The organism is Bacillus sp. BB51/4, assembly GCF_008368845.1.
GTDB classification, from domain to species: Bacteria; Bacillota; Bacilli; order Bacillales; family Bacillaceae_G; genus Bacillus_A; species Bacillus_A wiedmannii.
Genome location: NZ_QOSC01000024.1, coordinates 1 through 57,671, shown reverse-complemented (window position 1 = coordinate 57,671; position 57,671 = coordinate 1). Strand labels below are relative to the sequence as shown.

Sequence of the window (57,671 nt, the reverse complement as noted above, 5' to 3'; positions counted from 1 at the left end):
CGACTACGGAAAGTATGGGGAAAAAGGAAACACTTTATTAGTTTACTCGTTGGGGTACCAAGCTATGAAACATATGTAGAGCATATGAAAAAGCATCATCCAGAAGAAGAGGTTGTATGTCAAAAGCAATTTTTTGCTGAGGCGCAAGAAGCTAGGTTTAATGCAAAAGGCGGAAAGATATCACGTTGCTGTTAACAAAAAAGGACGAACTTTCGTCCTTTTTTGTTTTTTGCTGTTTCACGTGGAACAGCAAAAAATAAATAAAAGCTTTGGGAATTATAGGGATTTCGTATACAATAAAATAAGGAAAGGGATAGATGGAAAAGTAGGGAGATTATTTTATGTTAAGGGATCTATTTATAAACACAACAATTATTCTTTCCTTTATTTTTATTGGAGGTCAGCTTTTAAGAGACAAGCCATTAAAAGAAGGGTTCTCTTTTTGGCAGAAATGTGTAGTAGGTGTTTTTACTGGAATATTAGGTATATTACTAATGTATTTCGGTGTTCATGTTGGTACTATCCTATTGGATTTACGCTACTTAGCCGTCATTCTAGCCGTTATAATTGGAGGACCAATAGCGAGTACTATAGCTGTTAGTATGATTTTAGTAACTAGATTATTATTTATGGATTATTCATTAGCTTCTCAAGTAGCTTTTTATACAATCATTGCGATAGGGATAGGTAGTATCTTTATTTCGCGTATGAAGCTTTCTTTAGCAGAAAAGTGGGCATGGTTACATACATATATTTTATCTATTCTAATCCCAGCGCTATATATATGGTTAATTAAAGACATCCACATAGTGGGATTATATTTATTTTCTAGTATTGTTACAGGATATATCACGTTTTTTAGTGCAAATTACGTATTGCAATCTAATGAGTTATTTCAAACGATGAAGCAATACGCAACGGTAGATGCATTAACAGGTCTAGGAAACGTAAGGCAATTTGATTTAGAGATGAATCGTCATATTAGTAATAAACGTATGAAAAATGATTCACTTTGTTTACTACTTATCGATATTGATCACTTTAAGCATGTAAATGATACGTATGGACATCCTGCAGGAGACGAAGTATTAAAACAAGTAGGGCGTATTTTAAGAGAAATTTCAACATTTCCGGATTTGACTTTTCGAAAGGGTGGAGAGGAATTTGCACTTTTGATACCGAAGAGGGAAATAGCTTATGGGATTTGTATGGGGGAGCAAATTCGTACAGCTGTTGAAAAACATTCATTTCAATTGTTAGATGGAACAAAAATAAAAATTACGGTTTCAGTAGGGATTTCAGAGTTTGAGTCATCACCAAATCAATTTATTCAAGCAGCTGATGATGCATTATATTACTCTAAAAGAAATGGAAGAAATCAGGTCAGTTCTGCATCTTAAAGGTAAGATGACCAGAAGATGTAAAGCCCCATAAAAATACCCACAGAGGCAATGTAAGAACTCTGTGGGTATTTTTATTCATATGTTAGACAAGTTCTTTTGATACAACGAATTTACGATATGCACCGTGATGTGTTGGGCCCACGTATTCGTTAATTTTGAATGAATAGCGGATAGCCGCTGTGATAAATTCTTTAGCAGTTTTTACTGCTTCTTTTACGGATTTTCCTTTTGCAAGTTCTGCTGTGATAGCAGCAGAATATGTACAACCTGCGCCGTGTGTATTTGTCGTATCAATTTTTTCTGATTCTAGAAGATCGAATGTTTCTCCATCATATAGGACGTCGATTGCAGTTTCTGTACCAAGCTTGCTTCCGCCTTTAATTAGGACATATTTCGCACCTAAAGCATGGATTTTCTCCGCTGCTTCTTTCATGTCCTCAAGAGAATTAATCTTTACGCCACTTAATTGGTAAGCTTCAAATAAGTTTGGCGTTACAACTAATGCTTTTGGCACAAGAACGTCACGTAAGCAGTCATTTGTTTCAGGATGTAATGCTTCATCGGCACCTTTACATACCATAACAGGATCAACTACTACATTTTTGAAATTATGCTTTTCGATTGTTTCTGCAACCATTTCAATAATTTCTACTGATCCAAGCATACCTGTTTTTAAAGCATCTACTCCAACACCGTCAATTGTTGTTTCTAATTGTGGTTTTAATGTAGAAGCTGGGATTGGGAATACGTTATGTGCCCAACCGTTATGTGGATCCATCGTTACGATTGTCGTAAGAGATGTCATTCCGTATACACCAAGTTCTTGGAATGTCTTTAAATCTGCTTGTATACCAGCACCGCCACTTGTATCAGAACCAGCGATAGTAAGTGCTTTATTTAATGTCATTATGAAAGCCCCCTCAAGTGATATAATGAAAACTATGTTTTCACCATTATATCAATGTTACGAATAAGTACAAAGTGAAAAGTAGATGATTTATTTTAGGAGCTATTTAAAATTTTGCGTGTAGGAGACTGATTATGTTTCGAGATAATCGCACAAATGAATTAGTTATATTAAAAGAAATTGCAGAAACACTAAATACATCAAATGATACATACCATGTATTGCAAGCGGTGCTAGAAAAATTGCTTAGTGTAACAGGTTTAACGACAGGATGGATTTTTCTTGCGGATGAAAATGGGAAGTATACGAAGTTGATTGATTACCAGTTGCCAGAGGCACTTACATATGAAAATAAACGTCCGATGTGTGAAGGGGAATGTTGGTGTTTACGTGGCTTTGTGGATGGGAAATTGGAGAGAGCCGTTAATATTATTGAATGTAAAAGAATTAATAATGCAATTGAATATAGTTGGGGAGATACAGAAGGCATTCTTCATCATGCTACGGTTCCTTTAAAGGCTGGGGGAGAAAAGTTTGGTGTGTTAAATGTAGCAAGTCCTGGTAAAACGCATTTTTCGGAAGAAGAATTAGTATTACTTCAATCGGTTGCTTTCCAAATTGGGACGGCCTTAAAGCGAACAAAATTATATGAAAATGAAAAGCGAAGAGCACATTATTATGTGAAATTGGAACGTTTTATTCAAGATTTAAAAACGATTCATAAATTTAATGTATTACCTGAAAAAGTGGTAAATCATATAGGTGAAGTATTTCAATGGAATCAAGTGGCTTTTTTTATTAGGGAAGAAAAGGAATTATCTTTGCGAGCGTCCTATAGTCAGGAAGAGTTACAAGAGGATGTAAAAGAAGCGGCAAAGAAGGCGTTAGAACAAGATGAGCCGGTGCTACTAAAACATCAAATTGGGCATAGTGTACATCTAAATAGAGCTGTTATTGCTACACCAATACATATTCAAAATCATATATTTGGTGTTTTATGTGTTAGTTTGAATAATGGAGAATTTGATGTTAACACAATAGATGTAATCCAAGCGCTATCGAATCATGTCTCGTTAATAATCGAGAATTTAAGATTAAATGAGCAGCGCCGTGAACTTGTACGAATGGAAGAAAGGAATCGGTTGGCAAGAGATTTACATGACTCAGTCTCACAAAAGCTATTTTCGTTAACCTTTATGACAAAAGGCGCTGAGGCAGTTTTAAAAGGTCAAAATGAAAAGGTGGATCAATCTTTGCATGAGATGCGTGAATTAGCACAAGGAGCTTTAAAAGAAATGAGGACATTAATTTGGCAGCTTCGTCCGGCAGGATTAGAGAAAGGGTTATTACCTGCTCTAAAGCAGTACGGTGAAAACTTAGGATTGAAGATTAGGGAGCAAGTTACTGGTGTTCGTGACTTACCTCGTGTAGTAGAAGAAGCACTGTGGCGCATTGGACAAGAGGCGCTAAACAATGTGAGTAAGCATGCAGGTGTAAAGGAAGCGACGATTTATTTTAAAGTAACTGAGAACAATGTATCATTAGAAATAGTGGATCAAGGTAATGGGTTTATAGAAAAGGACATAAAAGAGAAGAAGTCACTTGGCATGACAACGATGCGCGAAAGAGTAGAACTAATTGGTGGAACAATTAAAATTGTAAGTGAAAAAAAACGAACAAGTATAAAAATAAATGTACCATTATGATGTGAAAATGAGGGAAGTTTGTGAAAATAAAAGTATTATTAGTTGATGATCATACAGTCGTTTTAAAAGGATTAGCATTTTTCTTAAGTACACAGGAAGATTTAGAGTTAGTTGGAGAAGCAAATAACGGGAAAGAAGCATTAGTGAAAGTAGGAGAAACAAATCCTGATGTTGTACTAATGGATTTATATATGCCCGAAATGGATGGCGTTGAGGCGACAGCGTGTATCAAAAAAGAATATTCTGATGTGAAAGTAATTGTATTAACAAGCTTTTCTGATCAGGCGCATGTTTTACCAGCGTTAAGGGCGGGAGCAAGCGGGTATATTTTAAAAGATGTAGAACCAGATCAACTTGTTGAGGCAATTCGTAGTGCGTATAAAGGGAATATACAGTTACATCCAGATATAGCAAATACTCTTCTCTCTCAAACATTACCTGTGGAAGAAAAGGAAGAAGAACCTTCTATTCAAGTGGATGTGCTAACGGCGAGAGAAAATGAAGTGTTGCAGCTATTAGCGAAAGGGATGAGTAATAAAGAGATCGCTTCTGTTTTAGTTATTACAGAAAAAACGGTAAAAGCGCATGTAAGTAGTATTTTGAGTAAGTTGAATTTATCTGATCGCACGCAAGCAGCATTATATGCAGTGAAAAATGGAATTGTATAAGACAAAAGTCGTAAGACCTAGTTCGCCTTTAGAAGGTGGACTTTTTTTATGGAAAAATACGTCTATGTGAGGACGAAATTGTCTTGATATAAAGATAAAATATGTTTGTAAGCAACAAAACAACAATTACAAGGGATACCTTTTTTGAAAGCATATAACAACAGAAGAGTGAGTACTAGGAGGAAAAACAATGGCAACAGTTTTATTTGTAAAAGCAAACAACCGCCCAGCGGAACAAGCAGTTAGTGTGAAATTATACGAGGCATTTTTAGCAAACTATAAAGAAGCACATCCAAATGATACAGTAGTAGAACTTGATTTATATAAAGAAGAATTACCATATGTAGGCGTAGATATGATTAATGGTACGTTTAAAGCAGGTAAAGGATTTGATTTAACTGAAGAGGAAGCAAAAGCAGTAGCAGTTGCTGATAAGTATTTAAATCAATTTTTAGAAGCTGATAAAGTCGTTTTCGGTTTCCCATTATGGAACTTAACGATTCCAGCAGTACTACACACATATATTGATTATTTAAACCGAGCTGGCAAAACGTTTAAATATACGCCAGAAGGTCCAGTTGGTCTAATTGGAGATAAGAAGATTGCATTATTAAATGCGCGCGGCGGCGTATATTCTGAAGGTCCAGCAGCTGAAGTAGAAATGGCTGTTAAATATGTAGCAAGCATGATGGGCTTCTTCGGTGCAACAAATATGGAAACAGTAGTTATTGAAGGACATAACCAATTCCCAGATAAAGCAGAAGAGATCATTACAGCTGGTCTTGAAGAAGCAGCTAAAGTAGCAAGCAAATTTTAATTGAAAATAGAATCGTCACTCGAAAAAAGTAGCATTAACAGGTAAACGTTAATGCTACTTTTTTTATATTTTAAGTTCATCAGCCAGTTTTTCTAATTGAATTCGATCTTGTATGTAATAGGTTCTTCCGTCTTTTTTTAAGTAATTTTGCTGACAAAACTGGTTTAATACGTATAAAAGATGGCGGTAGCTGACATTCAAGTATTCCGAAGCCTCGGTATGTTTTTCTGTATAACGGTTATTTTGTTCTGTTAATAGAATAAACGCCGCTAATCGATTTTCGAACGGATAACTATTGTTTTTGGCGTAACTTTCTGTTCGGCTAATTGTTTTTTCACCGATAAATTTACATAGTTTCTGTAGAAAGGTAGCATCTTGCAATAAAAGATGCTGACAATCTTTAAGAGGAAGCGCTAAGCACATACAACCTTCAATCACTTCCACCGTTTTCGTAACGGATTCTACGCCAATTAACCCTAATTCTCCAATGAACGAAGGTGCTTGAATAAAGTTAATTAAGGAGACCTTCCCGTTTTTGTGACTCATATATATTTTCGCTTTTCCGGAAATTAAGTAATAAAGATAGGGAACATCAACACCTTCATTACATATCCTTTCTCTCTTTTGAAAGGAATGTAGTTCAGCATACGGTAAGACATCAAAAGAAAAAAGAGTATGGAAGTTGTAAGTTTGCATGTAATGAGAGATTTCTTCGCTATTTTTGCTGACTTTCATATTTTCACCTCATGTTTAGTATGAGATATCTCCTATTATTTTTACAAGAAGGAATGATACGATTTACGTAAATTTGTTTTTGTAGAAAAGAGAGTGTGAAGGGCTTATGAAAAAATATAAAACATTGCTATTTGATGTAGATGATACATTGTTAGATTTTCAGAAGGCGGAGAAAATGGCGTTACGTATGCTTTTTGAAGAGAAAGGGATCCATCTAACTAGCGAGGTTGAAAGGCGGTATAAAAAAATTAATAAAAGCCTTTGGGATGCTTTTGAAGAAGGTGAAATAAACCGTGATGAAGTCGTAAGTACACGGTTTTCGATTTTGTTTAAAGAATACGGGGAAGAAGTAGACGGGATATTATTCGAAAATAATTATCGTAGCTACTTAGAAGAAGGAGACCAACTTATGCAAGGTGCGTTTGAATTTATAAATCAAATTCAAAGTGAGTACGATTTATATATAGTGACAAACGGTATTTCTAAGACGCAAGATAAACGTTTACGTAATGCAGGATTACATGCCTTGTTTAAAGATATTTTCGTTTCTGAAGATACGGGATTCCAAAAGCCGATGAAAGAGTATTTTGATTATGTTTTTGAACGAATTCCTAATTTTTCTTTTGAAGAAGGACTCATTATTGGGGATTCGTTAAGTGCTGATATTAAAGGTGGATATGTAGCGGGAATTGATACTTGTTGGTTTAATCCAGAAAAGAAATCAAATAATAGCGAGATTGTGCCAACATATGAAGTGCAAAATTTTGAAGAGTTATATGCGTTATTGAAGCAACGTGTGTAATAAAAATAGGCAGTGGAACTTTTGTCCCTACTGCCTATTTTTATTCGTTTGTAGCTTCGTTGTTTTTAGGAAGTGGAAATGCATTACCAATCGCTGCCGCTCCAAGCATCGGTAATAGTAAATTGAGCGGGAAAAACATGAGTAATAGTAATGTTATAGCAATTGGTTTTCTTAATGCATAGCTTGAAATTGCTGTCGTGACGATGGCTACCGAAGCGATTGGATCTATCGGGATAATGGAAGCTATAGCATATCCGATACTAGATCCAGCAAATATAATTGGGAAAATATGTCCACCGCGCCAACCTGTATTTAAACAAACGGCAGTAATACATAATTTTAAAACACCTGAAAGAAGTAGTACCCAGAAGGATAAATGACTCCATTCAACGACTAAATCTTTTAATTGGTGTTCTCCTGAGAATAACGTGTACGGGAGAACAGTTCCTGTAATTCCTAATAAAATACCACCGATAATACCAAGTGATAGTTTGTATTCCCTGAAGGGATGGATTAATTTCTCTAATGTGAATTCAAATTTGAAATAAAAGAAACCAACTATAGTACCAATACTAGCAAGTGGTAGAAAGGCAATCCATTCATTAAGAGAAAGGGAACCTTCCCCAAAATCAACGATAAAGGATCCGCGATTATCGAATTTACTAAGTAATAAATAAACAGAAAAGCCAGCGAAAGTGGTAGCTAAATATACAATTGCTTTTTTTCCTTTAGAAAATTCGTTAATTTGCTCACCCTCATTTTCATTTGGAGCTAAATAACCGAATAATGGCGCGTTAAAAATTACACTTAAAGTAGCGCCAATTCCAACCTCTGTTAGTTCATTCATTCCTTTTAAGGCAAATGTAAAGCGATCCCCTACCCATGTACAAAGTCCACCGATAATTCCAACAAGTGCTGCTTCGGGACCTAAGCTAGCTCCAAATATTAAAACGATAATCGCAGTTAAAGTAGCTTTATGTACAAAACGGTATTCAATTCTACCTGTTTTTTTATATTCACCCATCACTTCCGGCATAAGACGTGGATATGTGCCGAAGTATTTTTGGGTGAAACCAACGAGAATACCACCGATAGTTGTTACACAAATAGTGTAATACGGGGGAGAAGAGAAAATAGTAGGTAAGTATCCCCAAATAAAGTGAATGCCGATATTTATTGTAACTAAAAATAGCCAGACTGTAGCTCCTACTATAGAGCCTAAAAGAATGCCGTATAGGATGAGTATATAGTGTATGTCCTTTGTGTTTGTCATGTTATACCTCCGTTATGTAAGTTTTAATGTCGAAAGGATTAAATATGCTACTGTGAAATGAATATGTATAGTATCTTTTTGAGAGGTTGGCTTATTCAATATATTGAGGTCTCGTGAGAGTTTGAAATGTATACAGTTAAACTACTTACTTAATTTTATATAGTAATCGTGGGTTTTAAAAGGTCTTTTTTAAATGAATATGGAATATATTTCTTTTGTTATGCATGTCAAATTCTTTACGTTTAATTTAGAACATTCAGAAAAACCGATTGACATTAGGAAATTATTGCTATAAAATCAACGGTAATTGCATAGTCTTATCAAGAAAAGGTGGAGGGACAGGCCCGATGAAACCTTGGCAACAGCCGTATAACGGAATTGTGCCAAATCCTGCAGGTAATAATCCTGAAAGATAAGAAAGAGCCTTTAGAGCGTGTTTTCAAACTGCTCCTTTCTTGTTTTCAGGAAAGGAGCAGTTTTTTTATTTTGTATAAAAGAAAGGAGAATGAGAGATGGGAGAATCATGGGGAAAAGGAACAATTTGTGTGCAAGGTGGCTATACACCAAAGAATGGTGAACCGCGTGTTTTACCACTTTATCAAAGTACAACGTATAAATACGATACTTCAGATGATTTAGCAGCGCTATTTAATTTAGAGGCAGAAGGATATATATATACGCGTATTGGAAACCCTACTTTAGCTGCATTTGAGCAAAAGTTAGCGGATTTAGAGGGTGGTGTAGGAGCTGTTGCAACGGCTTCTGGGCAGGCTGCTATTATGCTTGCTGTTTTAAATATTTGTAGTAGCGGAGACCACTTGCTTTGTTCTTCCACAGTTTATGGCGGAACGTTTAATTTATTTGGAGTGAGTTTGCGTAAGCTTGGTATTGATGTTACGTTCTTTAATCCGAATTTAACTGCTGATGAAATTGTGGCCCTTGCTAATGATAAGACGAAACTTGTTTATGCAGAATCGTTAGGAAATCCAGCGATGAACGTTCTAAATTTCAAAGAATTTTCAGATGCAGCGAAAGAGTTAGAAGTACCTTTTATCGTGGATAATACATTAGCAACTCCTTATTTATGCCAAGCATTTGAGCACGGAGCAAATATTATCGTTCATTCTACGACGAAATATATTGATGGTCATGCAAGCTCTTTAGGCGGTATTGTCATTGACGGAGGGAACTTCGATTGGACAAATGGGAAATATCCTGAACTTGTTGAACCGGATCCAAGTTATCACGGCGTAAGTTACGTTCAAAATTTTGGTGCAGCAGCTTATATTGTGAAGGCGCGTGTTCAATTATTAAGAGACTACGGAAACTGTATGAGCCCATTCAATGCGTATATTAGCAATATCGGCTTAGAAACGCTGCATTTAAGAATGGAGCGTCATAGTGAAAATGCTCTCGCAGTTGCTAAGTGGCTTGCTAACCATGAACGTATTGAGTGGGTGAATTATCCGGGATTAGATAGTAATGAAAATTACTCGTTAGCACAAACGTATTTGAAAAAAGGTGCTAGTGGTGTTTTAACATTCGGCATTAAGGGCGGATTAGAAGCAGCGAAAGAATTTATCGCAAATGTAAAACTAGCAACTCTCGTAACGCATGTAGCGGATGCACGAACTTGTGTTATACATCCTGCTAGCACAACGCATAGACAATTAAGTGCTGAAGATCAGCGTCTAGCTGGCGTTACATCAGATTTAATTCGTTTATCGGTTGGTATAGAAGATGTTTCTGATATTATTGCAGATTTAGAAGCAGCGCTAGTCGGAGGCAAAGAACATGCCGATCATAATTGATAGAGATTTACCAGCTCGCAAAGTGTTGCAGAAGGAAAATATTTTTGTAATGACGAAGGAGCGAGCAGAAACACAAGATATCCGGGCATTGAAAATTGCTATCTTAAATTTAATGCCTACAAAGCAAGAAACAGAAGCGCAATTACTTCGTTTAATTGGCAACACACCGCTACAATTAGATGTTCATTTGCTTCATATGGAATCGCATTTGTCCCGTAATGTAGCACAGGAACATTTAACGAGTTTCTATAAAACATTTCGTGATATTGAGAATGAGAAATTTGATGGACTTATTATTACAGGAGCACCAGTTGAAACTCTTTCTTTTGAAGAGGTAGATTATTGGGAAGAGCTTAAACGTATTATGGAGTATTCAAAAAAGAATGTAACATCTACGCTTCATATTTGCTGGGGGGCACAGGCTGGCTTGTATCATCATTATGGTGTTCCAAAGTATCCTCTTAAGGAAAAAATGTTCGGTGTATTTGAACATGAAGTTCGTGAGCAACATGTGAAATTGTTACAAGGGTTTGATGAATTGTTTTTTGCCCCGCATTCTCGTCATACAGAAGTACGAGAGCGTGATATTAGAGAGGTGACAGACTTAACATTATTAGCAAATTCTGAGGAAGCGGGTGTTCACCTTGTTATTGGGCAAGAAGGAAGACAAGTGTTTGCGCTCGGGCATAGTGAATATAGTTGTGATACGCTAAAGCAAGAATATGAACGGGACCGCCAAAAAGGGTTAAATATTGATGTGCCGAAAAATTATTTTAAGCATAATAATCCAAATGAGAAACCGCTTGTAAGGTGGAGGAGCCATGGGAATCTATTATTCTCTAATTGGCTGAATTATTACGTGTATCAAGAAACCCCTTATGTACTATAAAAAGATTGTGTAACACGTGGTAACGTTTTCTTTGTAAAGATTAGCTTGTATTTTTCCGAATGTTCAAAAAACATTGTTTTTCAGATTTTTTACTCATATAATTTCATCTAAACACAATTTTTGAGGGGTGGACAGTATTATGAAAGAAATTCAAGTTGGTTTATTAGGTCTTGGGACAGTTGGTAGTGGTGTAGTTCGTATCATTACAGATCATCAAGAGCGACTTATACACCAAGTAGGTTGTCCTGTAAAAGTAACGAAAGTACTAGTACAAAATATTGAAAAAGAGAGAGAGGTAGAGGTACCTTCTACTCTATTAACACAAGATGCAAATGAAATTTTAGATAATCCAAATATTGACGTTGTCATTGAAGTGATGGGTGGCATTGATGATGCAAAAGTATATATTTTGCAAGCTTTACAAAGTGGGAAGCATGTTGTGACTGCCAATAAAGATTTAATGGCGTTACATGGTGCGGAACTCTTAGCGGTAGCAAAAGATAATAAAGCTGATTTGTTTTATGAAGCAAGTGTAGCTGGAGGGATTCCGATTTTACGAAGTATCGTAGAAGGACTTTCTTCAGATCTTATTACGAAAGTAATGGGAATTGTAAATGGAACGACAAATTTTATTTTGACGAAAATGTCAGATGAAGGGAGAGCATATAACGACGTGTTAAAAGAAGCTCAGCAACTTGGATTTGCAGAAGCAGATCCAACATCAGATGTGGAAGGTTTAGATGCGGCAAGAAAAATGACAATTTTGGCTACCCTTGGTTTCTCTACAAATGTAGAGCTTGGAGATGTGAAGGTAAAAGGGATTACTTCTATTACAGAGGAAGATATTGAATACAGTAAGAGTTTAGGATACACGATTAAATTAATCGGTCTTGCGAAGCGGGATGGTGAAAAATTAGAGGTTACAGTTGAACCGACGCTACTTCCAAATACACATCCTCTTGCGGCCGTGCAAAATGAATATAACGCTGTATATGTGTACGGTGAAGCGGTCGGGGAAACGATGTTTTATGGACCAGGTGCAGGAAGTTTACCGACAGCAACAGCTGTTGTTTCAGATTTAGTAGCTGTAATGCAAAATATTCGATTAGGTGTAAACGGAAATAGTGCGGTATCCCCGCAGTATAAAAAGGTATTAAAAGAGCCAGACGAAATTGTTGTGAAGAAGTTTTTAAGACTTCATGTAAAAGATGAAATTGGTGTATTTGCAAAAATTACTTCATTATTCTCTGAGCGTGGCGTTAGCTTTGAAAAGATTATTCAAATGCCGCTTGAAGAGAAAGGGAAGGCTGAAATTGTAATTGTGACGCATCGTGCGTCTCTTGCTGATTATGATTATATTCTACATACGTTGCAAGGGTATGAAGAAATAGATTGTTTGAAAGCAAACTATCGAATTGAAGGGGATGCTAAGTAGTATCTCCTCTAATAAAAAACCTATTAAGCGGCTTGCTTAATAGGTTTTTTTCTATTCAAAATCTGCGTGCCAATTTGAATAAATGCTTGGATAATCCAGCCTGTTGTAAAGGATAAGATGATTGTTCCAAAATAGATAGGTCCATCTAATAAAAAGCTTAATGTTAAAAATAAAAACGCTAATGAAATTTCTGTTCTTCTAAACGTCCACTTCTTTTTCTCAGCAACCGTCAAAACGAAAGCTTCTTGAGGCGCCGCGCAAAGGTTTGTAGAGACGTAAAGACCGATTCCAGCTCCAACAAATAGATTTCCACAAATAAGTGTTATATATTTTGGAAGAGAGCGGATAGCGTCCATAATAGTGGTAATGGAACCAATCCAATCAACAAAAAGCGAAATAAGAACCATCGTTACAATTGTACCAATTGTTATTTGTTTTTTATTCCAAAAGAGTACGATAAGTGTAAATGCAAAATTAATCATGAAAATCCAAAAACCGATACTTATCCCAAAATTTTGATATAGTGCAATAAAGAAGGAATCATAAGGGCTAAGTCCAAAGGAAGTAATTGTCGTCATCATATTAATACCGATGGCGAGAGTGAGTAGACCGCCAATGAAAAATATATATTCTAATTTGAATCGAAGCATAGTTGTATATCCTTTCAACATGTATTTGCTAGGAAAGGATATATTGTGGAAAGCTTACCAGGTCAAGGGAGAATTTTTGCAGAGAAGGGGAAAATGAGATGACGAATATAAGGAAGATTGCTGAACTTGCTGGAGTATCTGTTTCAACTGTTTCACGTGTACTGAATAATCATCCATATGTGAATGAACAGAAACGAAAAGAAATTTTAGCAATTATAGAAGAATTAAATTATACGCAAAATGTGAATGCAATTCATTTAGTGAAAGGAAAAACGAATGTCATTGGTGTTTTATTACCGCACGTAAATGATCAATATTATAGCGCTATTATCGAGGGAATATCAAAGGAAACAGCAAAGAATAACTATAATATGATGCTTTGTCAGACGAATTATAGTGAGGAAAGAGAATTAGAAATTTTGAATATGTTAAAAATGAAAAAGCTTGATGGGGTTATTATATGTTCTCGAGCAAATAGTAAGGAAAAGCTTGAAGAATATACGAAATTTGGTCCAATTGTTATGTGTGAAGAAATAGACTCGAATTTCATTTCGAGTGTGCATATTGATTACTATAAAGTCTTTTCGCGCGGTATGAAGAGCTTAATAGGTGCCGGCCATACAAGTATTGGGTATTGCATTGGAAGAAGTAATAGCATTAATAGTCAGAGAAGAAAACAAGCATATGAGGATTCGCTTCAACAGATTGCTGTAACACCGATAGAAGCCTGGAAGTTTAAGGGCTGTTTTACGGTGGAAGATGGACGTAATGTAATCAGGGAATGGGCCCATATGTCGGTAAAGCCAACTGCATTTCTTGTATCTTGCAATCATATTGCGGCGGGGATGGTAACGGAAGCAAAAAAACAAGGAATTCGTATTCCAGAAGATATTACGATTATCGGTTGTGATGATCAAGATGTCGCAGATATTTTAGGCATTACGACGATTTCGTATTGTAGTAAAAATGTTGGCGTGAAGGCATTTGAATTATTATATGAAAAGATTAATGATGAGAAAATAGATGTAAAGCACGTAGAGTTATCACCAGAATTAGTACACAGGGAAACAACATAATAGAGAAGTTGTGAAAATCGCTTTTCAAAATTGCGTTTGGTATAATTATGGACAATCTATGAGGGCTAAAAGGGGTTTTGATATGAGATCAAAAGTAGTAAAAGTAATTCTACTCATTACAATTGCATCTTTCTGTTTATTTGCATATGGTTTTGTTTCAGGGGTAAATGATGTATTAAATCCGAAAGCTTCAAATTTAATTAAAAAGACCGATGTAGTGGCAAAAGAGAAAAGGAAAACAGGAACATTACAAATCGTTAGTTTAGGTGATTCATTAACACGCGGTGTTGGTGATAAAGAAGGAATTGGCTATATTGGACGGACGAAAGAAGATTTACAAAAAGATTATAAGCAAAAGATTGCCTTAACTAACTTAGCGGTTAGTGGTGCGAAAATGCCTGACTTATTAAAACAAATTGAGAGTAGTGGCGCTCAATATTCAATTAAGCAAGCAGATGTAATCGTTTTAACGATTGGAGGAAATGATTTATTTCCAGGTTGGGAATCGCTTGAAAAGATAGATTTAGAAACATACCGTCCTGATACAGAAACATTCCAGAATGAAGCGAAGAAAATTATAGAAGAAATTCGTAAGTTAAATACAGATAGCCCTATTTTTTGGCTAGGTTTATATAATCCTTTTGAAGATGTAGAAGATTTAAAAGGGTCTTCAAACATTGTTGTAGATTGGAATGCATCTTTAGAAAAATTGGCGATAAATAATAAAAATGTGTATATTACACCGACATTTGATTTATTCCAAAACCGAGGGAAAGATTTATTATACTCCGATCATTTCCATCCGAATGAAGTAGGGTATACATATATGGCGGACCGATTAGTTCAAAATGTTACGAGTAAATTAAAACTAGAACAAGGAGGGGTAAAATGACGACGATACTTTCCGTACGAGACGTGAAGAAGGTAATTGGAAAGAAGACAATTGTAGAGAATATTTCCTTCGATGTAAAACAAGGAGAAGTGTTTGGCTTCCTAGGACCGAATGGCGCAGGGAAAACGACTACCATTCGAATGTTAGTTGGATTGATTAAAGAAACAGAAGGTACGATTTCTATCGGTGGTTATTCTATTAAGGAAAATTTCAGAGAAGCGATGCGTCAAATTGGGAGTATCGTTGAAAACCCAGAACTGTATACATATTTAACGGGATGGGAAAATTTAAAACAATTTGCCCGTATGCTGGGTGATATATCAGATGAACGTATTATTGAAATTGCTCAAATGGTTCATTTGGATGAAAGAATTCACGATAAGGTAAAAACATACTCACTTGGTATGAAACAGCGCCTTGGCATTGCGCAAGCGCTTCTTGGAAACCCAAAATTGCTCATATTAGATGAGCCAACAAATGGTTTAGACCCAGCTGGAATTAGAGAACTTAGGGAATTTATACATAAGCTTGTGAAAGAAGAAAATATGAGTGTGTTTATTTCAAGTCACTTGCTAAGCGAAGTACAAATGATATGCGATCGGGTTGCGATTATTCATAAAGGAAAAATGATAACAGTTGCCAAGGTTGAAGAGTTAATTAAAACAGCAAGTGATCGTGTAGAATGGATTGTTACACCGATTTCTAAGGCAAAAGATATGCTAGAAGATGCTGAAGAAGTAAGAGAAGTGAGTATAGAAGGTGACCGATTACTATGCCGCATGGATATCTCATCTATAAGTAGTTGGAATAGACACTTTGTAGAAAATGGGATAGATGTGCATAGTGTTAAGGAGCTTGTATTTACGCTAGAAGATTTATTTATTGAACTCACAAGGGGTGAGCAGCATGCGTGAATTTGCGAATCTAGTCTTAAATGAATCGGAAAAAATTTATCGTAAGAAACGTATTTTTGTTGTCATGCTTATTTTAGCAATCTTGATTCCACTTTTCGTGTATGCGCAGTATCGTGAAGTAGAAACGACACAGAAAAGACTAGGTACAACGGATTGGAAAGTTTCATTACAACAACAAATTGTTGATTCTCAAAACCGCTTGAATAACTCTAGATTACCAGAAGAATGGCGTGATTGGCTAAAGGTAAGAGTGGAGCAGCAACAATATTATTTAGATCATGATATTAACCCGATGGCACCGGGCGCACCAACTTTTGTAAGGGCGTTTATTGAGCAAGGAATTACATTGTTTATTCCGCTTCTTGTCATGATTGTCGCTATTGACATTGTTTCAGGAGAAAGAAGTGATGGAACGATGAAAATGTTGCTCACGCGGCCGATTCGGCGCTGGAAAATACTCCTGAGTAAGTACGTGACGATGTTATTTTTCATTTCATTCATACTGTTTCTTGTTGGTCTGTTTGCTTACGTATTATCAGGGCTTGTATTTGGATACTCAGGATGGAATTTACCTGTGTTAACAGGATTCGTCATTGATAAGGAAACGTTAAATACAAACTTTGTGCATCTTATTCCGCAGTGGCAATACATCTTAATGGCGTACGGATTAGCTTGGTTCGTTGCTATCGTTGTCGGAACTATATCATTTATGGTTTCTGTTTTAATTCGAAATACACCAGCTGGTATGGGCATTATGCTAGCCGCATTAATCGCAGGTGGTATTTTAAGCTCATTCGCAACATCTTGGGAAGGTGCGAAATATATTTTTAGTGTGAATTTATCATTAACGGATTATTTATCAGGAAAACTACCTGCATTACAAGGTTTATCCATGGGATTTTCTTTAATGAATTTAACTGTTTGGGGAGTTGTATCTCTTATTATTTCATTTGTAGTATTTACAAAGCAGGATATGGTGAATTAATTGAACAGGAAGTGAAAGTATGGAAAATGTTTTAAAAAATGATTGGGGACCATTATTGGCACCAGAATTTGAGAAAGAATATTATCGCAAGTTGGCTGATTTTTTGAAAGAAGAGTATAGTACACATGTTGTTTATCCGAAGGTAGAAGCTATTTTTAACGCTCTTCAGTATACAAGTTATGAAAATACAAAGGTTGTTATTTTAGGACAAGATCCATATCATGGACCGAATCAAGCGCATGGTTTAAGTTTTTCTGTACAACCTGGTGTTAAAACACCACCATCATTGTTAAATATGTATAAAGAACTTCGAGATGAATATGGTTATGAAATTCCGAATAACGGTTATTTAGTAAAGTGGGCAGAGCAAGGAGTATTACTACTAAATACAGTATTAACAGTTCGTCAAAGTGAAGCAAATTCTCATAAGGGAAAAGGATGGGAACACTTCACAGATCGTGTGATTGAACTGTTGAATGAACGTGAAAAGCCAGTTATTTTCATATTGTGGGGACGTCATGCACAGGCGAAGAAAAAGTTAATTACAAATTCAAATCATCATATTATCGAATCTGTACATCCAAGCCCATTGTCAGCAAGACGCGGTTTCTTTGGTAGTAAGCCATACTCTAAAGTAAATACGATTTTAGCAAATATGGGCGAGAGAGAAATTGATTGGGAAATTCCAAATTTGTAAAGTGAAACTTTAATCAGTGGGAGTTTTACTGCCCGTTAATGCGGGGTAAATAAAAAAGGTAGTTAACAGTCGTTAACTACCTTTTTACTATTGTTGTTCGTTCTTTAATTTTGCATCTAGTACAAATGTACCGAATGGGATAATTGACGAAACAAATGCCCCAAGTGCCCATAAAATTGATTTACGGTGTACGATTGTTACTTGAATTACCGCAAAGATAAATAGAATAAATAAAACACCATGAGCCATACCTGTAATTTTAACGGCTGTTGCAAATCCTGCAAAATATTTTAATGGCATTGCTACAAATAATAGTAATAGGAAAGAAATCCCCTCAATTAAGCCGATTGCTCTTAATCGTCCGATTGGTGTAGATAACATAAAATAGCCTCCTTTAACGTATGCTTGTTTATAGTAAATTTGTATTCTTTTTCAAAATAAAATAGTCTAGTTTGTTTCATTATATACAAAAAGAAACTTTACACTACGAGAATAGTGCAAAGTTCAAAATATAGTCACAAAAGCAGGACAATTTAAATAAAAACCTATTTGAAGTGTTTGACTTCAAATAGGTTTTATGAGTGAAAATATTAAACGAGCGCTTCTCTTTTTAATACGAACTTCTCTACAACCTTTGCAACACCATCGTTCATATTTGTATCTGTTACGTAGTTTGCAATTTCTTTAATATCATCTGGTGCATTGCCCATTGCAACACCAAGACCAGCGAATTCAATCATTGCCTGGTCGTTATAGCTATCGCCCATTGCGATAACTTCTTCACGCTTAATGCCTAGCTTTTGAATTAATTGGTTTAAGCTCGTTCCTTTTGTAACACCAGCTTCAGTAAATTCTAAGAAGAATGGTTTTGAACGCATCACGCTTAATTGGCCTTCTAGTTGTTTTTGTAGTTTTGATTCTACCATTTGTAAATGTTCTGGATTTTCTACCATTAATACTTTTACAACTGGTTGTTGTACAGCTTCTTTCAGGTTATTTACTTCTATGATTGGCATACCCGTAATTTGACCTTCAATTTCTGTATAAGAGTTGTTTTTCTCAGTGATAATATCTTCACCAATGTATGTGTGAATCCATACATTTTCTTCTTTACTAATATCGTATAGACTGTGAACGATTTCAGGGGATAACGTACTACTGAATAACTCTTCATCTGTTTTACAGTTAATAATTTTTGCACCGTTAAATGAAAGAATAAAGCTACCGTACTCCTCTAAATGTAATTCTTTTGCGATTGCACGCATTGCGAATGTTGGACGTCCAGAAGCAAGTACAACTTTTACACCTTGCTCTTGTGCAGTCATTAGAGCCTCTTTCGTACGAGGTGAAATGGTATGGTCGTCACGTAATAAAGTATCATCTAAGTCTAAAACAATCATTTTATAAGTCATATTGAAAATTCCTCTCTTTGTTGAAATAGAAATAAAGTTTTATGAAGATATTGGGGAATATATAGTAAGACATCGAACTTCTTTATGTGAAGCTAGGAGAAGTTCTGTGTTTTTAGTATAAATTATCACGAGCACGTTGCCCATGATAATTTATACTGCTAATGCCCGATCGGTGAGAGCTAATCATTAGTAAAGATGAATAGCTCTCATTGATTAAAGTTTAACTTTATCATTATCGTAACAACTCTAAAGATAGAGTGCAATAATGGAAGTTTTCCAATTTACGATGGTTGTTTTTCTGTAGAACGAGAAAATAGTATTTCGAGCAAAATTGCCATTACAGATCCGAGAACAAGACCATTACTTAAAAACGATGCTAGAAACGGCGGGAGTGTAGAAAATGCTCCTGCTGGAACAAACATAACTCCGACTCCTGTAAAGATTGAAAGACCTGCTACTTTAAATAACCGTTCTTTATCTTGTACTGTTTCGTATTCGCGAAAGGCAAGACCAATCATGCTTGCAAATACAGGGTAAATGGCAGCATATCCGACTGCGACAGGTATCGCCGCAAAGAATGAAGTAATCTTTGGGAATATACTAACAGAAATAATAAAGCTTGACCCTAACATAAATGGGAGTCGTTTATAAATATTAGTCGTTGCAATAAATCCTGCTGATCCAGAAATCGCAACAGGTCCAATAGCTGAAAAAAGGCCTCCTAGTAATTGATTTATTCCTGTTATAATACCGGCTTGTTTGAAACGATCTGGTGCTGCATTCTTTTCATACTTAGAGACAATCCTTTGCACAACGCGAATACTTGCTAACATATTTGTTAGAAGTAATAGTGTAACGAAAACTACCGTAATTGCCATGTTCCATTCAATACGAGGCATTCCGAAAACAAATAGAGACGGAAAACGGATTATATCTGTCACAGGCGTTACTGGATTTGATAATCCGAAGCATGCGAATAATATCCAGCCGCAGACGATACTGAAAAGAACGGAATATTGTCCAATAATAGGTAGCTTCATGATGAAAAAGGATAGTAAAATAACAATGAGTGAAAGAATAAATACGTCAGCTTGTACCTCTGTATGTTGTCCGTCAAGACCGAACATTCCCTTTAAGAAGGACCCGCTAAGTTGCGCGACAAGAAGAAATAAATATGTTCCAATGACTGTCGGTGTAAAATAGCGGACTAGTTTATCGATTAGTCCAAAAACACTAAGAATAATACAAATGATACCACTTAATAGGAAAGCGTACTGAAGGACTTTAAGCGTTTCATTGCTGGATCCAAATAATACGACACCTAAACTTGCATAAAGGGAGAAAATACCCCACCAAAGTCCAGCAGGACCTTCTTGAATAGGAAGTTTATGCCCAAATATAGCTTGCAGTAGGCCAGCAAAGCCAAGAACAAATAATGTTCTTTGTACGAATGCAATAGCTTCAGCGCCATCGAGACCATAATTAGTTGCGACGCTAATTGGTACAATAAGGCTTCCAGCTAAAATAAATAGTGCCCATTGTAAGGCGGAAAGAAATGTTTTCATTATATCAACCTCTTTCATAGATTCCGTATCTAGTATATATGTATTTCATTTCCACTGGCAAAGATTGTAGATAGAGAAAAGAGTTGAAGCGCAATATGAATGCACGGAAGCAATTATGGATAGCAGTTATATGTATGACTTTTGTTGTAATTCTAGGAACGCTAGGATTTATGATGATTGAAGAGATTAGTTTGTTTCAAGCATTTTGGATGACGATGATTACTGTATTGACTGTTGGATACGGAGATGCCGTTCCTGTAACGCAAGCGGGGAAAGTATTTGCACTCCTTATTATACCTGTTGGTGTCGGTATTGTTACGTATGCAATTGGTGTAGTGGCAGCTATGATTATTGAAGGGAATTTATTTCATGCAGTACGGAGGAAGAAGATGGATAAACAAATAGCACAGTTACAAAATCATATTATCGTATGTGGTTGCGGTAGAGTGGGGCTTCAAGTTGTACATGAATTGCAAGAAAAGAAAATCCCATTTGTCGTTGTTGATAAAGATGAGAGTATATTGGAACAGGAAAAGCTTTTATTTGTACACGGAGATGCAACGGAAGACCAAGTATTACATCATGCTGGAATTTCAAAGGCAGCTGGTTTAGTTGCTATCGTAGCAAATGATGCTGAAAATGTATTTATTACATTAACGGCAAGAGGGCTAAACGATGCAATTAAAATTGTGGCAAGAGCGGAAAAACCAGAAACCGAAGACAAATTAAAGCGTGCTGGGGCAAATAAGGTGATTAATCCATCTAGCATGGCAGGAATTCATATTGCAAAAGGTATTGCGAATCCGCTAACAGTTCATTATATTGATACAGTACTATATGGCATGGAACAGTCATTTGTAATTGAAGAAATTGCAGTCGGCAAGGGTTCTATTTTAGCTAGTAAATCGTTACTAGAGAGTGATGTGAGAAATCAATTTGATGTAACAATTTTAGCGATTTTGAGAAATGGGGATGTTATACATAATCCAACGGGGCAGGAAAAACTACAAGAACATGATATGATAATAGTGTTTGGTTCAGTAGAGAAGCTAGGACAATTTGAGAAAGAACTACAAAGTAAGAGGTGACAAGGAATGCAAATATCGAGCGATAAGATTTTAAATAAAATGGCGAATGAAATTGCAAAGGCAAAAAGCAGTGAAGGGCAACAATCAAAAGCGCATTTATTAGTTGTGCGAGCGTTATGTGATTTATTATTAGATGAACAAGCTGAGCCTTCTATGTATAGAGAACCTGAGATTCCATCACAAGTAATTGGATCTCAGCCTATGACGACAGTTCAACCAGTTATGCCGGTTTCGGGAGAACCTGTGTATATAAAAGAAGAAGGCGCAAACGGTAATTCTTTATTTGATTTTTAGAAGATAAATCGTTTGGCTTATATGAAAAAATTGCTTATGATAAAGGTAAAAAAAGGGGAATTAAGATGAAAATTTTCTTTTTACTAGGTTGTATTGCGGCAGGGCTATCTGTTGCGCTAGGGGCTTTTGGAGCACACGGTTTAGAAAATAAAGTTTCTGCAAAAATGTTAGAAGTTTGGAAAACAGGCGTTACATATCAAATGTTTCATGCAGGTGGACTATTCGTAGTTGCTTTATTAATGGATAAAATTCAATCATCACTTTTAACTACTGCTGGCTGGCTTATGGTAGCTGGGATTATTATGTTTTCAGGTAGTTTGTATGCATTAAGTACGACAGGTATTAAGTTCTTTGGCCCAATTACACCTCTTGGTGGTGTAGCGTTTATCGTGGCATGGATCTTAGTCGGAACTGCAGTTGTAAAAGGCTTATAAAAAAACAAAAGCTGGCATATGCCAGCTTTTTTTATGGTCTTGGAGCATAAGTTGCTTGTTGACTAGGTAAATACATAATTTCTTCTGGGAATTCTACATAATCTAAGTAAATCATTAGTAGTAAAAAACGTTTCCCCGATTGCGGTTCACTAATAACGATGTGATCACGTCCAGCTGCCTCAATAATACCTGTATAAGATTGTGTACCGAGTGAACTACCACGCTCATAAGTCATTACTACGGTGGCTTGCTTGCCTTTGTTCAAGCGAAGAATATTTTCAATATACGACTGTTCTAATGGTAACATGCCTTGAGAAACGGCATATTGAGCTTGCGCAGCTTGTTGTTGCATCGCTTGCTGTTGTTGCTGTTGCTGTGGGGTCATTTGTTGCTGTTGTGCATAAGTTCCAGATGGTTGATAAAAACCTGTTCCATAATAAGGGTTTTGTTGCTGTGCCATTCAAAAATCCCTCCTCGTTTTCATTCCTTAATATACGCTAGGGCAATCCCCGGCAGATGGTTGGAAGAAGCAGTGCTTTTTAAAACGTCCAGAGTTTTGTTGGTCATACCAAGTTGGTGGGCAAGGACCTTCAGGTCTAAAAAACCATAAGGCGAAATTTGCAGGCCAAAAACGTTGTCCTTGAATCGTTCGCCTTGCTAATGCGATATCTTGTTCTCTTGCACGCTGATAAAAATACCCTTTTTGCGTTGCCTCAAAACCGCCAGGATTTTGATAAACCATTTGACGTAAATTACGTATTTTTTTAAAATCTAAACAATTTCCGCGGACACGATTTACCCCTACGTTTCCGACCATTAACATTCCTTGTTGTCCTTCTCCTTCAGCTTCAGCACGCATCAGTCTAGCTAATAACTTTACATCTTCTTCGTTATAAGCAATAACACCCATTATGTGTCACCTCTCTTTTTGGAATACCTTGTGGAAAGAGGTTTATTTCTAGATGAAGTGTGTAACGATTACTAGTTCATACGTATGAGAAAAAGGACTCAGATATGACAACCAAACGAAGTTTTACATGGAGAGAGGAAAATAAAAAAAGCTAGCGTGAGCTAGCTTTCCATCATTAAAATACTTTAGACCATAAGTTTGAGAAGAAATCTCCGATAGAGCGCATTGTTAATACGAACCAATTTGCCTTTTCAACTTCTTCTGTCGTTTTTGCAGTAACTTTCATCCTTTTACTACCGTCTAAGAAACCATATTTATCAGTTGATTCTAAAGTAATTGAGCCTACTTTGGCATCTTTCTTAATAGGAGCAACTAAATGTCCATCTTCAGCAAGAGATTTATCTACTTCAGTCTCAATTTTATAAGGATCTTTGCTACCTTTTTTCGCGATTACTGTTATTTCTTTTTCCGGTACAACAGTTACTTGATCTTCTTTACCTTTTACTACAGAGATTGTATTATTTTTATCAACTTTTAGCTTTTGTTTTTCGAAGTTATTAAACCCGTATTCGATTAATTCACGAGATTCTGTGAAGCGCTCGTCCATTGATTTTGTTTTAATAATAACTGAAATAAGACGTACATCACCACGTTTAGCAGTAATAGTGAATCCATATCCAGCGGTATCAGAACTACCAGTTTTTAAACCATCTGTTCCTTCATAAGAGAAAGCAGCACCTGGTAACATCCAGTTCCAGTTTTCCATACGAATTGGTTTCGGATGATTATCTGGGAAATTTCTAAATCTTTGTTTTGTATCCTCTAGCATTTCTGGATACTTTGTAATCATTGTTTTTGAAAGCATACCCATATCGCGAGCTGACATGGAATTTTCTCCATTCGGATCCGTTCCCTCAGGGTGTTTTCCTTTTAAGTCAGCGTTATTTAACCCAGTAGCGTTTACAAATTTATATTTCTTTAACCCTAGTTTTTTTGCATGTTCATTTGCAAGATTCAAGAAGTTCTTCTCACTTCCTGCAAGAAGTTCTGCTAAGGCAATACTAGATCCGTTTGCAGAGAAGATAACGATAGAATGATATAATTCTCTTACAGTATATTGACGTCCCTTTTCAAACGGAACGTTAGAGAATTCATTATTACGTGAAACTTCATAAGCATAATCAGAAATGTTTACCTTTGTATCCCAAGTAATTTTTCCTTCTTTAATTGCTTCTAATACGGCATAAACAACAATTAATTTTGACATACTAGCAATAGCTAGTAATTCATCTGGATTTTGTTCATGCAGTATTTTTCCTGTATCTGCATCAAATAAAAGTGCAGCTGCCGCCTCAATGTGTATTTTTTCTTCCGCATGGGATGTTGTTACTCCTAAGGAAGAAATTGACAATAAAAGCGCTAGTAAAATAGACAAGATTTTCTTCATATAGATTATCACCTTCGCATCGTTATTAGCATGTAGCTCGTACCATTTTAGCATAAATTTGGATATAGAAAGGTTACAATTTTGTAAGGAAATTGAAAAGAATTTGTCCATTTTTGTTCAAATTTGCAGAGAAAAGAAGTATTTTGAGGAGAAATATAGAGGATAATAAAAAAAGGAACGAAATTCGTTCCTTTTTCACGATTTATATGTGTAAAAATTTCTCTACCTTTTCGTCTGGTAAAATGTTTCCAACGAAAAATGTTCCGAATTCACCATAACGAGCACTTACTTCATCGAAGCGCATTTCATATATAAGTTTTTTAAATTGAAGAACATCGTCAGCGAATAATGTTACGCCCCACTCAAAATCGTCGAATCCAACTGACCCTGAAATAACTTGGCGTACCTTACCTGCGTACTGGCGACCAATTTTACTATGACTGTACATCATTTTCTTACGTTCTTCCATAGGAAGCATGTACCAGTTGTCATCACCTTGGCGACGCTTGTCCATTGGGTAGAAGCAAATGTGATTTGCTTTTGGTAGTTCTGGATATAAGCGAGCTAAGATTTGTGGGTTTTGATATGGATCTTCATCAGCTGGAAGGTAGTTGCTTAGTTCAACAACAGATACGTAAGAGTATGCAGGAACCATATATTCAGCTAATGTTGTTTTATTCAATTCTGTCTCAATTTCATTTAACTCTTCCATTGTTGGACGTAAAATCATAAGCATAATATCAGCTTTTTGGCCAACAACTGTATACATTGCATGACTGCCTTTTTTCGCACTAGCTACTTCGTTCCATTTTTCAACGACATTTAAAAATTCAGACACAGCTTGTCCGCGTTCGTCGCTAGATAATGTTTTCCATGCAGCCCAATCAATAGAACGTAAATCATGTAAACAATACCAGCCATCTAACGTTGTTGTTGCTTCACTCATTCTATTCACCTCAGTTAATGATAGTTTTACACGTTAACTATAGCATATATAGTTTTAAAATCATCTATATAAAGCTTTGGCGCATAAAATTGTCACATTTAAGTTTATTTGAAAATAGGAGAGGATAAGGCTTAAAGGGGCGTTATTTCTAGGCTGAATTTTATGAAAATATAATCATTTTCATTTTATCTATTTTTTGGGAGCTATAAGTTTAAAATATAGAGGAAAAGCAGTATTCTTAAAGATAGAGTTTTTTTAACATAAGTAGGAGGGTTTATTCGTGAGCAACTTATTTACAACAGTAAAAGAAAAAGTTCAAGGAAAAGGCATTTCTATCGTACTTCCTGAAGGAACTGATGAAAGAATTTTAGGCGCTGCAGAGCGTTTAGCAAAAGAAGAGTTAGTACAACCAATCTTAGTTGGTAATAAAGAAGAAATTAGCGCAAAAGCTGCTAGCATGAATTTAACATTAGCAGGCGTTGATATTTATGACCCAGCTACATACGAAGAAATGGATGCAATGGTAGCATCTTTCGTTGAACGCCGTAAAGGTAAAGCAACTGAAGAAGACGCTCGCAAAATCCTTAAAGACGAAAACTACTTCGGTACAATGCTTGTATACATGGGCAAAGCACACGGTTTAGTAAGTGGTGCAGCTCACTCTACAGCTGATACAGTTCGTCCAGCACTTCAAATCATTAAAACAAAACCAGGCGTTACAAAAACTTCTGGCGTATTCATCATGGTACGTGAAGAAGAGAAATATGTATTCGCTGATTGTGCAATTAACATTGCACCAAACAGCCAAGATTTAGCTGAAATTGGTATCGAGAGTGCGAAAACTGCTGAACTATTCGGTATTGATCCACGCGTTGCTATGTTAAGCTTCTCTACAAAAGGTTCTGCGAAATCTCCAGAAACAGAAAAAGTTGTAGAAGCAACTCGTATTGCAAAAGAAATGGCTCCGGAATTAACTTTAGATGGAGAATTCCAATTCGATGCTGCATTCGTACCATCTGTAGCCGAGAAAAAAGCTCCAGGTTCTACAATTAAAGGTGATGCTAACGTATTCGTATTCCCAAGCTTAGAAGCTGGTAATATTGGCTACAAAATCGCTCAACGTTTAGGTAACTTCGAAGCAGTAGGACCAATCTTACAAGGTTTAAATATGCCTGTAAATGATTTATCTCGCGGATGTAACGAAGAAGAAGTGTACAAGTTAGCTTTAATTACAGCAGCTCAAGCACTTTAATTCTATAATGAATCGAAATAAAGACCGTCGCTATTATAGCGACGGTCTTTATTTTTCTAAGCCAAGTGCTTTATTGTTACGATCAATAATACGTTGTAAATTCGTCTCATATAAAGGTATTTCATCTATTGTTAATTGAGATGGTGTTAACTTTGGAGCGAATTGCTGCAGTGTTTTTAAAAGGCGCATCATTAAATCTTGTACTGTAATGGTTTCGCCAAGTAATTCTGAAAGTGAAGCCATCGTACTCGGTACAATTTCAGGATACGTAAAGCGTGTTTCTTCTCCTTGAATGGCTAAGTTGTAGAAATCACGAACGAGTGCGGCACGCTCAGAGCCACTTCCTGTAGCACAAAGATAAATTTGGACAGCGACACCGCCGCGAATACGTCGCTGTGAAATGCCAGCAAATTTTTGATTGCGAATACTTAAGTCATAGCTACCAGGACAGTAAGAGCCAACAATTTCTTTTGCCTCGATTGTAACATCGTAATCGTTTAACATTTCCTTAATTAAATGCCACATTGTATCGTATCCAAGATCAATATCGATACCTTTTTCTGTCTCTTGGAATAAAAGTGATATGTTTAAAACACCTTCATCAAGTACGACTGCAAGTCCACCGGAATTACGAACGATAACATTGAAGTTGTTTTCTTGTAAAAAGGAAATACCTTCTTCCAAGTGTGGTAGGCGTGAATCTTGAATGCCAAGAACAATTGTATTGTGATGAACCCAAGAACGCATTGTTGCAGCTGATTGACCATTTCCAATGCTTGTGCACAGTGTGTCATCCATTGCGAATGACTGCAATGCATGGAATGTTGGTCCCAAACTAGACTGATCTACAATACGCCACTCTGGCTGAGATAAAATGGAACGGGAATTGCTCATATAACTAACCCCTTATCTTTAAAATGACAATCTCTATTATAGCAAAAAATGTAGAAACGGGTTTTTTCATATATAAAGGGAAAGTTTAAAGGTGAAATGATAAAAAGGATGCATACAATGCATCCTTTTTATTCTGCAATTTTTTCTAAATTACCGTTTCGATCCATTCGGAAAGATGTTTGAGAACGTTCTTCGTCATCCATGACTGCCAGCTTACGAGCACGGTTCATAATATTCATAAGTGTTTCGTAATCTTCTTGTACAGTATGAGATTGTTTTTCTAATTTTTCTAGTTTCTTTTCTAGTTCTTCATTTCGAAGGATTTGTGATTTAATTTCTTGCTTCAATCTCGTATTCTCGTTTTCAAGAGCTGTCACTTTTATATTTGAAGATCCGACCGTTTGTAAAAAATAAATAACATCTTGCATTGTCATAGAGCCTTTTGCAGCAGGAACAGTAGGTTCTTGATATGGAATAGCTTCTTTATATTGCACAATTGATTCCTCTTGTACGAATTCTTCATAGTCAGTTATCGAATCTGAAGCTGGTGGTGTATAAAGTAAACGTTTTTTCGCTTGTTCACCGCTTGCAGCACGCATTTTATCTTTACGATGTTTTTTTGCTAGTTGAAGAGCTTGTTCATAGCTATAGCGAACAACAGCATTCCAACGGAAACCACAGGCAGCCGATGTACGATTTAATTGATCACCCACTTCTTCAAATGCATTTAATTGAGTACTTCCTTCTCGAACGTGACGAAGTACAGTTTCAGCAAGTAATAAATCATCCTCATCCGTCCAAGCATCTTGTCTTACTTTCATAGATTCAACTCCCTTTCTTTTTATGAACTTCCTATTTTTATAATGGGCAAAAAAATGAGCTTTTATACAAAGCTTTTAAAAATATGGTAGATTTCGATGAAAGGTATAAATTTTGCTATGAATGATGAGAGCTTATGAAGGAGAGCATATAAATATGTAACATTATATGAAGAAAGAGCGTTGTAAGGACACTTGCAACGAGCTTCAAAGAGCGGTAAAATACCATTTAGTGTTTATTTTTAAATGTACTTGTGAAAAGTTTAAAATAGAGGAAGTGTTATATATAATGGGAAACGAATTTCGTGTGTGCGATGATTGTCAGGCAACGAACGTTAAAACGTTGATTCCAAAGTTAAAAAAAGTAGATTCATGTGCAACGATTGAAGTTGCATGTCAGTCTTACTGTGGTCCTGGTCGTAAAAAATCATTCGCATTTGTAAATAATCGTCCAGTCGCGGCTCCAACAGAAGATGAATTAATTGTAAAAATTGAAGCAAAGTTAAATAAGTAAGAAAAAGAAGAGTGAACAGATTACTCTTCTTTTTTTATGCCCATACGAGGAATGAGTTATTCTACGAAAATACAATTGAGTAGATTAACATTCAATGAAGGAGGGGCATCATCTATCCATTCAAATATAAATTTATATTTCAAAATAATGGTTGACAGTCTTTTGAAGCGATAGGTAGAATAGAAAGTGTCTGATTCTGAGAATCATTATCAAGAAAAGGTCAATTAACCTAATTTTTTTATTACTATTTGAGAATAAATTTCATTTCATTAAATATATGTTGTTGGTTAGGATGGTTGAGGTATGGAAGCGAGCGCAAGGAGTATAGAACAGCAAGATGTGAATGTTAAAGAGATTAAGAGCAGACCGCTCGTTGCTTCTATTATTTTAGTAGCAGGTACAGTTTTGTTAGCTTTAAGCATGGCAGTTTCTATTTCGTTTGGTGCTGCAGATATTAGTTTAAAGACTGTATGGCAAGCTGTGTTTCAGTTTGACGGTTCTATTACGCATCATAACGTAATTCAAGAACTTCGCATGCCTAGAGCAATAGGGGGCGTAGTTGCAGGTGCCTTTTTAGCGGTATCAGGGGCAATTATGCAAGGTATGACGCGAAATCCACTTGCTTCACCATCGTTAATGGGAATTACAGATGGAGCTGTATTTGGAATTGCAATTATGTATGCATTCTTCCCTAATTCACCTTATTTAATGTTCGTTATCGCATCTTTTATTGGGGCTGCGTTTGGAGCGAGCATTGTATATGGAATTGGGTCTTCTTCACCAGGTGGATTAACACCTGTGAAGTTAGCTTTAGCGGGTGCAGCAATTAGTGCTTTATTAGGGGCCATTTCATCTGGAATTGCGCTATATTTCAACCTTGCCCAAGAGGTGAGTATGTGGAATGCAGGCGGAGTTGCGGGAGTGAAATGGGAAAGTATTAATATGTTAGTACCAATTGGCCTTGTTTGTCTCTTTATTGCAATTATGATGTCGAGGTATATTACAATTTTAAGCTTCGGTGAAGAAATTGCGATTGGACTTGGTCAAAATACGACATTAATTAAATTTATCGGAACAGTACTTGTTCTTGTGTTAACAGGTTCTGCGGTTTCTATGGCAGGATCGGTTGGATTTGTTGGTCTTGTAATCCCGCATATGACTCGTTTCCTTGTAGGCTCAGACTATAGATGGGTTATTCCATGTTCTGCGGTCTTAGGTGGGCTGTTAATTGAATGTGCAGATATGTTATCTCGCGTTATTAATCCGCCGTTTGAAACGCCAATTGGAGCAATTACAGCGCTAATTGGGGTTCCATTCTTCCTCTACTTAGCACGTAACGAAGGGAGAGGGAAAATGTGAGGACAAGTGTCTTAACAAAAAAGAACGTTTCTGTTTTAACAATCTTAGTAGGATTAATCGTTACTGTATTTTTAGTAAGTTTAAATACAGGGACATTTAAAATACCGCCAATGGACGTATTAAAGTCATTGGTTGGACTTGGGGCTGAAGATCAGTCTGTTATTTTATTTGAATTCCGTATGCCGCGTATGGTTATTGCTATATTAGTCGGATCCGCTTTAGCGATGTCAGGTGCGATTTTGCAAGGATTATCACGAAATCCACTTGCTGATCCAGGTATTATCGGTATTAACGCTGGAGCGGGATTAACAGTTGTTATATTCGTCTACTTTTTCTTCGGAAAAGTTGGGACTGGTACATTTTTATCTGTATTTATCCTTCCATTCTTCGCGTTAGTTGGTGCAATATTAGCGGCGGTTATTATTTATTTACTAGCATGGAAAGACGGCGTTTCATCAACGAGATTAATACTAGTTGGTATCGCTGTTGCAGCCGGGTTTGGTGCTGTTAGTTTAATTTTTTCTATGAAGATGACATCTAACGATTTCCGCTTTGCTACGATTTGGTTAGCAGGAAGTCTATGGGGCACAGATTGGAAGTTCGTGCTAAGTGTACTTCCATGGATGGTTATTTTCTTGCCACTTGCTATTAGTAAGGCACACATATTAAATGTAATGAATCTAGGTGACTCCACAGCTGTTGGCCTTGGTCTAAATGTAGAAAAAGAAAGACGTAAATTATTATTTATTGCAGTTTGCTTAGCTGGTGCATCTGTCGCTGTTGCCGGAGGAATTGGTTTTATCGGTTTAATGGCTCCGCATTTAGCGAGGCGCCTTGTTGGTGGTAAACATCAAATTATGCTGCCTACCGCTGCACTAATAGGGACGTTTTTACTCTTATTCGCAGACGTAATTTCAAGAAGTGTGTTAACAACTTCAGAAATACCGGTCGGTCTTGTTATTTCTGTAATTGGTGCACCATATTTCATATATTTACTTATGAGGACAAAATAAAGGGAGGCTTTTTGTATGGCAACTTTAGCAGTTGATGCGGTATCTGTTGGCTATAATGAAGGGTTAATTATTGATGGATTAACAGTTGAAATTCCAGAAGGGAAAATTACAACGATTATTGGACCAAATGGTTGTGGGAAGTCCACATTATTAAAAACGGCTTCTCGTATTTTGAAGGCGAAAAAAGGTACTGTTTATCTTGACGGAAAAGCAATCGAGAAACAACCAACGAAAGAAATCGCAAAGAAAATGGCGATTTTACCACAGACTGCAGAAGTGCCAACTGGCCTTACTGTGTTTGAACTTGTTTCATATGGACGTTTTCCTCATCAAAAAGGATTTGGAACGTTGAAAGAAGAGGATTATCGTTACATTCATTGGGCACTTGAAGTGACGGGAATGACAGAATTTGCAAATCGTTCAGCAGAGGCGTTATCAGGCGGGCAACGTCAACGTGTATGGATTGCGATGGCCCTTGCACAAGGAACAGAATTACTCGTATTAGATGAACCGACAACGTACTTAGATATGGCGCATCAATTAGAAGTATTAAATTTATTGAAAAAGTTAAATGAAGAAGAAGGTAGAACGATTGTTATGGTTATCCATGACTTAAACCATGCTTCTCGTTTCTCAGATCATATGATTGCATTAAAAGCAGGTAAGTTAATGAAACAAGGAACGCCAGATGAAGTGATGACAAGTGAAACACTTCGCAGTGTATTTGAGATTGAAGCTCAAATCGTTCCGTGTCCAGTAAACTGTAAACCAATTTGTTTAACATATGATTTAGCGATGATTAGTAATCAATTGCGTAAAAAAGCATAAGTAGAATCCCCCTCGTAAAGAGGGGGGCTTCTAATGGACGTTGAGCTTCTTATTAGTAAATAGGAAGTTGAACACCCGTTAGAACGGGGCATAAGTAACAATTAATCAATATATATTTATTAATTGTTAATCTTGTTTCTTATAGTTCATTGTAACTTATAAGAGAAATACAGCTAGAAGGAGTGGGAACATGAAGAATTTTAAAATGGCGTTATTAGCAATGGTACTAGTTGTTACTTCTGTACTATTTGCAGCTTGTTCTAACAAAGAAGAGAAGAAAGCAGATGCGAAGGATGCGAAGACTGAAGAGCGCACTGTACAACATGCAAAAGGGGAAATTAAAATCCCTGCAAATCCAAAGAAAATTGCTGACCTTAGTGGTTCAACAGAAGAATTATTAATTTTTGGTATGAAACCAATTATTACTGCTAATACATCGCAAGAAAAAATTGATACACATATTGAAAAGAAATTAAAAGACGTAAAACCAGTTGGTTCTGCTTGGGGCGATAAAATTAACATCGAAGCAGTAGCTGCTGCAAAACCAGACTTAATTCTTGTAAACAATCGTCAAGAAAAGATTTATGATCAATTATCTAAAATTGCACCAACAGTTATGTTAAAAACTCCATTAGATCAATGGCGTCCAAAATTCGAAGAAGTAGGTCAAATCTTCGGTAAAGAGAAAGAAACAAAAGAATGGTTCAAACAGTATGATGAAAAAGCAAGCAAATTACATGATAAAATCGTTGCGAAAACTGGCGATGCTAAATTTATGAAAATGGCTGCATATCCAAATGCTTTCCGCGTATACGGTGACTACGGTTACGGTAGCGTAATCTTTAATGATTTAAAATTACCAGCAGTTAAAGGTACACCAACGGATAAACCACTAGTACAAGTACAAAAAGAAGCTTTAATCGATTACAACCCGGATTACTTATTCGTATTTACAACTGGTGACGGTTCTCAACGTCTAAAAGAATTCCAAGAAGAATCAATTTGGAAAAACATGAACGCTGTTAAAAACAACCACGTATTTACAATTAAAAACGAAGACGTAAACAAAGGTTACTTCCCTCTAGGTAAAGAAATGATCTTAGATGAAGTTGCTGAATTCGTTTTAGGGAAATAATGTATAAACAGAAATCACTTTTACTTCGGTAAAAGTGATTTTTTCTTTATATAAGGGCAATTAATATAGTCTTTCATTTCTTTCTGTTTCCTATTTCGTTTATAATATATAGTAAGAATGCAGTAAAGAAAGGGGGATGTCGGAAGGTGGTATATTTAAACGACAAACTCAGCGAAACAAAAGTGTTTAAAGACCCGGTACATAAATATGTGCACGTACGCGATCGTGTTATTTGGGATTTAATCGGAACGAAAGAATTTCAACGCTTGCGCCGTATTAAGCAGCTTGGAACGACATTTTTTACATTTCACGGTGCAGAGCATAGTCGCTTTACTCATTCGTTAGGTGTATATGAAATTATTCGTCGTATGATTGATGATGTGTTTGATGGCAGACCGAACTGGAATGCTGAAGATAGATTGTTATGTTTATGTGCGTCATTACTTCATGATGTCGGTCACGGCCCATTTTCTCACTCGTTTGAAAAAGTATTTTCATTAGATCATGAGAAATTTACGCAAAAGATTATCGTTGGAGATACGGAAATTAATCGCATATTAAGTCGTGTGGATAAAGACTTTCCGCAAAAGGTAGCCGATGTAATCGCCAAAACATCTACGAATAAATTAGCGATTAGCATGATTTCCAGTCAAATTGATGCAGATCGTATGGACTATTTATTAAGAGATGCGTATTTCACTGGCGTAAAGTATGGAAACTTTGATATGGAACGTATACTACGTGTCATGCGTCCATATGGGAATCAAGTAGTCATTAAAAATAGTGGTATGCATGCTGTTGAGCATTATATTATGAGTCGTTATCAAATGTATTGGCAAGTATATTTCCATCCGGTAACGCGCAGTGCCGAAGTTATTTTAACGAAGATTTTACACCGTGCAAAATCATTGCACGAGAAGTATTATACATTTAAAAATCATCCGGTTCATTTCTATTCTTTATTTGAAGAAGAAGTAACAGTAGAGGATTATTTAAAGTTAGACGAGAACGTTATGTATTATTACTTCCAAGTATGGCAAGACGAAGAAGATCCAATTTTAAGTGACTTATGCCGCCGTTTTATGAATCGAAACCTATTTAAATACGTAGAGTTTACAGATAAGCACGGTTTAGATAATTGGATGGAATTAAGTAGCTTATTCAAAAAGATTGGACTGGATCCAGAATACTATTTAGTAGTTGATTCAACATCAGACTTACCGTATGACTTTTACCGTGCTGGTGAAGAAGAAGAGCGTCTGCCAATCTTACTTCTTATGCCAAATGGAGAGCTTAGAGAGCTTTCACGTGAATCGGATATCGTTGAGGCGATTACTGGTAAGAAGAGAAGGGATCAAAAATTATTCTATCCGCATGATTTAATCTATGAAGATGGAAGAAAAGGAAAATATAAAGAGAGAATCATCGAGTTACTAGAAGGAAAAAAATAAGAAGCAGCTAAGGGCTGCTTCTTATGAAAGAACTTGAAATTATTTGTCGCTTAAGCGTTTTCCGCCAACTGCATAATGGTTTTTAGACATTTCTTCGATGAAAACAACGATGTTTTCTTCAGGAGCACCAGTTGTTTCGCTTACTGCTGCTGTTACTTTCTCAGCAAGAGCTTTCTTTTGTTCCTCTGTGCGTCCTTCTAGCATTTTCACTGTTACGTATGGCATATATAATCGCTCCTTTTATGTAAGTTACACTCTTATTATAGCGGATTATGGGGAAGAACAATCGAAAAAACAAATAATTTCTTTTTTTGACAGATTGAAGAGGAGATGAATCATGGATCAGTTATTTAGATATCCGTTGCACCAAATTCCGTTGGTAGCAATGGCCATTATTATTGCGTTATCAGTGCATGAATTTGCGCATGCATATGTTGCATATAAATTTGGAGACGATACAGCAAAGAAGCAAGGCCGTTTAACATTATCACCGATGGCGCACTTAGATCCTATTGGGATGATCGCTGTATTAATTCTTGGTTTTGGTTGGGCAAGACCTGTTCCTGTTAACCCATATAACTTTAAAAGGCCGCGTCTTGCAGGTATATTAGTTTCAATTGCAGGCCCAATTAGTAACTTAATTTTAAGTGCAATTGGTTTAATCATTTGGTATAGCCTATTAACATTTGGTGTATTAGACTCAATTCCATTTGCAGTAGCGGATACATTGGCTCAATTCTTCCGAATTTTTATTATGCTTAATATCGTATTACTTGTATTTAACTTATTGCCAATTCCGCCACTTGATGGGTATCGAGTTGTGGAAGATCTAGCACCAACAAATATTCGTGCGAAAATGACACAGTATGAAAAGTATGGAGCAATAGCGTTATTAATTCTTGTTATTACACCGCTTAGCAATTATACAATTCAACCCATTTTTAATGTTGTCATTCCATATGTATTTGTATTTTTAGACAGTATCATTTCGCCTATTTTTGGCCTTTTATAATCATTAAGTGAGGAGGAATTTACATATGACAGAGAAAAAGAAAAAAATCGGTTTTAATATCGTGAAAAATGATTCAACAGATGGACATGGTGGTTTTGGTGTTGGAGCATTAAGTCTAGAAAACATTTCACCTGTATTTGTCGATGTACTAGAGAAAACAGCATTTGTTGATATCGGTGCAATGCATGCGCGTAGTACAGTCGAAAAAGGTATTAAGTTTTTAACAAATAAAGATGAAGTTCCAAACGGAAAACCATTTTGGCTTGTGTGGGTAACGATTGAAAGAACGGCGACAGGTGCTTATTATGCAGGTGTAACAGCTTGTGAAATGACAGTTGACCGTGAAATTCGCCGCGGATATAAATCACTTCCAGAGCATGTAAACAAAATGGATAAATCAATGAAGCGTCACATTATGGTTGACCATATGGATGAATCATCTAAAAAAGTACTTGGTACGTTCTTGAAAGAACATAATGAAGCGATTTGGAACGAATCTAGTGAAGAATTGCGCCGTGCATTATTAAGTGAATAAAAAATAGCTGACGGATACCCGTCAGCTATTTTTTTACCAAGGAAGATATTTTTTCCACCAACTTGTTTTCTTCTTTTCTTCAGTTGTCTTTTCAAATTCCTCTTTGTCATCGACATGATCCATACAATATTCAGTTGGTTCTGTACCTTTTGCGAAATACATTTTAACTGAAATGGGACAATTTTTTGTAGCGATTTTTCCGTTTTCAGGGTTAATATCGACTGCAACGACGTCATTTGGTTGTTTAAACTCTTTTTTAGGTTGTCCATCTAAGCCTTTTTCCATCGTATCGGTCCATATTCTTTTTGCATATCCCTGTTCGGCTACATTTGAAATTGATTTAGGTTGATCGTATCCAACCCATACACCAGTTACAATTTGCGGAGTAAATCCAATCATCCAACTATCCGTTTCAGTAGAACCAGACTTTCCAGCATATGTTCTTGATAGCTTTGATAACATCGATTGACCAGTTACAGCAGCATAACTGCTTAGTTTTTTATTAAACATACCCGTCATCATTTCTTCCATCACAAATGCTTTGCTTTTATCAAGAACTTGCTTACTCTCCAAATGAGCATCGTATAACATATTTCCTTCATGGTCCATAATGCGGCGAATAAACATTGGTTTTACTTCTTTTCCACCGTTTGCGAACATGCTATAAGCGTTAACCATTTCAATTGGTTTTACAGGAGATGTACCGAGAGCGAGAGACGGAACATCTTTTAATGCGGTAGTAATACCGAATTGCTTCGCTGTTTTTGTAAGAATGTCTTCGCCTAAAAATAAATTGGTCTTCACGGCATATACGTTATCAGAGACCGCAAGAGCTTGCGCCATTGTTACAAAATCGTCTGCATAATAGTCTTTATAGTTTTTCGGTTTATACTTTGAAACACCGTCACCTAAAGTGAACACAGTGTATTCGCTTTTTAAGCGCGTAGCAGGGGTGAATCCTCGTTCTAATGCCGCGTAATACAGGAATGGCTTAAACGTAGATCCAGGCTGTCGAGCGGCCTGTGTAGCCCTGTTAAATTGACTCGTATTATAATCAGTTCCACCAACAAGGGCAGCTACTTCACCTGTTTTTGGATTCATAGAGACGAGCGCAGTTTGTATGTTTGTTGTGTCAGGTATGTGATCTTTTACAGCTTGCTCTGCAACAGATTGTAATTTAGGGTCTAGTGTTGTATAAATACGCAGGCCACCCTTTTGTAAGGCTTGTTCATCTAATCCGATATCACGAAGAAGAGAAGCTTGTACAGCATCTTGGAAATAAGGTGCAATCTCTGCCACTTTTTTTGTATCTAATGAGGCAAAAGTTAGTGGCTCTTTTTTTGCTGACGTTGCTTGTTTCTTCGTAATGTAACCTTGTTCTACCATTTCGTCTAATATGAGAGATTGTCGTCCTTTCGCACGATCCTCTTTTAAAAAGGGAGAGTAGACACTAGGTCCTTTCGGGATACCTGCGAGCATACTAGCTTCCGCTAATGTTAATTCTTTTGCTGTTTTATCGAAATATAGACGAGATGCAGCTTCGATTCCGTAAGCACCATGCCCGTAATAAATTGTATTTAAATATCCTTCTAAAATATGATTTTTATTATAGTTCACTTCAAGGCGGATTGTGTACATTGCTTCTAATAGTTTACGTTTCCACGTTTTATCATGATCTAAGTATAGGTTACGAGCATACTGTTGTGTAATCGTACTAGCACCTTGGACTTTTGCCATCGCTTTTAAATCGGCAACAATAGCACCAGCAATACGTTTCATATCAAAGCCATGATGTTTGTAGAATCGTTGATCTTCGATAGATAGTGTCGCCTCTTTTACATAAGGAGAGATTTCATTGAGAGATACATTGTAACGTTTTTGCATTTCATTACTTTGTCCGATAACAGTGTCATCATTAGCGTAAAAGACACTTGTTTGCGGGACAGCAACAGGGGGAGGTCCCATAATTTTTGCAACTATAATAATAACAAAAAAGGAAAAAACGAAAAAAAGAACAGAAGAAAACATTACGGTGAAGAAAAGACGTTTATATTTTTTAAGTTTCGGATTCATAGTTTGATCCATCTTTTTCAGCCCCTCAATACTAATACAAACATTATTGTATTAGTATTGAGGGTTTTCGGTTATTTTAAACAATGAAATTTCGAAAACAAAAAGCTCCTTTAATTAAGAAAGGAGCTCAAAGGCACGCGCTGGCCAATCGGTAATAATGACATCTACGCCGTAGTCAATCATAGTTTGTAAATCTTTGTATTCGTTAATTGTATAAGGGCGGAAAGCGTACCCTTGATTTTGTGCAAATTGGACAAATTCTTTTGTTAATAATTGAAAGTTTGGGTGTAAACCAGTTGCGTTTCTATTTTTTGCTTCAGCAATAGGATCAGCAAGTGGTGTGTCATATAAAATTGCTCTCGGGATTTCAGGAGCTATTTCTGCTAATAATGAAACAGAGTCGTGGTTAAATGACGAGAATACAATTTGATTAGATAGATGATATTCACGAACGAGAGCGATAGCTTTTTCTTCAATAGTTGGATAGTGGATAACATCTGTCTTCAACTCAATGTTGAGCTGTAAATTTGTCGTAGATAACCAAATGAATACTTCGCGTAACGTTGGAATTTTTGCTTCATGGAAAGAAGGGTCTTTATGGCTACCGGCATCTAAAGCTTGTAATTCCGCTACCGTTTTTTCAGAAACAAGACCTATGCCATTTGTTGTGCGATCTACTGTTTCATCGTGAATCACGACAAGTTCACCATCTTTTGATAGGTGGACATCAAGCTCAATTCCGTGGGCACCAATGCGTTCTGCTTCTTGGAAAGCAATCATCGTATTTTCTGGATGTGTTCCTTTTACCCCGCGGTGGGCGAAAATAAGTGGTTTATTCATACGGAAATCTCCTTATCGTTTCTTTTCTTTCATTATGAAACTGCTTTTGGAAAAATACAATTGAATGGGATAAACATTTACAAAAGTCTAACAGTTGCACAAAAGTTAACGTTAACGTAAAATGTAATAATCAAGTGAAGGGAGGAATAAACATGTATAAAATTGATGAAGTCACAAAGCAAGTTGGTTTAACAAAACGTACACTTCGTTATTATGAGGAAATTGGCTTAATTCATCCCCCTGAACGTAGTGAGGGGAACATTCGCCTGTATACAGACGAGGACATCGCCAGAATTAAAAGGATTGTAGAAGCGAAAGAAGTGTTAGGAATTACGCTTCAAGAAATGCAACATTTCTTATCGTTAAAAGAAAGAATGGAGCAAAGAAGAAATAGTGAGAATCCTCGTGACCGCGAAGTGATTCAAGAAATTAAAGAGATGCTTGAAAAACAAGTGCAAACGCTAGACGAGAAAATGGAGCAAATGCAGCGTGTAAAGGCGGAACTCGAAGATAGCCTACATCGTGCAGCGACATTTTTAGAGAGTACAAAAGGAGAATGATCAAAATGGAGAGCAAACAAAAATTAGGGAGATTGATTACAGTGGTGGCTACCTTCCTTGCCTTTTCGGGTATAGGGGTAGTCGACCCAATCTTACCAAGTATTGCTGAGCAAATTGGTGCATCGCATTGGCAAGTAGAGATGTTATTTACAGCATATATTTTAACGATGGCAATTATGATGTTACCAGCTGGAATATTCGCATCAAGATTTGGTGATAAACGAATGATGACGATCGGTCTTGCGATTGTAACTGTATTTGCGTTTATATGCGGTATATCGCAAACGATTGCCCAATTATCTATTTTCCGCGCGGGGTGGGGATTAGGAAATGCGATGTTCTTCGCAACGGCGATGACATTATTGATTGCATTAAGTAAAGAAGTTCATGAAGCAGTAGGACTATATGAAGCAGCTATCGGTTTAGGGATGGCAGGCGGACCGTTATTAGGCGGGATATTAGGTGGACATTCTTGGCGTTACCCATTTTTTGCGACGAGTATTTTAATTTTCTTAGCATTTATTTTAGTTTTCTTTTTTGTAAAAGAACCGGAGCGAAAAGTGAAACGTAAAGCGGCAGGCGTAGGGGAATTACTTAACCTGGTGAAATATAAACCGTTTATGCAAGGTGCGATTTCAGGAATGTTATACTACTACGGATTTTTCGTTGTGCTAGCATATTCACCACTTATTATGCATTTATCTGCTATTCAATTAGGGTTTGTATTTTGCGGATGGGGATTAGCGTTAGCTTACGGTTCTGCAATTTTGGCCCATAAGCTAGAAGGGAAATATGAACCGAAAGCATTGTTGAAAGGTAGTTTACTCGTATTTGCGCTTTTCTTAATCGCACTATTCTTCGTGAAAGTTATGTGGTTACAAATTGTATTAATTGTTCTATCGGGATTAGCATCTGGATTAAATAATGCATTATTTACAAGTTATGTAATGGATATTTCACCTTATGAAAGATCTGTTACATCAGGTGTTTATAACTTCGTTCGTTGGTTAGGTGGCGCAATTGCTCCAATCTTATCAGGAATCATTGGCCACACTGTTTCACCGCAAAGTCCGTTTTTAGTCGGTGGAATTGTTGTGTTAGTCGGTTTTGTAATGATTTTAATTCCGGTTCGAAAACCGGTAGAAGTAGAGACAAAAGCCCTTTCTTAAGAAAGGGTTTTCTTTCCTATTACAGGGCAATCCCTTTTCGTACATATGTTAGAACCCTCTGACTAAAATATATTTTCGGTATTTTTGTACTTTTAACTATACTTTTTGGATGTTTTGTTTTATTTTTGTTAGGGGACATTAATGATGTCCCTATTATAAATTTGCATTGAAAGGCGTGATTGTACGATGGAACTATGGTTCACTGAAAAACAAACAAAACATTTTGGGATTACGGCGCGTATTAACCGCACATTACATACGGAGCAAACAGAATTCCAAAAACTTGATATGGTTGAAACGGAAGAGTTCGGAAACATGCTTATTTTAGATGGCATGGTTATGACAACAGAAAAAGATGAGTTCGTTTATCATGAAATGGTAGCGCACGTACCTTTATTTACACATCCAAACCCTGAAAACGTATTAGTTGTAGGTGGTGGCGATGGCGGTGTTATTCGTGAAGTGTTAAAACACCCAAGCGTAAAGAAAGCAACTCTTGTTGAAATCGATGGAAAAGTAATTGAGTACTCTAAACAATACTTACCATCAATTGCAGGCGCACTAGATAATGAGCGTGTAGAAGTAAAAGTAGGAGATGGTTTCCTACACATTGCAGAAAGCGAAAATGAATATGACGTAATTATGGTAGATTCTACTGAGCCAGTAGGACCAGCAGTAAATCTATTTACAAAAGGCTTCTACGCTGGAATCTCTAAAGCGTTAAAAGAAGATGGTATTTTCGTTGCACAAACGGACAACCCTTGGTTCACACCAGAACTAATTACAACTGTGTTTAAAGACGTAAAGGAGATCTTCCCAATTACTCGTTTATACACAGCGAACATTCCAACTTACCCAAGTGGTCTTTGGACGTTCACAATTGGATCTAAAAAACATGATCCATTAGAAGTGAGTGAAGAGCGTTTCCACGAAATCGAAACGAAATACTACACAAAAGAATTACACAATGCAGCATTCGCATTACCGAAATTTGTTGGCGATTTAATTAAGTAAGAGCGTTAAATTGAAATAAATAAAGTGTAAGTTACTCATTTAAGGTGTTTGTCTAGAGGGCTTGAACATGCTAGTTACTTACACTGCTACAAATGAAGTAGTCTTCTTGTAAGAAAAAGAAGGCACAGGTAAATCGAGAAAGAGGAGCAGCTCGCTCCAAATTTGAGAAATAATGAAAGGTTGGGATACCTTAAGTTCCACACAAGGAGGAAAAGAGTATGCGTTTTGATGAAGCTTATTCAGGTAAAGTATTTATTAAAAGTCATCCAAGTTTTGAAGAGTCAGAGGCAGTTATTTACGGGATGCCAATGGATTGGACAGTAAGCTACCGTCCAGGTTCTCGTTTTGGCCCTGCACGTATTCGTGAAGTGTCAATCGGTCTTGAAGAATATAGCCCATATTTAGATCGTGAACTAGAAGAGGTAAAATATTTTGATGCGGGTGATATTCCATTACCATTTGGAAATCCACAGCGTAGCATAGACATGATTGAAGAGTATGTATCAAAACTTTTAGATGCCGATAAGTTTCCACTAGGTCTCGGCGGTGAGCACTTAGTGTCTTGGCCAATTTTTAAGGCAATGGCAAAAAAATATCCGGATTTAGCAATCATCCATATGGATGCTCATACTGATTTACGTGAATCGTATGAAGGGGAGCCTTTATCCCACTCTACACCTATTCGTAAAGTGTGCGATTTAATTGGTCCGGAAAACGTATATTCTTTCGGTATTCGTTCTGGAATGAAGGAAGAATTCGAATGGGCAAAAGAAGTAGGTATGAACTTATATAAATTTGACGTATTAGAACCGTTAAAAGAAGTATTACCGAAACTTGCAGGACGCCCAGTTTATGTCACAATCGACATTGACGTATTAGACCCAGCTCACGCTCCAGGAACAGGAACGTTAGAAGCTGGAGGTATCACATCTAAAGAATTATTAGATTCCATCGTGGCAATTGCAAATTCAAATATAAATGTAGTTGGAGCAGACTTAGTAGAAGTAGCTCCTGTCTACGACCATAGTGATCAAACACCAGTCGCAGCAAGCAAATTCGTGCGGGAAATGCTGCTCGGTTGGGTAAAGTAAAAGCGGAATCGGCTCGCTCAGAATGTGAGGGGGATGGAGCTTCAGACATAGAGGCGTTTTTTGCCTCGAAGGAAGAAGCGAAGCCACCGATCATTCTAGCCGATGCAGCTAGATAAAATAAAAGTGAAGCCGACTGCTTAGACGCAAGGGTCTAGAAGGCGTAACTGGATAGAATAAAAGCGGAGGCAGCTCGCTCAGAATCGCAGGTCATTGGAACGCCCGACCGAGAAGCACCTTTGGCTTCGACCGAGAGTGTGAAATGGCCGGAGATTCTAGCCGCTGTAGCTGGATAAAAAAGAGCTATTCTCAAACGATGAGAATAGCTCTTTTTCTTATGCAACCTTCTCTTCCGAAGTAATGCCGCGAATTTCATCAGCAGAACGAATTGGATATTTACGGAACACGATTGATCCGATGTATCCAACAATCGTGGTAACGATTCCACATAATACAGCAGCAATTGTTACTTTTACAACGTCATTAAATCCGAATAAGACAAGAAGTCCTGGGATTGGTGATGCTGTTCCTGGCGCATTATTAACGAGCTGGAACAGAGATGTAATAATACCAGCAAGGGCACCGCCAACGAAGTTTGTCGCATAAATTGGAATTGGATTTGCTGAAACAACATCGGCTTGTGTTAAAGGCTCGATTGCTACAGCGATTGTGTCTTTTTTTGAACAAATTTTTAGTCGTTTAAAGAAAATAAAGTTCATTGGGGCTGAGGCTGCTACGGCAAGACTACCAATTGCCATTGGTAAACCTGTTAATCCTAGCATTGCAGTTAGTGCCATAGAACTTAATGGAGAGGTAGAAATAACTGTTATTAATCCACCAAGCATAATACCCATAATGATAGGACTTTCTGTAGTTGCAACTGAAATCATAGAACCGATTTTACCGAGCGTTGCGTTCACGAGCGGATCCATAAGCATGGCCATTCCGCGTGAGATTGGTGCGGCAATAAATAAAATTGCTAAAAACTCTACACCAGCCGGTAATTTCTTTTCGAGAAATTTCACGACGAAAGCGCAAACGTATCCAGCGAAAAATCCTGGTAAAATACCGAATCCGCTAGTAGCGATACCGATTAAAACAGCATATACGGGTGAAACACCGATTGCTAGTGCGACTAAAATTGCCGCTGCGACACCGCTCATACTACCAGAAGCTTCTCCTACTGATTGTAAAAAGTCATTATGAAACATCTCTCCACCGATATAACGGTGAAATGCTTCAATAAGAAAACTTGCGATTGCTGCATTAGCTAAAGCACCCATTGCTTTCATTCCATAAGGAGCACGGTAACTAAAAAGTGTAAATAGACAAAGTACAACAAGTAATAGTGCTAAACCTTGCAAGATAGCCATTTGAAAACTGTCTCCTTTGATTTTTGTAATAAAAATTTGTATCATTCAATAATAATATAAAAGTTCATGAAACGGAAAAATTTTTTATTGGGAAATTGCTATAAGTTGAAAAACCCTTACAATAATGTAAGGAAAGTGTAAGACTTTTCAATAGAGTATAGTATGCCTTTTTCCGTATAATACAGGTATAGAAATAAGATTAGTGAGAAAGAAGTGCAAACAGGAGGCGCATGTATGAAATTGGTAATTAAAGTTTTAGCTGTATTCGCCATTATTTTAGGTGGAACAGCGTACTATTTAAACACGAAAACAGAAGGTGTGCATGCTTTTGTAGACAACTTCTTTTCAAATAAAGAAATACAAGATTATTATGCGGTTATAAATAAAGGTGAGAAAAAAGACGGTGAATACTTGTATACATTTAAAGGGTATACAGAAGACGGAAAGTTACAAGTTGTGAAAAGAATGATGAACCGTGAATTGCATACGGGGGCGTTTATAAAAATTTATGCAAAAGGTATGCAAGGAAAAGGATGGGCTGAAATCCCAAAAGAATCAATTCCGCAAAAAGCGTTGGAAAAAATAGAAAAACCGTAAAAGGAGCGAATCGTTCGCTCCTTTTTTAGTGCGTTAAAATGGTGATAGCTGAATTCTCTTTATTAGAAATGATTTTTGCACGTCCACCAATTGGGAAAGTGAAAATCGGGGTTGTATGCCCGAAACTTGCGTTTGCAATGATAGGGATATGTGTAAGTTCAGGCTTTGAAGCAATCATTTCTTGAATGTCTTCTATCGTACATTCTGCACCTTTTTGCATCTTTCCTATAACGATGCCTTTTACATGTTCAAAGTCAGGTTGCTGCATAAGAGAATGTAAATAACGATCAAAAGTGTTAAGGGTAGCTTTTCCAGTTAAACTATCCTCCTCAAGAAATAATATTTTCCCCTGTAAGTTTGGCATATATGGTGTACCTTGTAGTAAATTCAATGTACTCATATTACCACCGATAATCTCTCCAGTTGCTTCGCCTTCATGAATCGAAATATAACCTTCATTTGTAATGAATTCTCGATTTTCCTGATCTATATACCAAGAATCATCGCTCCACGTTTCAGATGACAGGACTTCAATAGGCTTATTAGAAGTTAAGCATTGTAAAAAGTAATCAGTCGTATATTCGAGACCTTTCTCCATTCCAAATGAAGAGAAATGGGGTCCTGAATATGTAATAAGTCCTGTTTTTGTGTGAATTGCATTATTTAAAGCGGTAATATCAGAATAGCCACAGAAAAATTTCGAGTTTTCTCGAATTAAATTATAATCGAGATGTTTCAATAAACCATTAGAGTTGTATCCGCCAAGTGTTGTCAAAATGGCTTTTACATTAGGGTCTCTAAATGCTTCATGAAGATCTTGAACACGTGAAGAAATAGAAGAGGAAGCAAAGCGATCTATCTCATCAGCATATGTTGAGAATGTAACTTGAAAGCCCATATCGGTTAATCTTTTCGTAGCAAGCTCTTGGTTCGTATTTGAGACAATACTTAAACTACAAGAGGGTGAAATAACTCTAATTTCATCACCTTTTTTCAATTTTGTTGGTAGCACATAACTCACCTCTTTAAATGAAAGAATATTTAGATTTAAAAAATATTTTATCATATGAAATAAGGTGAAGGTGAATTATCTTTTGAAAAGGAGTTTTCCTGATTTTTCAGCAGACAGACAGAGGTTTTTTTTGATATGATAGGAAAAGTGATTTATTATATACATTATTTAATATCTATAACATGTGAAGGGTGTGCAAGACGTGGAGAAACAACTTGCAGGCTTGCCGGTACACGTTCATTTCGTAACAGAAATCCGTGAAGGGGCGAGGAAGGAAACCGTTGCTTTTGAAGCAAATGGTCAATACTATGTAAAAGGTCAAGGTACATATGTAACATTCCAAGAGCCGAACGAACAGGGCGAAGTGAAAACAATTATTAAAATTCAAGATGAACAAGTTCTCATTATGCGTTCAGGTGCTGTTTCAATGCGTCAAACGCATGTGAAAGGTGAATGGACAACTGGTACGTATACGAGTGAACTTGGTACGTTTGCATTGCAAACGAAAACTGATAATGTTCTTTTTAAATGGTCGGATGAAAAGAAAAAAGGACAACTTTTCTTAACGTACGCATTGCTTCTAAGTGAACAAGAAGCTGGCAGATATACAATTACACTTAATTTGAAGGAGGCAAAATAATGAATTCTTTAGAACAAGTAAAAGGATTAATTAAAGAAGAAATTCAAGCTGCTGTATTAAAGGCAGAATTAGCGACAGAAGAACAGATTCCAAACGTTGTATTAGAATCTCCAAAAGATAAAACAAATGGTGACTTCTCTACAAATATGGCAATGCAACTTGCACGCGTTGCGAAAAAAGCACCTCGTATGATTGCAGAAGAATTAGTTGCAAACTTCGATAAAGCAAAAGCTTCTATTGAAAAAATTGAAATCGCAGGACCTGGTTTCATTAACTTCTACATGGATAATAGCTACTTAACAGACTTAATCCCAACAATCGTTAACGCTGGCGAAGCTTACGGTGAAACGAATACTGGTAAAGGTGAAAAAGTACAAATTGAGTTCGTATCTGCGAACCCAACAGGTGACCTTCACTTAGGACATGCACGTGGTGCGGCAGTGGGTGACACTTTATGTAACGTATTAGCAAAAGCAGGATACGATGTATCTCGTGAGTACTACATTAATGACGCTGGTAACCAAATTCATAACTTAGCTCTTTCTGTTGAAGCTCGTTACATGCAAGCTTTAGGTCTAGAGAAAGAAATGCCAGAAGACGGATACCATGGTGCGGACATCATTGGAATCGGTAAGCGTTTAGCTGAAGAGTTTGGCGATCGTTATGCAAAAGCTGATGCTGAAGAAAGCTATGAGTTCTATCGTTCATACGGTTTAAAATATGAGTTAGCAAAACTTCAAAAAGACTTAGAAAGCTTCCGTGTTAAGTTTGATGTATGGTTCTCAGAAACATCATTATACAAAAACGGAAAAATCGATGCTGCACTTGCAGTATTAAAAGAGCGTGACGAGATCTTTGAAGAAGGCGGTGCAACTTGGTTCCGTTCTATGACTTACGGTGACGACAAAAACCGTGTATTAATTAAAAACGACGGTTCTTACACATACTTAACGCCAGATATCGCTTACCATCGTGATAAATTAGAGCGTGGTTTCGATAAGTTAATCAACATTTGGGGTGCTGATCACCACGGTTACATTCCTCGTATGAAAGCTGCTATTCAAGCGCTAGGTTACGATAAAGAAACACTTGAAGTAGAAATCATCCAAATGGTACAACTGTACCAAAATGGTGAAAAAATGAAGATGAGTAAGCGTACAGGTAAAGCAGTTACACTTCGTGAGCTTATGGAAGAAGTAGGCGTGGACGCAATGCGTTACTTCTTCGCAATGCGTAGCGGTGATTCTCATTTAGACTTCGATATGGACTTAGCTGTATCAAAATCTAATGAAAACCCAGTATACTATGCACAGTATGCTCATGCTCGCGTATGCAGTATCCTTCGTCAAGGTGAAGAGTTAGGACTAGCTGCAGGCGGAGACGTGAATTACAAGCTTGTTACTTCGGAGAAAGAAGTAGAGTTACTGAAAAAACTTGGTGAATTCCCAGCTGTAGTTGCGGATGCAGCACAAAAACGTCTGCCACACCGCATTACAAGCTATGCATTTGAATTAGCAGCAGCATTACACAGCTTCTATAATGCAGAAAAAGTATTAAACCAAGATAACTTAGAATTAAGTAAAGCTCGCTATGAGTTAATGAAAGCAGTACGCACTACACTTCAAAATGCATTAGCAATCGTAGGAGTATCTGCACCAGAAAAAATGTAATTAAGAAAAGCGAAGCCGATTTTTCGCTTTCAGTAAAAGGCAATCACACGATGTTGTGATTGCCTTTTTGTATGGAGATAATAAAAAAATAAAATTTTATCAAACAAAAGGAGAATTTGCGTCGTCTTATATAAATGACAGGAGGTTTCCGATGGAAGAAAAGGTAGAAGAATTAATTGATATATATAAGCAGCAAATATATTCCTTATGCTATAAATTAGCGAAAACGAAAGAAGATGCAGAAGATATTTTTCAAGAGACTTGGATAAAAGTTTTTTCCTCTCGGCACCAGCTTTCTTGCGTGGAAAATTATAAAAAATGGATTACTACAATTTGTGTTCGTGCGTTTTATGACTTTTATCGTAAGAAGAAAAGGTGGAAAGATCGCGTATTGGATTTGTTTCATAAAGAGGATGGTGGAGAAATCGATTTCGCAGATGAAGTGAATATATCAGAAGAATTTATTCAAAAAGTGGAAGCGGAAATGATACGGGAAGTTATACAGCTATTGAATGAAAAATATAAAACCGTGCTCGTACTCTACTATTATGAACAATACTCTTATAAAGAAATGAGCGAAATATTAAATATACCGATTGGTACGGTGAAATACCGCCTTAATTATGCGAAGAAGCAAATGCGGGAACATTTGGAGGGGTTCGTTTATGACGGAAGATAAGTTTGATCAGAAGATAAGGAGCAGCTTAGCTGAAGACATGATTCCAAGCGAAGAGCTGATAAATAATACGAAACAGAGCGTACGAAATGCTCGAAAATTAGAGAAAAGATGGGTTATTTGTATTCATGCGATTTGGATTATTTTATTAACAATTGTTATGGAGCAGTTTGTCACTCATTTGAATCATAAAGTCCCTATGTTGATAGCAAGTGTGATTATGATGCATCTATACGTTCCTATATATGTTGTCATACAGTCATTTTTAAAGAAGGAGTATAAATTACATGATAGAGTTCGCTAAGCCATTTGTAGTATTTGAGATAGCTGGGATTACAATGCTTTTAACTTTTATAGCACTTTTAGTATGTGTAGCATCATGGGTGTATACAGATGCGAAAACGCGTGGGATAAGTAAGTGGTGGAGTGTTATAGCGATTGTATTACCATTTTTTATTGGAGTTTTGTTATATATGATACGAAGAAGTAACAAGAAAATAGAAGGAGAACATACGATGAAGGCTATGAAAAAACAAAAGATAACATTAGTTGTCATATTTGCAAGTACGATGTTTGTATTACTGAGCGGCTTTGCTTTCGTTCAAACGTTAGATGATATGTGGAGAGCTGGTGATATATATTTAGAAAATGAGAAGAAAGGGGAGACCAGCTACGAGGCAAAATTCTTATCATGGGATATTGCTGGGAAAGATATTGAACTAGAGTATGCGAAAGATACAGAAGTAACATTTTCTTATGAGACAGATGCAAAACGTGGGAATTTATGCTTTAGCTTGTATGAAAGACAAGGAGAAGGTATAAGAGAGTTAAAAGAGATCTGTGAATCGAAAAAAGGTACTTTCAAAGCTACATTAAAGGCAAATGAAAAGTATGTATTTAATATAAGTGGTGTATTGGTGAAAGATGGTTTTGTAAAAGTGAATTGGGAAATAAAATAAAGGGCCTTGAGAAAGGCCCTTTATTTTATTGGATTGTATACGTAACGGAAAAGCTAACAGGACTATAGTAAACGAAAGGTGCATGAAATTGAACATACATATTTCCATCTGTTTTTGCAGTGAAAATTCGGCCGTAACCATCAGAATAACGTCCAATAAGTTTATGATTTGAGTCATAAACACTGTAACTAGGAGTTTTGCTGTTAGGTTGAATTGTTAGTTCCTGTCCTTTTTGAAGGAAAACAGGTTCTTGTTCAGAACTACTTCCAGTTTGCAAAGAATAAAATTTTGTAAAGCTTTGTTCTTGAGTAGCGGCAGCCGCCTTTGTTTCAGGAATAAACGCGGTAGCACCAGTAATTCCTGCTAAAGTTAACGCACCGGCTAAAATCATTTTTTTCATAGTAAAGAAGCCTCCTTATTAGTTGTAATCACTTTTGTTACAGTTAATATTTTATACGATAAGGAGTAGGAGAAAATATGCTTTTATGCATATATGTATTTTCTCAATAAAAAATCACCACTTTAAAGTAGGTGATTTTTGTTATAACTAATTGTTTTTTTCTTTTGGACTGACAAAAGAAGACGGATAAAGGCTTTATATCTGTTTTTTTAAAAAAATTAATTTGTATTGAGAAATAGAAAAGTGCAACCTGAATTATTTGTATATTTTTAATGAGGATATAGATGTTATCACTTTTAAAAGAAAGGTGGCTTTTTCTGAAAAACCTAAACATATAATGTTGTGTAAATTAAGGAGAATTATATGAGGGTGGTCAACCTTAGCCAGAATATGATATGTAAAATAGGATAATTGGTTAACCTAAAGATGCCTTATAATAATGAAGTAAAAATGGGGAGCAACAATTAACTATTGATTTTTGGTAACAATTCTAGAATAATAGACTATGGAAAAAATTTGTTGTTTTTTGGGGGAATTACGAAAAAAGGCATGTCTGTATTATTTATTGATGAAATGCTAATAGGGAATGTTGTAATTGCTTTAAATCATGTTATTACAATCAAGGTAAGTGTACTTAAAATTATAATCTATCTAACAACTGAGTAGGTAATCCTCAAAACTTCTTATTTAAGGAGTCAAGGATTTGGTGCTAATCAACTTGATTTTTTAGATTCGATAAAAATAATGAGGAGATATACAACTCTTATTTTTGATTTAACATCATTTATATATATATATATTAATACATAAACGTATATAAGTATATATAAATATTTTATTATTCGTAAAGAAATTAAAAATTTTTAGCGGATAGATGATATGTAGGTTTATTTTAATTTTTTGACATAGCTCTAGAATCAGATCCATCAGGAGAAACCCTTTTTCTCGACACCCATTTATATACTCCAAAAATGAAAAGACTGATTCCCGTATTTCTGCAAAATTCACATGAAATCAGTTGAAAATCACAATAGTTTTTAGTTACCCCCAAACTTGTTTCACTTTATTCAGATTTGGAGAATATTTCTTTTATCTTCATAGACAAATAATACTTCGTCCGTAATATTTTAATCATATAGCGCTGATGTTAAAATGTTTTTTGCATCAATTTATTTCGGTATTTAACTAAATATCAAATGTTTTAATACATGGACATTGTCAGCCGTACTTATGATGACAGAAAGCTTATCTTCTAATGATATCCTGTAAAATATGAGTATTTTAACTCGTTCCACATTTATAAGCTTTTTTGCTGGTATGCTGAGTGCGACTATAATCCGTAATTTTCGTTATTTTTCAGAATGATAAGTATGGAAGTTGATAGGATGCATATTTGCTGTGAAGTAGTTAGTCTATATTTGCCCGCACTAAAATCTTTTACACATAGAATAATCATTTTATAATCCCTAAGGCACAAAAAGAAGAATGGTTGTCATGAGTTTCGTCTGGAATGCATTTTAAATCATTTTTTCCTGATTTTAAATGTATTCCAGTATCTGTCGCCTATATGTATTTATTATTTAAACTTTTTTGTCAAAGTTTATCTATGTTCCTATTAAAAAATATAGGTCAAAAGTACATAATTGTAGGCGTGTCGAAAATGTTAGATACACTTATAAAAAATCAAGTTTCAAGTTGTTAAGTAGTAGTGAAGGGGGGAAGAGAAATCATAATAGCTATTAAAAATACGTAGGTGAAATAGTTGGATAATAGAATTTTCATCATAACATGTTTGTACCAGAAACTATTTATATTTTAAATTATGAGGAGGCTAACATAAAGTATGTATTTAAAGAGAATAACTTCTATTTTTTCGATTATAATGATTTTCATGTTTACTATAGGTCAGAGTCTTTTACCTATAGTAGCAAACGCACAAGAATTAAATACATTAGGACTTGTGGATAGTTTTAAGATTGATAAAACAGATCTTTCTATCGGACAACGGACTAAAGTAACTATAAACTTCAGTGAAAAAGATAGTCTTAAGCTGAAGTCTGGAGACACACTAACATTAACACTGCCTCCAGAATTAAAAGGATTAAATACAGAGTTTCTATTAGATGATTATGGTACTTGTAAAGTCACTGCAGGTACTGTGGTATGTACATTTAATGATAAAGTGAGTACACATCAAAATATTAAAGGGTATTTAAACTTTTTTGTGGAAGCTGCTAATGTAGGAACGGATGAAAAGAAAGAGATTGAAACCAATTTCGGTACAAATGTAGATAAGCAATCTGTAACAATTACCGGCCCAAGCAGTGGTGGGGGTACAGATCCTGGAAAGCCACCATTTTTTTATAAAACTGGTGATATGAACTCAGGTAAGAGCGATGAAGTACGTTGGTTCTTGAATATAAACTTGGCTAAAGAAGAGTTAAGTCGTGATATTGTTGTGACTGATAATTTACAGGAAGGTCAAACACTTAATAAGGATAGTTTCTATATAATTGTAGATGATTATATAGGTCGTCGATCTTTAACGCTACAAGAGCTTGAAAAGCAAGGTTACGGAACGATTACCTTTACTGGAGACAAATCATTTAAAGTTGTGCTTAATAAGGATAAAGCGCGTCTTGCCTCCTTTTCGATTGGTTATACATCTACTATAACGGAAGCTGGGAAGAAGCAAGAGTTTTTTAAGAATGATTATACGATTGATTACCAAGTTCTAAACAAGGAACCAGTTAATGAATCGGGTACTCATCCAGTCGAAAATATGACAGCTGGCGGTGGTGCTGAAGGTAACGTGACTCCAAAAGGAACACTAAAAATTGTGAAGCATATTGAAGGGGATGAAGAAAAAGTAATCCCAAATGTTTCGTTTAAGTTGTATAAAGAGCCTGATGAACAAGTTGGAGATGTATATAAAACAGATGAAAAAGGGATAATTGAAATCCCTAATTTACAACCAGGTAAATATTATGTGAAAGAAGTTTCAGCTCCAGACTATGTTGATTTCGATCCTCAAGCAAAAGTAATTTTTGAAGTTAAATCAGATGCTGTAAATGGAGTTAAGTTGCCAATTTCGAATAAGGTGAAAACTACATCTATTGCAGGAACGAAGACGTGGAAAAACGATAACGAGAAAGATCGTCCAAGTTCAATCAAAGTAGAATTACTACAAAATGAGAAAGTAGTAGACACGAAAGAAGTAACAGCGGCAGATGGTTGGAAATACAAATTCGACAACCTAGCAACGTATGATGCAAATGGAGTAGCGTACAAGTATGGAGTAAAAGAACAACCGATAGATGGATACACAACAGAAGTAAACGGTTATGATATTACAAATACAAAAGTGGTACAAAAAACCAAAGTAGAAGGAACGAAAACATGGAAGGACGGAAATGCGGAAGGTCGTCCAACGATGATTAAGGTAGACTTACTACAAAGCGGTACAGTGATTGCGACGCAAGAAGTAAGCGAAGCAACAGGTTGGAAATATGAATTTAAAGATTTGGCGATAACCAATGCAGACGGAAAAGCATATAAGTATGAAGTGAAAGAACAAGCAGTAGACGGATACGAATCCAAAGTCAATGGTTATGATATCACGAATACAAAGGTAGGCAAGACATCAGTTGCAGGAACGAAGACGTGGAAAGGTGGCACAGAGGAAGAGCATAAAGCCATCAAAGTAGACTTACTACAAAACGGTACAGTGATTGCGACACAAGAAGTCAGCAAAGAAACAGGCTGGAAGTATGAATTTAAAGATTTAGTAGCGTTCGATGCAAATGGAAAAGCATACAAGTATGAAGTGAAAGAACAACCGGTAGATGGATACGAATCCAAAGTCAATGGTTATGATATCACAAATACAAAAGTAGGCGAAACAAAAGTAGAAGGAACGAAAACATGGAAAGACGATAACGCGAAAGATCGTCCGGAAATGATCAAAGTAGATCTTTTACAAAGCGGTAAAGTAGTAGATACAAAAGAAGTAACAGCGGCAGCAAATTGGAAGTATACGTTTGAAAAACTTCAGGCATACGATGCAAACGGAGCAGCGTACAAGTATGAAGTGAAAGAACAAGCAGTACCAGGATATGAATCCAAAGTAAGTGGTACTGATATCACAAATACAAAAGTAGGCAAAACAAAAGTAGAAGGAACGAAGACATGGAAAGACGGAAATGCAACAGACCGTCCGACGATGATCAAAGTAGACTTACTACAAAACGGGAATGTGATTCAAACACACGACGTACTAGCAGTAATGGGTTGGAAATATATATTCTCAGATCTAGAAGCATATGATGCGGAAGGAAAGGCTTACGAGTATACAGTGAAAGAACAGCCAGTACCAGGATATGAATCCAAAGTAAGTGGTACTGATATCACAAATACAAAAGTAGGTCAAACAAAAGTAGAAGGAACGAAGACATGGAAAGATGATAACGCAACAGATCGTCCGGAAATGATTAAAGTAGACCTTTTACAAAATGGTACAGTGATTGCGACGCAAGAGGTAAGCAAAGCAACAGGTTGGAAATATGAATTTAAAGATTTAGCAGCATATGATGCAAATGGAGTAGCGTACAAGTATGAAGTGAAGGAACAACCGGTAGCAGGATATGAATCCAAAGTAAGTGGTACTGATATCACAAATACAAAAGTAGGCGAAACAAAAGTAGAAGGAACGAAAACATGGAAAGACGATAATGCGAAAGATCGTCCGGAAATGATCAAAGTAGATCTTTTACAAAACGGTAAAGTAGTAGATACAAAAGAAGTAACAGCGGCAACAGAATGGAAGTACACATTTGAAAAGCTCCAAGCATACGATGCAAACGGAGTGGCATACAAGTATGAAGTGAAAGAACAGCCAGTACCAGGATATGAATCCAAAGTAAGTGGTACTGATATCACAAATACAAAAGTAGGTCAAACAAAAGTAGAAGGAACGAAGACATGGAAAGATGATAACGCAACAGATCGTCCGGAAATGATTAAAGTAGACCTTTTACAAAATGGTACAGTGATTGCGACGCAAGAGGTAAGCAAAGCAACAGGTTGGAAATATGAATTTAAAGATTTAGCAGCATATGATGCAAATGGAGTAGCGTACAAGTATGAAGTGAAGGAACAACCGGTAGCAGGATATGAATCCAAAGTAAGTGGTACTGATATCACAAATACAAAAGTAGGCGAAACAAAAGTAGAAGGAACGAAAACATGGAAAGATGATAGCGCGAAAGATCGTCCGGAAATGATTAAAGTAGACCTTTTACAAAACGGTAAAGTAGTAGATACAAAAGAAGTAACAGCGGCAACAGAATGGAAGTACACATTTGAAAAGCTCCAAGCATACGATGCAAACGGAGTGGCATACAAGTATGAAGTGAAAGAACAGCCAGTACCAGGATATGAATCTAAAGTAAGTGGTACTGATATCACAAATACAAAAGTAGGTCAAACAAAAGTAGAAGGAACAAAGACATGGAAAGACGATAACGCGAAAGATCGTCCGGAAATGATTAAAGTAGACCTTTTACAAAATGGTACAGTGATTGCGACGCAAGAGGTAAACAAAGCAACAGACTGGAAATACGAATTCAAAGATTTAGCAGCGTATGATGAAAATGGAGTAGCGTATAAGTATGAAGTGAAGGAACAAGCGGTGGCTGGATATGAATCCAAAGTAAATGGTACTGACATCACAAATACAAAAGTAGGCGAAACAAAAGTAGAAGGAACGAAAACATGGAAAGACGATAACGCAACAGATCGTCCAACAATGATCAAAGTAGACCTTTTACAAAATGGTAAAGTAGTAGATACAAAAGAAGTAACAGCAGAAACAAACTGGAAGTATACGTTTGAAAAGCTCCAAGCATACGATGAAAATGGAGTGGCATACAAGTATGAAGTGAAGGAACAACCGGTAGCAGGATATGAATCCAAAGTAAGTGGTACTGATATCACGAATACAAAAGTAGCGAAATTGACAGTAGAAGGAACAAAAACGTGGAACGATAACCAAGCAACAGATCGTCCAAGCTCGATTAAAGTAGACCTTTTACAAAATGGTAAAGTAGTAGATACAAAAGAAGTAACAGCGGCAACAAACTGGAAATATGCATTCACGGATTTAGAAGCATATGATGAAAATGGAGTAGCGTACAAGTATGAAGTGAAGGAACAACCGGTAGACGGATACAAATCCGAAGTAAAAGGTTATGACATCACGAATACAAAAGTAGGCGAAACAAAAGTAGAAGGAACAAAAACGTGGAACGATAACAATGCAACAGATCGTCCAAATTCGATTAAAGTAGACTTACTACAAAACGGTAAAGTAGTAGATACAAAAGAAGTAACAGCGGCAACAAACTGGAAATATGCATTCACGGATTTAGAAGCATATGATGAAAATGGAGTAGCGTACAAGTATGAAGTGAAGGAACAGCCGGTAACGGGATACGGATCTGACGTACACGGTTATGACATCACAAATACGAAAGTAGGCGAAACAAAAGTAGAAGGAACGAAGACATGGAACGATAATAACGCAACAGATCGTCCGACAATGATCAAAGTAGACCTTTTACAAAATGGTAAAGTAGTAGATACAAAAGAAGTAACAGCAGAAACAAACTGGAAGTACACGTTTGAAAAGCTCCAAGCTTACGATGCAGAAGGTAAGGCATATAAGTATGGAGTGAAAGAACAGCCAGTAGCTGGATATGAATCCAAAGTAAAAGGTTATGACATCACGAATACAAAAGTAGGCGAAACGAAAGTAGAAGGAACAAAAACGTGGAACGATAACAATGCAACAGATCGTCCAAGCTCGATTAAAGTAGACTTACTACAAAACGGTAAAGTAGTAGATACAAAAGAAGCAACGGCGGCAACAAACTGGAAGTATACGTTTGAAAAACTCCAAGCATACGATGCAAACGGAGCAGCGTACAAGTATGAAGTGAAAGAACAGGCAGTACCAGGATATGAATCCAAAGTA

General features: G+C 36.4%; 56 protein-coding genes and 1 riboswitch (1 of these 57 running past the window's edge). Of the genes, 37 read left to right on the top strand and 19 right to left on the bottom strand.

What is annotated here, in order from left to right; translation table 11 throughout:
- Nucleotides 1-195: the 3' portion of a YbdD/YjiX family protein gene (locus tag DN392_RS27160; RefSeq protein ID WP_000919820.1), read on the top strand. Its footprint begins 9 nt before the window's first position; 195 of the gene's 204 nt are visible here — the last part of the coding sequence; its start codon lies beyond the left edge, outside the window; its stop codon occupies nt 193-195.
- Nucleotides 196-341: 146 nt separating this feature from the next.
- Entirely contained in the window at nt 342-1,400 is a 1,059-nt protein-coding gene (locus DN392_RS27155) for a GGDEF domain-containing protein (protein ID WP_000942853.1), read from the top strand.
- Nucleotides 1,401-1,485: 85 nt separating this feature from the next.
- Here DN392_RS27155 and pdxK read toward each other — a convergent pair whose 3' ends face one another.
- The gene (pdxK, locus tag DN392_RS27150; protein ID WP_048566737.1) at nt 1,486-2,310 is read right to left on the bottom strand and encodes a pyridoxine/pyridoxal/pyridoxamine kinase; all 825 of its coding nucleotides are present in this window, start codon (nt 2,308-2,310) and stop codon (nt 1,486-1,488) included.
- A gap of 134 nt (nt 2,311-2,444) precedes the next feature.
- Here pdxK and DN392_RS27145 point away from each other — a divergent pair, with 134 nt between their 5' ends.
- From DN392_RS27145 to DN392_RS27130, 3 genes are all read left to right on the top strand, one after another.
- A complete protein-coding gene (locus DN392_RS27145) occupies nt 2,445-4,016 on the top strand; it encodes a GAF domain-containing sensor histidine kinase (RefSeq protein ID WP_000488146.1) in 1,572 nt (523 codons plus the stop codon).
- A 20-nt stretch (nt 4,017-4,036) separates the two neighbouring features.
- Nucleotides 4,037-4,684 (top strand): response regulator, encoded by a 648-nt coding sequence (locus DN392_RS27140; protein ID WP_000695805.1) that lies wholly within the window; start codon nt 4,037-4,039, stop codon nt 4,682-4,684.
- Between the two features lie 190 nt (nt 4,685-4,874).
- The gene (locus DN392_RS27130; protein WP_000246726.1) at nt 4,875-5,501 is read left to right on the top strand and encodes an FMN-dependent NADH-azoreductase; all 627 of its coding nucleotides are present in this window, start codon (nt 4,875-4,877) and stop codon (nt 5,499-5,501) included.
- Nucleotides 5,502-5,564: 63 nt separating this feature from the next.
- Here the strand turns inward: DN392_RS27130 and DN392_RS27125 are convergent, their stop codons facing one another.
- Nucleotides 5,565-6,236: a transcriptional regulator YeiL gene (locus DN392_RS27125; protein WP_000868720.1), complete on the bottom strand. Its 672-nt coding sequence runs from the start codon at nt 6,234-6,236 to the stop codon at nt 5,565-5,567.
- Nucleotides 6,237-6,342: 106 nt separating this feature from the next.
- Here DN392_RS27125 and DN392_RS27120 point away from each other — a divergent pair, with 106 nt between their 5' ends.
- A complete protein-coding gene (locus DN392_RS27120; RefSeq protein WP_000760167.1) occupies nt 6,343-7,038 on the top strand; it encodes a YjjG family noncanonical pyrimidine nucleotidase in 696 nt (231 codons plus the stop codon).
- A 40-nt stretch (nt 7,039-7,078) separates the two neighbouring features.
- Here the strand turns inward: DN392_RS27120 and DN392_RS27115 are convergent, their stop codons facing one another.
- Nucleotides 7,079-8,311, bottom strand: coding sequence for a chloride channel protein (locus DN392_RS27115; protein ID WP_000185588.1), 1,233 nt, complete (start codon nt 8,309-8,311; stop codon nt 7,079-7,081).
- A 314-nt stretch (nt 8,312-8,625) separates the two neighbouring features.
- Nucleotides 8,626-8,730: riboswitch (SAM riboswitch) on the top strand.
- Nucleotides 8,731-8,823: 93 nt separating this feature from the next.
- Between DN392_RS27115 and DN392_RS27110 the strand changes: the two genes are divergently transcribed.
- From DN392_RS27110 to DN392_RS27100, 3 genes are all read left to right on the top strand, one after another.
- Nucleotides 8,824-10,122, top strand: a complete 1,299-nt coding sequence (locus DN392_RS27110; protein WP_016085402.1) for a bifunctional O-acetylhomoserine aminocarboxypropyltransferase/cysteine synthase — start codon at nt 8,824-8,826, stop codon at nt 10,120-10,122.
- Entirely contained in the window at nt 10,106-11,011 is a 906-nt protein-coding gene (metA, locus tag DN392_RS27105) for a homoserine O-acetyltransferase MetA (RefSeq protein WP_001121552.1), read from the top strand. The genes DN392_RS27110 and metA overlap by 17 nt, the downstream gene beginning before the upstream one ends.
- A gap of 139 nt (nt 11,012-11,150) precedes the next feature.
- Nucleotides 11,151-12,446 carry a homoserine dehydrogenase gene (locus DN392_RS27100; RefSeq protein ID WP_000659111.1) on the top strand — a complete coding sequence of 432 codons (1,296 nt, stop codon included), beginning with the start codon at nt 11,151-11,153 and terminating at the stop codon, nt 12,444-12,446.
- Between the two features lie 23 nt (nt 12,447-12,469).
- Here DN392_RS27100 and DN392_RS27095 read toward each other — a convergent pair whose 3' ends face one another.
- A complete protein-coding gene (locus DN392_RS27095) occupies nt 12,470-13,096 on the bottom strand; it encodes a YczE/YyaS/YitT family protein (protein WP_048566734.1) in 627 nt (208 codons plus the stop codon).
- Between the two features lie 98 nt (nt 13,097-13,194).
- Between DN392_RS27095 and DN392_RS27090 the strand changes: the two genes are divergently transcribed.
- The 5 genes from DN392_RS27090 to DN392_RS27070 are packed head-to-tail and all read left to right on the top strand — an operon-like array spanning nt 13,195 to nt 17,660.
- Nucleotides 13,195-14,172: a LacI family DNA-binding transcriptional regulator gene (locus DN392_RS27090; protein ID WP_088321551.1), complete on the top strand. Its 978-nt coding sequence runs from the start codon at nt 13,195-13,197 to the stop codon at nt 14,170-14,172.
- 10 nt (nt 14,173-14,182) lie between these two features.
- Nucleotides 14,183-15,064, top strand: a complete 882-nt coding sequence (locus DN392_RS27085) for an SGNH/GDSL hydrolase family protein (RefSeq protein WP_179209980.1) — start codon at nt 14,183-14,185, stop codon at nt 15,062-15,064.
- The gene (locus tag DN392_RS27080; RefSeq protein ID WP_000207734.1) at nt 15,061-15,978 is read left to right on the top strand and encodes an ABC transporter ATP-binding protein; all 918 of its coding nucleotides are present in this window, start codon (nt 15,061-15,063) and stop codon (nt 15,976-15,978) included. Before DN392_RS27085 ends, DN392_RS27080 begins: the two co-directional genes overlap by 4 nt.
- Nucleotides 15,971-16,963 (top strand): ABC transporter permease subunit, encoded by a 993-nt coding sequence (locus DN392_RS27075; RefSeq protein ID WP_048566732.1) that lies wholly within the window; start codon nt 15,971-15,973, stop codon nt 16,961-16,963. The genes DN392_RS27080 and DN392_RS27075 overlap by 8 nt, the downstream gene beginning before the upstream one ends.
- A 19-nt stretch (nt 16,964-16,982) precedes the next feature.
- Nucleotides 16,983-17,660, top strand: a complete 678-nt coding sequence (locus DN392_RS27070) for a uracil-DNA glycosylase (protein ID WP_064056362.1) — start codon at nt 16,983-16,985, stop codon at nt 17,658-17,660.
- A gap of 87 nt (nt 17,661-17,747) precedes the next feature.
- On the opposite strand, the gene DN392_RS27065 is transcribed toward DN392_RS27070, so the two are convergent.
- The 3 genes from DN392_RS27065 to DN392_RS27055 all read right to left on the bottom strand — a co-directional run bounded on the left by DN392_RS27065 (nt 17,748) and on the right by DN392_RS27055 (nt 20,637).
- Nucleotides 17,748-18,041 carry a DUF3817 domain-containing protein gene (locus DN392_RS27065; protein ID WP_016085410.1) on the bottom strand — a complete coding sequence of 98 codons (294 nt, stop codon included), beginning with the start codon at nt 18,039-18,041 and terminating at the stop codon, nt 17,748-17,750.
- 209 nt (nt 18,042-18,250) lie between these two features.
- The gene (locus DN392_RS27060) at nt 18,251-19,072 is read right to left on the bottom strand and encodes a Cof-type HAD-IIB family hydrolase (RefSeq protein ID WP_000221368.1); all 822 of its coding nucleotides are present in this window, start codon (nt 19,070-19,072) and stop codon (nt 18,251-18,253) included.
- Nucleotides 19,073-19,353: 281 nt separating this feature from the next.
- On the bottom strand, nt 19,354-20,637 hold the full coding sequence (locus DN392_RS27055) for a purine/pyrimidine permease (protein ID WP_048566730.1): 1,284 nt from the start codon (nt 20,635-20,637) through the stop codon (nt 19,354-19,356).
- 95 nt (nt 20,638-20,732) lie between these two features.
- Here DN392_RS27055 and DN392_RS27050 point away from each other — a divergent pair, with 95 nt between their 5' ends.
- From DN392_RS27050 to DN392_RS27040, 3 genes are all read left to right on the top strand, one after another.
- Nucleotides 20,733-21,725 (top strand): potassium channel family protein, encoded by a 993-nt coding sequence (locus DN392_RS27050; RefSeq protein WP_000993991.1) that lies wholly within the window; start codon nt 20,733-20,735, stop codon nt 21,723-21,725.
- A gap of 6 nt (nt 21,726-21,731) precedes the next feature.
- Nucleotides 21,732-22,019 carry a YwdI family protein gene (locus DN392_RS27045; RefSeq protein WP_001167358.1) on the top strand — a complete coding sequence of 96 codons (288 nt, stop codon included), beginning with the start codon at nt 21,732-21,734 and terminating at the stop codon, nt 22,017-22,019.
- A gap of 65 nt (nt 22,020-22,084) precedes the next feature.
- A complete protein-coding gene (locus DN392_RS27040; protein ID WP_000688322.1) occupies nt 22,085-22,453 on the top strand; it encodes a DUF423 domain-containing protein in 369 nt (122 codons plus the stop codon).
- A gap of 31 nt (nt 22,454-22,484) precedes the next feature.
- On the opposite strand, the gene gerQ is transcribed toward DN392_RS27040, so the two are convergent.
- The 4 genes from gerQ to hemQ form a co-directional block, all read right to left on the bottom strand.
- On the bottom strand, nt 22,485-22,913 hold the full coding sequence (gene gerQ / locus DN392_RS27035) for a spore coat protein GerQ (RefSeq protein WP_000068635.1): 429 nt from the start codon (nt 22,911-22,913) through the stop codon (nt 22,485-22,487).
- 27 nt (nt 22,914-22,940) lie between these two features.
- A complete protein-coding gene (gene cwlJ, locus DN392_RS27030) occupies nt 22,941-23,363 on the bottom strand; it encodes a cell wall hydrolase CwlJ (RefSeq protein WP_000538157.1) in 423 nt (140 codons plus the stop codon).
- 175 nt (nt 23,364-23,538) lie between these two features.
- Complete coding sequence (locus tag DN392_RS27025; RefSeq protein WP_000722839.1) at nt 23,539-24,810, bottom strand: serine hydrolase; 1,272 nt, start codon at nt 24,808-24,810, stop codon at nt 23,539-23,541.
- A 202-nt stretch (nt 24,811-25,012) separates the two neighbouring features.
- On the bottom strand, nt 25,013-25,756 hold the full coding sequence (gene hemQ / locus DN392_RS27020) for a hydrogen peroxide-dependent heme synthase (protein ID WP_001287590.1): 744 nt from the start codon (nt 25,754-25,756) through the stop codon (nt 25,013-25,015).
- 280 nt (nt 25,757-26,036) lie between these two features.
- On the opposite strand from hemQ, the gene pta reads away from it, so the two are divergent.
- A complete protein-coding gene (gene pta / locus DN392_RS27015; protein WP_000067226.1) occupies nt 26,037-27,008 on the top strand; it encodes a phosphate acetyltransferase in 972 nt (323 codons plus the stop codon).
- 48 nt (nt 27,009-27,056) lie between these two features.
- On the opposite strand, the gene lipL is transcribed toward pta, so the two are convergent.
- Nucleotides 27,057-27,902: an octanoyl-[GcvH]:protein N-octanoyltransferase gene (gene lipL, locus DN392_RS27010; RefSeq protein ID WP_000071958.1), complete on the bottom strand. Its 846-nt coding sequence runs from the start codon at nt 27,900-27,902 to the stop codon at nt 27,057-27,059.
- A 128-nt stretch (nt 27,903-28,030) separates the two neighbouring features.
- Nucleotides 28,031-28,723, bottom strand: a complete 693-nt coding sequence (locus tag DN392_RS27005) for an RsfA family transcriptional regulator (RefSeq protein WP_000868353.1) — start codon at nt 28,721-28,723, stop codon at nt 28,031-28,033.
- 286 nt (nt 28,724-29,009) lie between these two features.
- On the opposite strand from DN392_RS27005, the gene DN392_RS27000 reads away from it, so the two are divergent.
- The 6 genes from DN392_RS27000 (at nt 29,010) to DN392_RS26975 (ending at nt 35,020) form a co-directional block, all read left to right on the top strand.
- On the top strand, nt 29,010-29,234 hold the full coding sequence (locus tag DN392_RS27000; RefSeq protein WP_000526075.1) for a YuzB family protein: 225 nt from the start codon (nt 29,010-29,012) through the stop codon (nt 29,232-29,234).
- Nucleotides 29,235-29,537: 303 nt separating this feature from the next.
- Nucleotides 29,538-30,593: a FecCD family ABC transporter permease gene (locus DN392_RS26995; RefSeq protein WP_000388283.1), complete on the top strand. Its 1,056-nt coding sequence runs from the start codon at nt 29,538-29,540 to the stop codon at nt 30,591-30,593.
- A complete protein-coding gene (locus DN392_RS26990) occupies nt 30,590-31,606 on the top strand; it encodes a FecCD family ABC transporter permease (protein ID WP_001260774.1) in 1,017 nt (338 codons plus the stop codon). The genes DN392_RS26995 and DN392_RS26990 overlap by 4 nt, the downstream gene beginning before the upstream one ends.
- 15 nt (nt 31,607-31,621) lie before the next feature.
- Nucleotides 31,622-32,434 (top strand): ABC transporter ATP-binding protein, encoded by an 813-nt coding sequence (locus DN392_RS26985; RefSeq protein WP_000212066.1) that lies wholly within the window; start codon nt 31,622-31,624, stop codon nt 32,432-32,434.
- A gap of 190 nt (nt 32,435-32,624) precedes the next feature.
- A complete protein-coding gene (locus DN392_RS26980; RefSeq protein WP_000787744.1) occupies nt 32,625-33,569 on the top strand; it encodes an ABC transporter substrate-binding protein in 945 nt (314 codons plus the stop codon).
- Between the two features lie 146 nt (nt 33,570-33,715).
- Nucleotides 33,716-35,020, top strand: coding sequence for an HD domain-containing protein (locus DN392_RS26975; RefSeq protein WP_000262747.1), 1,305 nt, complete (start codon nt 33,716-33,718; stop codon nt 35,018-35,020).
- A gap of 39 nt (nt 35,021-35,059) precedes the next feature.
- On the opposite strand, the gene DN392_RS26970 is transcribed toward DN392_RS26975, so the two are convergent.
- Nucleotides 35,060-35,245 carry a 2-hydroxymuconate tautomerase gene (locus tag DN392_RS26970; RefSeq protein WP_001147171.1) on the bottom strand — a complete coding sequence of 62 codons (186 nt, stop codon included), beginning with the start codon at nt 35,243-35,245 and terminating at the stop codon, nt 35,060-35,062.
- Nucleotides 35,246-35,357: 112 nt separating this feature from the next.
- Here DN392_RS26970 and DN392_RS26965 point away from each other — a divergent pair, with 112 nt between their 5' ends.
- The gene (locus DN392_RS26965) at nt 35,358-36,032 is read left to right on the top strand and encodes a site-2 protease family protein (RefSeq protein WP_000372449.1); all 675 of its coding nucleotides are present in this window, start codon (nt 35,358-35,360) and stop codon (nt 36,030-36,032) included.
- A 25-nt stretch (nt 36,033-36,057) separates the two neighbouring features.
- Nucleotides 36,058-36,567, top strand: a complete 510-nt coding sequence (locus tag DN392_RS26960) for a YwhD family protein (RefSeq protein ID WP_000136683.1) — start codon at nt 36,058-36,060, stop codon at nt 36,565-36,567.
- A 33-nt stretch (nt 36,568-36,600) separates the two neighbouring features.
- Here DN392_RS26960 and DN392_RS26955 read toward each other — a convergent pair whose 3' ends face one another.
- A complete protein-coding gene (locus tag DN392_RS26955) occupies nt 36,601-38,652 on the bottom strand; it encodes a transglycosylase domain-containing protein (protein WP_000372976.1) in 2,052 nt (683 codons plus the stop codon).
- A 102-nt stretch (nt 38,653-38,754) separates the two neighbouring features.
- Nucleotides 38,755-39,480 (bottom strand): glycerophosphodiester phosphodiesterase, encoded by a 726-nt coding sequence (locus DN392_RS26950; protein ID WP_001039758.1) that lies wholly within the window; start codon nt 39,478-39,480, stop codon nt 38,755-38,757.
- Nucleotides 39,481-39,632: 152 nt separating this feature from the next.
- Here DN392_RS26950 and DN392_RS26945 point away from each other — a divergent pair, with 152 nt between their 5' ends.
- The 4 genes from DN392_RS26945 to speB all read left to right on the top strand — a co-directional run bounded on the left by DN392_RS26945 (nt 39,633) and on the right by speB (nt 43,314).
- Entirely contained in the window at nt 39,633-40,040 is a 408-nt protein-coding gene (locus DN392_RS26945; protein WP_000276564.1) for a MerR family transcriptional regulator, read from the top strand.
- 5 nt (nt 40,041-40,045) lie between these two features.
- Nucleotides 40,046-41,209 carry an MFS transporter gene (locus DN392_RS26940; protein WP_000444245.1) on the top strand — a complete coding sequence of 388 codons (1,164 nt, stop codon included), beginning with the start codon at nt 40,046-40,048 and terminating at the stop codon, nt 41,207-41,209.
- Nucleotides 41,210-41,395: 186 nt separating this feature from the next.
- On the top strand, nt 41,396-42,223 hold the full coding sequence (gene speE, locus DN392_RS26935) for a polyamine aminopropyltransferase (protein ID WP_000424696.1): 828 nt from the start codon (nt 41,396-41,398) through the stop codon (nt 42,221-42,223).
- Nucleotides 42,224-42,441: 218 nt separating this feature from the next.
- Nucleotides 42,442-43,314 carry an agmatinase gene (gene speB / locus DN392_RS26930; RefSeq protein WP_001209823.1) on the top strand — a complete coding sequence of 291 codons (873 nt, stop codon included), beginning with the start codon at nt 42,442-42,444 and terminating at the stop codon, nt 43,312-43,314.
- A gap of 332 nt (nt 43,315-43,646) precedes the next feature.
- Here speB and DN392_RS26925 read toward each other — a convergent pair whose 3' ends face one another.
- Nucleotides 43,647-44,684 (bottom strand): PTS sugar transporter subunit IIC, encoded by a 1,038-nt coding sequence (locus tag DN392_RS26925; RefSeq protein ID WP_000996323.1) that lies wholly within the window; start codon nt 44,682-44,684, stop codon nt 43,647-43,649.
- 234 nt (nt 44,685-44,918) lie between these two features.
- Here DN392_RS26925 and DN392_RS26920 point away from each other — a divergent pair, with 234 nt between their 5' ends.
- The gene (locus DN392_RS26920; protein WP_000779928.1) at nt 44,919-45,281 is read left to right on the top strand and encodes a YxeA family protein; all 363 of its coding nucleotides are present in this window, start codon (nt 44,919-44,921) and stop codon (nt 45,279-45,281) included.
- A 25-nt stretch (nt 45,282-45,306) separates the two neighbouring features.
- On the opposite strand, the gene DN392_RS26915 is transcribed toward DN392_RS26920, so the two are convergent.
- Entirely contained in the window at nt 45,307-46,293 is a 987-nt protein-coding gene (locus tag DN392_RS26915; protein WP_000938058.1) for a S66 family peptidase, read from the bottom strand.
- A gap of 202 nt (nt 46,294-46,495) precedes the next feature.
- On the opposite strand from DN392_RS26915, the gene DN392_RS26910 reads away from it, so the two are divergent.
- The 5 genes from DN392_RS26910 to DN392_RS26890 all read left to right on the top strand — a co-directional run bounded on the left by DN392_RS26910 (nt 46,496) and on the right by DN392_RS26890 (nt 50,238).
- Nucleotides 46,496-46,933: a YwiB family protein gene (locus DN392_RS26910; protein WP_000414868.1), complete on the top strand. Its 438-nt coding sequence runs from the start codon at nt 46,496-46,498 to the stop codon at nt 46,931-46,933.
- Entirely contained in the window at nt 46,933-48,603 is a 1,671-nt protein-coding gene (argS, locus tag DN392_RS26905) for an arginine--tRNA ligase (protein WP_001086442.1), read from the top strand. Before DN392_RS26910 ends, argS begins: the two co-directional genes overlap by 1 nt.
- 151 nt (nt 48,604-48,754) lie before the next feature.
- Entirely contained in the window at nt 48,755-49,282 is a 528-nt protein-coding gene (locus tag DN392_RS26900) for an RNA polymerase sigma factor (RefSeq protein ID WP_000391645.1), read from the top strand.
- Nucleotides 49,269-49,583 (top strand): hypothetical protein, encoded by a 315-nt coding sequence (locus tag DN392_RS26895; RefSeq protein ID WP_000133818.1) that lies wholly within the window; start codon nt 49,269-49,271, stop codon nt 49,581-49,583. Before DN392_RS26900 ends, DN392_RS26895 begins: the two co-directional genes overlap by 14 nt.
- Nucleotides 49,567-50,238 (top strand): ABA4-like family protein, encoded by a 672-nt coding sequence (locus tag DN392_RS26890; RefSeq protein ID WP_000568887.1) that lies wholly within the window; start codon nt 49,567-49,569, stop codon nt 50,236-50,238. Before DN392_RS26895 ends, DN392_RS26890 begins: the two co-directional genes overlap by 17 nt.
- 25 nt (nt 50,239-50,263) lie before the next feature.
- On the opposite strand, the gene DN392_RS26885 is transcribed toward DN392_RS26890, so the two are convergent.
- Nucleotides 50,264-50,638 (bottom strand): hypothetical protein, encoded by a 375-nt coding sequence (locus tag DN392_RS26885; RefSeq protein WP_000738217.1) that lies wholly within the window; start codon nt 50,636-50,638, stop codon nt 50,264-50,266.
- A gap of 1,843 nt (nt 50,639-52,481) precedes the next feature.
- Between DN392_RS26885 and DN392_RS26875 the strand changes: the two genes are divergently transcribed.
- Nucleotides 52,482-57,671 (top strand): Cna B-type domain-containing protein (locus DN392_RS26875; RefSeq protein ID WP_149238153.1); only part of this gene is annotated, 5,190 nt, incomplete at its 3' end.

What these genes read in the sequence shown, in the direction of transcription:
- DN392_RS27070 (WP_064056362.1), top strand. Translation starts at nt 16,983, where the DNA reads ATGGAAAATGTTTTAAAAAATGATTGGGGACCATTATTGGCACCAGAA.
- DN392_RS26995 (WP_000388283.1), top strand. Translation starts at nt 29,538, where the DNA reads ATGGAAGCGAGCGCAAGGAGTATAGAACAGCAAGATGTGAATGTTAAA.
- speE (WP_000424696.1), top strand. Translation starts at nt 41,396, where the DNA reads ATGGAACTATGGTTCACTGAAAAACAAACAAAACATTTTGGGATTACG.
- DN392_RS27155 (WP_000942853.1), top strand. Translation starts at nt 342, where the DNA reads ATGTTAAGGGATCTATTTATAAACACAACAATTATTCTTTCCTTTATT.
- DN392_RS27005 (WP_000868353.1), bottom strand. Translation starts at nt 28,723, where the DNA reads ATGAAAGTAAGACAAGATGCTTGGACGGATGAGGATGATTTATTACTT.
- DN392_RS27110 (WP_016085402.1), top strand. Translation starts at nt 8,824, where the DNA reads ATGGGAGAATCATGGGGAAAAGGAACAATTTGTGTGCAAGGTGGCTAT.
- DN392_RS27075 (WP_048566732.1), top strand. Translation starts at nt 15,971, where the DNA reads ATGCGTGAATTTGCGAATCTAGTCTTAAATGAATCGGAAAAAATTTAT.
- DN392_RS26890 (WP_000568887.1), top strand. Translation starts at nt 49,567, where the DNA reads ATGATAGAGTTCGCTAAGCCATTTGTAGTATTTGAGATAGCTGGGATT.
- DN392_RS26960 (WP_000136683.1), top strand. Translation starts at nt 36,058, where the DNA reads ATGACAGAGAAAAAGAAAAAAATCGGTTTTAATATCGTGAAAAATGAT.
- DN392_RS27050 (WP_000993991.1), top strand. Translation starts at nt 20,733, where the DNA reads ATGAATGCACGGAAGCAATTATGGATAGCAGTTATATGTATGACTTTT.
- DN392_RS27095 (WP_048566734.1), bottom strand. Translation starts at nt 13,096, where the DNA reads ATGCTTCGATTCAAATTAGAATATATATTTTTCATTGGCGGTCTACTC.
- lipL (WP_000071958.1), bottom strand. Translation starts at nt 27,902, where the DNA reads ATGAGCAATTCCCGTTCCATTTTATCTCAGCCAGAGTGGCGTATTGTA.
- DN392_RS26940 (WP_000444245.1), top strand. Translation starts at nt 40,046, where the DNA reads ATGGAGAGCAAACAAAAATTAGGGAGATTGATTACAGTGGTGGCTACC.
- DN392_RS26895 (WP_000133818.1), top strand. Translation starts at nt 49,269, where the DNA reads ATGACGGAAGATAAGTTTGATCAGAAGATAAGGAGCAGCTTAGCTGAA.
- DN392_RS27100 (WP_000659111.1), top strand. Translation starts at nt 11,151, where the DNA reads ATGAAAGAAATTCAAGTTGGTTTATTAGGTCTTGGGACAGTTGGTAGT.
- DN392_RS26980 (WP_000787744.1), top strand. Translation starts at nt 32,625, where the DNA reads ATGAAGAATTTTAAAATGGCGTTATTAGCAATGGTACTAGTTGTTACT.
- DN392_RS26970 (WP_001147171.1), bottom strand. Translation starts at nt 35,245, where the DNA reads ATGCCATACGTAACAGTGAAAATGCTAGAAGGACGCACAGAGGAACAA.
- DN392_RS27060 (WP_000221368.1), bottom strand. Translation starts at nt 19,072, where the DNA reads ATGACTTATAAAATGATTGTTTTAGACTTAGATGATACTTTATTACGT.
- DN392_RS27025 (WP_000722839.1), bottom strand. Translation starts at nt 24,810, where the DNA reads ATGAAGAAAATCTTGTCTATTTTACTAGCGCTTTTATTGTCAATTTCT.
- DN392_RS26985 (WP_000212066.1), top strand. Translation starts at nt 31,622, where the DNA reads ATGGCAACTTTAGCAGTTGATGCGGTATCTGTTGGCTATAATGAAGGG.
- gerQ (WP_000068635.1), bottom strand. Translation starts at nt 22,913, where the DNA reads ATGGCACAGCAACAAAACCCTTATTATGGAACAGGTTTTTATCAACCA.
- DN392_RS27090 (WP_088321551.1), top strand. Translation starts at nt 13,195, where the DNA reads ATGACGAATATAAGGAAGATTGCTGAACTTGCTGGAGTATCTGTTTCA.
- metA (WP_001121552.1), top strand. Translation starts at nt 10,106, where the DNA reads ATGCCGATCATAATTGATAGAGATTTACCAGCTCGCAAAGTGTTGCAG.
- speB (WP_001209823.1), top strand. Translation starts at nt 42,442, where the DNA reads ATGCGTTTTGATGAAGCTTATTCAGGTAAAGTATTTATTAAAAGTCAT.
- DN392_RS27080 (WP_000207734.1), top strand. Translation starts at nt 15,061, where the DNA reads ATGACGACGATACTTTCCGTACGAGACGTGAAGAAGGTAATTGGAAAG.
- DN392_RS26885 (WP_000738217.1), bottom strand. Translation starts at nt 50,638, where the DNA reads ATGAAAAAAATGATTTTAGCCGGTGCGTTAACTTTAGCAGGAATTACT.
- DN392_RS26900 (WP_000391645.1), top strand. Translation starts at nt 48,755, where the DNA reads ATGGAAGAAAAGGTAGAAGAATTAATTGATATATATAAGCAGCAAATA.
- DN392_RS27000 (WP_000526075.1), top strand. Translation starts at nt 29,010, where the DNA reads ATGGGAAACGAATTTCGTGTGTGCGATGATTGTCAGGCAACGAACGTT.
- DN392_RS27145 (WP_000488146.1), top strand. Translation starts at nt 2,445, where the DNA reads ATGTTTCGAGATAATCGCACAAATGAATTAGTTATATTAAAAGAAATT.
- cwlJ (WP_000538157.1), bottom strand. Translation starts at nt 23,363, where the DNA reads ATGGGTGTTATTGCTTATAACGAAGAAGATGTAAAGTTATTAGCTAGA.
- DN392_RS26965 (WP_000372449.1), top strand. Translation starts at nt 35,358, where the DNA reads ATGGATCAGTTATTTAGATATCCGTTGCACCAAATTCCGTTGGTAGCA.
- argS (WP_001086442.1), top strand. Translation starts at nt 46,933, where the DNA reads ATGAATTCTTTAGAACAAGTAAAAGGATTAATTAAAGAAGAAATTCAA.
- DN392_RS27125 (WP_000868720.1), bottom strand. Translation starts at nt 6,236, where the DNA reads ATGAAAGTCAGCAAAAATAGCGAAGAAATCTCTCATTACATGCAAACT.
- DN392_RS27115 (WP_000185588.1), bottom strand. Translation starts at nt 8,311, where the DNA reads ATGACAAACACAAAGGACATACACTATATACTCATCCTATACGGCATT.
- DN392_RS27120 (WP_000760167.1), top strand. Translation starts at nt 6,343, where the DNA reads ATGAAAAAATATAAAACATTGCTATTTGATGTAGATGATACATTGTTA.
- pdxK (WP_048566737.1), bottom strand. Translation starts at nt 2,310, where the DNA reads ATGACATTAAATAAAGCACTTACTATCGCTGGTTCTGATACAAGTGGC.
- DN392_RS26920 (WP_000779928.1), top strand. Translation starts at nt 44,919, where the DNA reads ATGAAATTGGTAATTAAAGTTTTAGCTGTATTCGCCATTATTTTAGGT.
- hemQ (WP_001287590.1), bottom strand. Translation starts at nt 25,756, where the DNA reads ATGAGTGAAGCAACAACAACGTTAGATGGCTGGTATTGTTTACATGAT.
- DN392_RS27045 (WP_001167358.1), top strand. Translation starts at nt 21,732, where the DNA reads ATGCAAATATCGAGCGATAAGATTTTAAATAAAATGGCGAATGAAATT.
- DN392_RS27040 (WP_000688322.1), top strand. Translation starts at nt 22,085, where the DNA reads ATGAAAATTTTCTTTTTACTAGGTTGTATTGCGGCAGGGCTATCTGTT.
- DN392_RS26950 (WP_001039758.1), bottom strand. Translation starts at nt 39,480, where the DNA reads ATGAATAAACCACTTATTTTCGCCCACCGCGGGGTAAAAGGAACACAT.
- DN392_RS27130 (WP_000246726.1), top strand. Translation starts at nt 4,875, where the DNA reads ATGGCAACAGTTTTATTTGTAAAAGCAAACAACCGCCCAGCGGAACAA.
- DN392_RS26945 (WP_000276564.1), top strand. Translation starts at nt 39,633, where the DNA reads ATGTATAAAATTGATGAAGTCACAAAGCAAGTTGGTTTAACAAAACGT.
- DN392_RS26925 (WP_000996323.1), bottom strand. Translation starts at nt 44,684, where the DNA reads ATGGCTATCTTGCAAGGTTTAGCACTATTACTTGTTGTACTTTGTCTA.
- DN392_RS27065 (WP_016085410.1), bottom strand. Translation starts at nt 18,041, where the DNA reads ATGTTATCTACACCAATCGGACGATTAAGAGCAATCGGCTTAATTGAG.
- DN392_RS27055 (WP_048566730.1), bottom strand. Translation starts at nt 20,637, where the DNA reads ATGAAAACATTTCTTTCCGCCTTACAATGGGCACTATTTATTTTAGCT.
- DN392_RS26955 (WP_000372976.1), bottom strand. Translation starts at nt 38,652, where the DNA reads ATGGATCAAACTATGAATCCGAAACTTAAAAAATATAAACGTCTTTTC.